Source organism: Acidovorax facilis (assembly GCF_023913775.1).
GTDB classification, from domain to species: Bacteria; Pseudomonadota; Gammaproteobacteria; order Burkholderiales; family Burkholderiaceae_C; genus Acidovorax; species Acidovorax facilis.
On the sequence record NZ_JAMXAX010000018.1, the window covers coordinates 1 to 57671 of the forward strand.

The 57671-nt window shown below is 65.7% G+C and carries 47 protein-coding genes (1 of these 47 running past the window's edge); 14 read left to right on the forward strand and 33 right to left on the reverse strand.

Translation table 11 applies throughout. From position 1 onward, the window contains the following. The first annotated feature begins 80 nt into the window (after positions 1-80). The 4 genes from NFX52_RS08250 to radC all read left to right on the forward strand — a co-directional run bounded on the left by NFX52_RS08250 (position 81) and on the right by radC (position 3749). The gene (locus NFX52_RS08250; protein WP_004355083.1) at positions 81-662 is read left to right on the forward strand and encodes a hypothetical protein; all 582 of its coding nucleotides are present in this window, start codon (positions 81-83) and stop codon (positions 660-662) included. 112 nt (positions 663-774) lie between these two features. After that, positions 775-2001: an SAM-dependent methyltransferase gene (locus NFX52_RS08255; RefSeq protein WP_055399650.1), complete on the forward strand. Its 1227-nt coding sequence runs from the start codon at positions 775-777 to the stop codon at positions 1999-2001. Between the two features lie 8 nt (positions 2002-2009). Beyond that, positions 2010-2681 (forward strand): hypothetical protein, encoded by a 672-nt coding sequence (locus NFX52_RS08260; protein WP_238385666.1) that lies wholly within the window; start codon positions 2010-2012, stop codon positions 2679-2681. A 339-nt stretch (positions 2682-3020) separates the two neighbouring features. Continuing rightward, positions 3021-3749 (forward strand): RadC family protein, encoded by a 729-nt coding sequence (gene radC / locus NFX52_RS08265; protein WP_055399652.1) that lies wholly within the window; start codon positions 3021-3023, stop codon positions 3747-3749. A 457-nt stretch (positions 3750-4206) separates the two neighbouring features. Here radC and NFX52_RS08270 read toward each other — a convergent pair whose 3' ends face one another. The 3 genes from NFX52_RS08270 to NFX52_RS08280 form a co-directional block, all read right to left on the reverse strand. Next, positions 4207-4941: a Fic/DOC family protein gene (locus NFX52_RS08270; protein WP_055399654.1), complete on the reverse strand. Its 735-nt coding sequence runs from the start codon at positions 4939-4941 to the stop codon at positions 4207-4209. After that, the gene (locus NFX52_RS08275) at positions 4925-5512 is read right to left on the reverse strand and encodes a hypothetical protein (protein ID WP_202907186.1); all 588 of its coding nucleotides are present in this window, start codon (positions 5510-5512) and stop codon (positions 4925-4927) included. The genes NFX52_RS08270 and NFX52_RS08275 overlap by 17 nt, the downstream gene beginning before the upstream one ends. A gap of 245 nt (positions 5513-5757) precedes the next feature. After that, complete coding sequence (locus tag NFX52_RS08280; RefSeq protein WP_202907187.1) at positions 5758-8247, reverse strand: DNA repair protein; 2490 nt, start codon at positions 8245-8247, stop codon at positions 5758-5760. A 362-nt stretch (positions 8248-8609) separates the two neighbouring features. Between NFX52_RS08280 and NFX52_RS08285 the strand changes: the two genes are divergently transcribed. Then, positions 8610-9083 carry a hypothetical protein gene (locus NFX52_RS08285; RefSeq protein WP_055399658.1) on the forward strand — a complete coding sequence of 158 codons (474 nt, stop codon included), beginning with the start codon at positions 8610-8612 and terminating at the stop codon, positions 9081-9083. A gap of 76 nt (positions 9084-9159) precedes the next feature. Here NFX52_RS08285 and NFX52_RS08290 read toward each other — a convergent pair whose 3' ends face one another. The 12 genes from NFX52_RS08290 to NFX52_RS08345 all read right to left on the reverse strand — a co-directional run bounded on the left by NFX52_RS08290 (position 9160) and on the right by NFX52_RS08345 (position 24238). After that, the gene (locus tag NFX52_RS08290; RefSeq protein ID WP_055399660.1) at positions 9160-9498 is read right to left on the reverse strand and encodes a DUF6616 family protein; all 339 of its coding nucleotides are present in this window, start codon (positions 9496-9498) and stop codon (positions 9160-9162) included. 12 nt (positions 9499-9510) lie between these two features. Further along, positions 9511-10293 (reverse strand): hypothetical protein, encoded by a 783-nt coding sequence (locus NFX52_RS08295; protein WP_055399662.1) that lies wholly within the window; start codon positions 10291-10293, stop codon positions 9511-9513. Beyond that, entirely contained in the window at positions 10284-10790 is a 507-nt protein-coding gene (locus NFX52_RS08300; RefSeq protein WP_055399733.1) for a MarR family winged helix-turn-helix transcriptional regulator, read from the reverse strand. Before NFX52_RS08300 ends, NFX52_RS08295 begins: the two co-directional genes overlap by 10 nt. 55 nt (positions 10791-10845) lie before the next feature. Beyond that, complete coding sequence (locus NFX52_RS08305) at positions 10846-12123, reverse strand: metallophosphoesterase family protein (protein WP_055399664.1); 1278 nt, start codon at positions 12121-12123, stop codon at positions 10846-10848. 2 nt (positions 12124-12125) lie between these two features. After that, on the reverse strand, positions 12126-13412 hold the full coding sequence (locus NFX52_RS08310) for a recombination directionality factor (RefSeq protein WP_055399735.1): 1287 nt from the start codon (positions 13410-13412) through the stop codon (positions 12126-12128). 274 nt (positions 13413-13686) lie between these two features. Next, a complete protein-coding gene (locus tag NFX52_RS08315) occupies positions 13687-15513 on the reverse strand; it encodes an ABC transporter ATP-binding protein (RefSeq protein ID WP_055399666.1) in 1827 nt (608 codons plus the stop codon). After that, complete coding sequence (locus NFX52_RS08320) at positions 15510-16898, reverse strand: MFS transporter (protein ID WP_207401939.1); 1389 nt, start codon at positions 16896-16898, stop codon at positions 15510-15512. Before NFX52_RS08320 ends, NFX52_RS08315 begins: the two co-directional genes overlap by 4 nt. Further along, a complete protein-coding gene (locus NFX52_RS08325; protein ID WP_156358780.1) occupies positions 16829-18583 on the reverse strand; it encodes an ABC transporter ATP-binding protein in 1755 nt (584 codons plus the stop codon). The genes NFX52_RS08320 and NFX52_RS08325 overlap by 70 nt, the downstream gene beginning before the upstream one ends. A gap of 116 nt (positions 18584-18699) precedes the next feature. Further along, positions 18700-19971, reverse strand: a complete 1272-nt coding sequence (locus tag NFX52_RS08330) for an MFS transporter (RefSeq protein WP_055399681.1) — start codon at positions 19969-19971, stop codon at positions 18700-18702. Beyond that, on the reverse strand, positions 19968-20981 hold the full coding sequence (gene dmeF / locus NFX52_RS08335) for a CDF family Co(II)/Ni(II) efflux transporter DmeF (protein WP_207401940.1): 1014 nt from the start codon (positions 20979-20981) through the stop codon (positions 19968-19970). Before dmeF ends, NFX52_RS08330 begins: the two co-directional genes overlap by 4 nt. Next, entirely contained in the window at positions 20981-23332 is a 2352-nt protein-coding gene (locus tag NFX52_RS08340) for a TonB-dependent receptor (protein ID WP_202907188.1), read from the reverse strand. Before NFX52_RS08340 ends, dmeF begins: the two co-directional genes overlap by 1 nt. A 60-nt stretch (positions 23333-23392) precedes the next feature. Next, positions 23393-24238 (reverse strand): class I SAM-dependent methyltransferase, encoded by an 846-nt coding sequence (locus NFX52_RS08345; RefSeq protein WP_055399683.1) that lies wholly within the window; start codon positions 24236-24238, stop codon positions 23393-23395. 236 nt (positions 24239-24474) lie between these two features. Here NFX52_RS08345 and NFX52_RS08350 point away from each other — a divergent pair, with 236 nt between their 5' ends. Next, positions 24475-25404, forward strand: coding sequence for a helix-turn-helix transcriptional regulator (locus NFX52_RS08350; RefSeq protein WP_162239775.1), 930 nt, complete (start codon positions 24475-24477; stop codon positions 25402-25404). 19 nt (positions 25405-25423) lie between these two features. On the opposite strand, the gene NFX52_RS08355 is transcribed toward NFX52_RS08350, so the two are convergent. The 4 genes from NFX52_RS08355 to NFX52_RS08370 form a co-directional block, all read right to left on the reverse strand. Then, positions 25424-26131 (reverse strand): hypothetical protein, encoded by a 708-nt coding sequence (locus tag NFX52_RS08355; RefSeq protein WP_055399685.1) that lies wholly within the window; start codon positions 26129-26131, stop codon positions 25424-25426. Continuing rightward, entirely contained in the window at positions 26128-29232 is a 3105-nt protein-coding gene (locus NFX52_RS08360) for an HsdM family class I SAM-dependent methyltransferase (protein ID WP_207401941.1), read from the reverse strand. Before NFX52_RS08360 ends, NFX52_RS08355 begins: the two co-directional genes overlap by 4 nt. A gap of 63 nt (positions 29233-29295) precedes the next feature. Further along, positions 29296-29802: a hypothetical protein gene (locus NFX52_RS08365; RefSeq protein ID WP_055399742.1), complete on the reverse strand. Its 507-nt coding sequence runs from the start codon at positions 29800-29802 to the stop codon at positions 29296-29298. Between the two features lie 104 nt (positions 29803-29906). Next, the gene (locus NFX52_RS08370; RefSeq protein WP_055399744.1) at positions 29907-31112 is read right to left on the reverse strand and encodes a DUF1173 family protein; all 1206 of its coding nucleotides are present in this window, start codon (positions 31110-31112) and stop codon (positions 29907-29909) included. A 158-nt stretch (positions 31113-31270) separates the two neighbouring features. Between NFX52_RS08370 and NFX52_RS08375 the strand changes: the two genes are divergently transcribed. Further along, entirely contained in the window at positions 31271-31771 is a 501-nt protein-coding gene (locus tag NFX52_RS08375; protein WP_039920411.1) for a DUF3016 domain-containing protein, read from the forward strand. A 76-nt stretch (positions 31772-31847) separates the two neighbouring features. Here the strand turns inward: NFX52_RS08375 and NFX52_RS08380 are convergent, their stop codons facing one another. The 4 genes from NFX52_RS08380 to NFX52_RS08395 are packed head-to-tail and all read right to left on the reverse strand — an operon-like array spanning position 31848 to position 37351. Then, positions 31848-32948 carry a saccharopine dehydrogenase NADP-binding domain-containing protein gene (locus NFX52_RS08380; RefSeq protein ID WP_207401942.1) on the reverse strand — a complete coding sequence of 367 codons (1101 nt, stop codon included), beginning with the start codon at positions 32946-32948 and terminating at the stop codon, positions 31848-31850. Then, positions 32945-34225 (reverse strand): MFS transporter, encoded by a 1281-nt coding sequence (locus tag NFX52_RS08385; RefSeq protein ID WP_055399693.1) that lies wholly within the window; start codon positions 34223-34225, stop codon positions 32945-32947. Before NFX52_RS08385 ends, NFX52_RS08380 begins: the two co-directional genes overlap by 4 nt. Beyond that, entirely contained in the window at positions 34222-35292 is a 1071-nt protein-coding gene (locus NFX52_RS08390; protein WP_207401943.1) for a methyltransferase, read from the reverse strand. The genes NFX52_RS08385 and NFX52_RS08390 overlap by 4 nt, the downstream gene beginning before the upstream one ends. A gap of 19 nt (positions 35293-35311) precedes the next feature. Then, positions 35312-37351, reverse strand: a complete 2040-nt coding sequence (locus tag NFX52_RS08395; RefSeq protein WP_238385667.1) for a TonB-dependent receptor — start codon at positions 37349-37351, stop codon at positions 35312-35314. A 63-nt stretch (positions 37352-37414) separates the two neighbouring features. Here NFX52_RS08395 and NFX52_RS08400 point away from each other — a divergent pair, with 63 nt between their 5' ends. Then, positions 37415-38344, forward strand: coding sequence for a helix-turn-helix domain-containing protein (locus NFX52_RS08400; RefSeq protein WP_202907189.1), 930 nt, complete (start codon positions 37415-37417; stop codon positions 38342-38344). 16 nt (positions 38345-38360) lie between these two features. Here NFX52_RS08400 and NFX52_RS08405 read toward each other — a convergent pair whose 3' ends face one another. Then, a complete protein-coding gene (locus NFX52_RS08405; RefSeq protein WP_055399699.1) occupies positions 38361-38792 on the reverse strand; it encodes a helix-turn-helix domain-containing protein in 432 nt (143 codons plus the stop codon). Positions 38793-38867: 75 nt separating this feature from the next. Between NFX52_RS08405 and NFX52_RS08410 the strand changes: the two genes are divergently transcribed. Further along, positions 38868-39731 (forward strand): class I SAM-dependent methyltransferase, encoded by an 864-nt coding sequence (locus NFX52_RS08410; protein WP_055399701.1) that lies wholly within the window; start codon positions 38868-38870, stop codon positions 39729-39731. Between the two features lie 283 nt (positions 39732-40014). Here NFX52_RS08410 and NFX52_RS08415 read toward each other — a convergent pair whose 3' ends face one another. From NFX52_RS08415 to NFX52_RS08430, 4 genes are all read right to left on the reverse strand, one after another. Beyond that, positions 40015-40494 carry a pseudoazurin gene (locus NFX52_RS08415; protein WP_055399703.1) on the reverse strand — a complete coding sequence of 160 codons (480 nt, stop codon included), beginning with the start codon at positions 40492-40494 and terminating at the stop codon, positions 40015-40017. 40 nt (positions 40495-40534) lie between these two features. After that, positions 40535-40981 (reverse strand): ferric iron uptake transcriptional regulator, encoded by a 447-nt coding sequence (gene fur / locus NFX52_RS08420; protein ID WP_055399705.1) that lies wholly within the window; start codon positions 40979-40981, stop codon positions 40535-40537. 220 nt (positions 40982-41201) lie between these two features. Then, positions 41202-43406 (reverse strand): carbohydrate binding family 9 domain-containing protein, encoded by a 2205-nt coding sequence (locus tag NFX52_RS08425; RefSeq protein ID WP_055399707.1) that lies wholly within the window; start codon positions 43404-43406, stop codon positions 41202-41204. A 131-nt stretch (positions 43407-43537) separates the two neighbouring features. Then, positions 43538-43831: a hypothetical protein gene (locus tag NFX52_RS08430; RefSeq protein ID WP_162239776.1), complete on the reverse strand. Its 294-nt coding sequence runs from the start codon at positions 43829-43831 to the stop codon at positions 43538-43540. 230 nt (positions 43832-44061) lie between these two features. On the opposite strand from NFX52_RS08430, the gene fhuF reads away from it, so the two are divergent. Beyond that, positions 44062-44871, forward strand: a complete 810-nt coding sequence (gene fhuF / locus NFX52_RS08435) for a siderophore-iron reductase FhuF (RefSeq protein ID WP_055399711.1) — start codon at positions 44062-44064, stop codon at positions 44869-44871. Positions 44872-44923: 52 nt separating this feature from the next. Here fhuF and NFX52_RS08440 read toward each other — a convergent pair whose 3' ends face one another. The 5 genes from NFX52_RS08440 to NFX52_RS08460 all read right to left on the reverse strand — a co-directional run bounded on the left by NFX52_RS08440 (position 44924) and on the right by NFX52_RS08460 (position 51421). After that, complete coding sequence (locus NFX52_RS08440; protein ID WP_055399713.1) at positions 44924-45154, reverse strand: helix-turn-helix domain-containing protein; 231 nt, start codon at positions 45152-45154, stop codon at positions 44924-44926. Positions 45155-45313: 159 nt separating this feature from the next. After that, a complete protein-coding gene (locus tag NFX52_RS08445; protein ID WP_055399714.1) occupies positions 45314-46372 on the reverse strand; it encodes a histone deacetylase family protein in 1059 nt (352 codons plus the stop codon). Positions 46373-46400: 28 nt separating this feature from the next. Beyond that, positions 46401-48122, reverse strand: coding sequence for a cyclic peptide export ABC transporter (locus NFX52_RS08450; protein ID WP_055399716.1), 1722 nt, complete (start codon positions 48120-48122; stop codon positions 46401-46403). A 25-nt stretch (positions 48123-48147) separates the two neighbouring features. Then, positions 48148-50583: a penicillin acylase family protein gene (locus tag NFX52_RS08455; RefSeq protein WP_238385668.1), complete on the reverse strand. Its 2436-nt coding sequence runs from the start codon at positions 50581-50583 to the stop codon at positions 48148-48150. Beyond that, positions 50573-51421, reverse strand: a complete 849-nt coding sequence (locus tag NFX52_RS08460; protein WP_055399718.1) for a formyl transferase — start codon at positions 51419-51421, stop codon at positions 50573-50575. The genes NFX52_RS08455 and NFX52_RS08460 overlap by 11 nt, the downstream gene beginning before the upstream one ends. A gap of 406 nt (positions 51422-51827) precedes the next feature. Here NFX52_RS08460 and NFX52_RS08465 point away from each other — a divergent pair, with 406 nt between their 5' ends. From NFX52_RS08465 to NFX52_RS08480, 4 genes are all read left to right on the forward strand, one after another. Further along, positions 51828-53129 (forward strand): lysine N(6)-hydroxylase/L-ornithine N(5)-oxygenase family protein, encoded by a 1302-nt coding sequence (locus NFX52_RS08465; protein ID WP_055399720.1) that lies wholly within the window; start codon positions 51828-51830, stop codon positions 53127-53129. A gap of 370 nt (positions 53130-53499) precedes the next feature. Next, positions 53500-54006, forward strand: a complete 507-nt coding sequence (locus NFX52_RS08470; protein ID WP_055399722.1) for an RNA polymerase sigma factor — start codon at positions 53500-53502, stop codon at positions 54004-54006. A 140-nt stretch (positions 54007-54146) separates the two neighbouring features. Then, positions 54147-55280, forward strand: a complete 1134-nt coding sequence (locus NFX52_RS08475; protein ID WP_238385669.1) for a FecR family protein — start codon at positions 54147-54149, stop codon at positions 55278-55280. Between the two features lie 125 nt (positions 55281-55405). Further along, positions 55406-57671: the 5' portion of a TonB-dependent siderophore receptor gene (locus NFX52_RS08480; RefSeq protein WP_252635604.1), read on the forward strand. It continues 158 nt past the right edge of the window; 2266 of the gene's 2424 nt are visible here — the first part of the coding sequence; the start codon lies at positions 55406-55408; its stop codon lies off the right edge, out of view.

Here is a 57671-nt window from a genome sequence, read left to right on the forward strand (position 1 = left end):
GCCGCGGGCTTTCACCCCCCATCGCCGTGCCCGCACGGTGACCTCCACAAATTTCGCTCACTCGAAAGGAGCCCACCACCATGAGCACCGCAACCGACATCCTGCGTTCGATCGAACAGCGCGCCGAACGCGCCATTGCCCAGGAGCTGCATCAGATGATTCAGCAGGTGCTGGGCCTGCGGACAGCCCTGATCCTGGACGATCGCGCCCATGCCGATGCCTTGCTGCTCAAGCTCGACCGCCTGATCGACGATCAGGTTGTCCGGCCAATCGACACCGGCACGATGCCACCCATGCCGCCGCTGCCGGACCTGGACGGCCTGTGGCCGCCCGGCCCGAGCGACTACGAAGTCCGCTTCTTCGACCGCGACTACGGCGACCTCGAGGACGTGACTGTCGTCGAGAGCTTCCCACTGGCCGTCCAGGTAGCCGCCGATCGGCATAAGGCCGATCCGGCCGATCTGACCGAAGCCGGCTGGGCCGATGGCCGGGGCACGCTCACCGTGCGCTCGCACTACGGCACGGTGCTGCTGCGCATCGAGGCCATCGAGAAGCCGATGCCTGTCGTGCAAGCGCACGTCGCCCGCGCCTGCCAGGCCCTCGAGAACGGGGAGCCGGCGCCGGCACAGCAACTCTTCACCGCGCTGCGGCAGGTCGCCTGAGTACCTGAGCCGCTCGTCACTGATCCCAGACCACCCGGTCTTTTCATCCACCCGACGGGGGAGCCTTCCCCCTACGGGCGAGGGCATCTCACGTCTTCATCAGGAGTTGAGCATGCCCTCCACATTCTGGGCCGACGCGCCCACCCCGGTCCTCGCGACCGAGCAGTTCCCGCGCATCCTCGCCGGCGTGATCGCGGCGGAGCCCCACGACCGCAGTGTCCTGAGGATCTTCGGCATCCCCGAGTCCGCCGGGTCCGATGCCACCCACAAGCCAAGTCCCCGGCCGCAGATCGCCCTGAAGCTCTATGAGCGGCTGATCGAGGCAGTTCTCGCGAGCGGGGTGGTCTATTCGCTGCGCACTGTTCGGGTCGCCGACGATTTGTACATCGAGTACCTCCCGGCGCAGCGCTGCCTGTGGCTGAAGTATCAGCAGATCCTCGGTTCGCGCCTGCTGATCCAGATGACCGAGGAGCAAGCCGCGCTGTTCGAGAAGACGGCCCGGCAACTGCGAGCGCCCGAACCGGACAAGGACGCCGACTCGGAAGCCGAGATCGACACCTCGTCGCTGCAAGGCGAGATGGCCCTGCTGCGCGCGAAGGGGCAACGCATCGAGCTGCCCGCCCGGCGGCTTCAGCACTACGCCCGCATCAAGGCACTGATCCTGGCGGCTGGAGGCGTCTACAGCCGCAACGGCTTCCAGTTCGGCGCGGCCATCGACGTCAAGGAGGTGCTGACCCGATTGCGGGGTGGCGAGAAGCCCAACCCTAAGAAGGCGCGGCAAGCCTTCTTCACCCCGGAGGATCTGGCCGCCGGGACGGTGGCCTGGGCCGCTGAATACCTGGGTGACCTCGCTGGCAAGCGGATGCTCGAACCCTCGGCCGGAGAAGGTGCCTTGGCCGAGCCCGCCCGCGCCGCCGGAGCGAAGGTGCTCGCCGTGGAAAACCATGGCCCGAGCGCGCAGATCCTGCGCGACAAGGGCTTCGAGGTGGTGGAACGGGATTTCCTGTCCCTGAGCCTGGCCGACATCGGTCTCTTCGATGGGGTCATCGCCAATCCGCCGTTCACCAAGGACCAGGACATCACCCACGTGATCCACATGTGGCGATTCCTGCGTCCGGGGGGCGTGCTGGTGAGCCTGACCTCGCCGGGCTGGCGTACCGGACGCACGAAAGCACAACGCAATTTCCGCGCCTTCGTGGACAACATCGGCGCCGAGGTCGAGGCCTTGCCGGCCGGCGCTTTCAGGGCATCCGGAACGAACGTCTCCGTCCTGCGCCTGCGGGCCGTGAAACCGGTCGACGGTGCACCTGCGGGCCGCCAAGCCGGGCGGAACGCGTGAGGTGTGCCATGGTGAACGTCACCCTCAACACCGAGCAGCAGCTCTACGTGCTCGATCATGGCCACGGCTGTACGTGCTTCGGCTTCACCAATGCGCGCGACCACGCGAACCAGATGGCCGAGCGCCTGAAACGCCCGGACCTGGCCTTCAATGAAGCGGATTTCCGGGCGCTCAGCGGCTACCAGAAGTACCTGGCCGCCGTGGACGCCTGGGGGAAGTCTCCCTTGAGCCGCAAGACCTACTTCGATCCGGCGACCGATCCCAAGGCCGCCCGGGTCCTGGAACGGTGCCGGGAAGCCAATGCGAAGGTCCGTCTGATCCTGGGCGACACCGCAACAGGCCGGACTTGGCTCGACGAGCATGACGTGGTCGGCCGGATCGGCCGATCGACGGGAACGCTCAAGGTGCCGCTGCTGATCGAGCCGGGCGCCGACGGCGGCATCGCCGTCCTCACGGCCTGCCTGCTGGCGATCATCGACTGGGAGAGCGGGAAGTTCCTTTTCCGCCATCCCCGGTACCGCGCGCCGGACCTGCTGATCCGGCCGAGTGACGACACGGAACGCCCCTGGGAGGTGCTCCATGACGAACAGGTTGTGGCGTGCTTCTGGGACATCGGCAAGGCCGGTGCCTATGTCGCCTTCATGCGCGGCGAGACGGTCGAGCCGCGCATCTTCCAGTAGCTGCCCTCACTTTACGGCCCCGACTCCCCACACGGGTGGTCGGGGCCGCTTTTTGTGCGGAAAGATGCGGCTCCTGAAAACGATGGTCACGTCAGCCGCAAGCGTCTTCACTTGCCACGCATTGCGGATGGCGTTTCGCCCTCCCCCATCACGAACCCACCCTCGCCGCGAGACAATGCCTCATCACTCGCGCTCCATCGCGGAGCCATTCCGGGTACGCCCGGCGTCGCAGTCGTCACCTGCCCTTTCGTACCGGCCGCGCACGCGGCTGGTTCCTCCCATCCATTCGGGACACCGGTCCCGAGGGAGGTCTGGTGTTCCGTCCATCAGGAGAACACCATGAGCAACCTTCGCATGGATCTTTGGACCGTGCTGACCGCAGCGATCCGCAACGCCATCAAGTCGGTGATCGGCGGAACCGCGCCGAAACCCGCAGCGACAGCCTGCGTCGCCACACCGACAGACGCACCCACCGCAGGCACCGGCTTCGACCCACGACAGCTCAGCCGCGCCAGGCTATTGGGCGAACTCCTTGCCCCCATGCCTCCCATCGGACCGGGTGAGCTGAGCCAAGCCTGCGACGCAAGTCTCCCACTGGCCTTGCCGGCCGCCCTGGAAGCCGGGATCACCCGGCGCCTGCTCGCTGCACGGGAACTGCTGTGCCGCGACATGCTGACTGACCTGCAGGGACGTCCGGTGATGGATTCACCCAAGCAACTGGCCGAATGGTTGCGCCTGCATTGCGCGGGGCTGGACTACGAGGTCTTCCTCGTCATTTACCTGGATTCCCAACATCGGCTGATCACTGTCGAGCAGCTCTTTCGGGGGACGCTCACCCAGGTCAGCGTGTATCCCCGAGAGGTCCTGAAACAGGCACTTGCCCACGGGGCTGCGGCCCTGGCCCTGGCGCACAACCACCCCAGCGGCGGCCTGGAACCCAGCATGGCGGATCAGCGGATCACCCAGCAGTTGAAGACCAGCTTGGCGCTCATCGACGTCCGCGTCATCGACCACTTCATCGTGGCCGCTGAGGGGCACTACTCGTTTGCCGAACACGGGTTGATCTGAGCGATGAGCACACGCCTTCCTCCCTCCTGCCCTATGTGCGCAGGCCCCGGCGTCGCGCTGGGCCAGCTCGGCAACCTGCGCTGGTTCCGCTGCCGGGATTGCGGCATGGACTTCAGCAAGGCCGCTCGGCGCAAGCCCAGGCGAGCCGAGGTTCATCACCCCCCTCCTCTGACACGCCCGGAGCATCAACCATGATGCCCCCACGACAAGGGACTCCCAGTCTGTGCGTCGCGGAATCAAGGTGATAATTCGACGGTCAGGTCTGCACCTCCCTGCTATCTCCTCCCTGTAGCAAGCAGACCTTTCACCGCCTTGGTTCGCCAAGGCGGTTTTCTTTTTCCGTTCAACAGCGATGTCCGGGAATCAACGAGAAGTAGAGAGGGCCTGCGCCCTGGCATGAAAGGCTGCGCTATCCGCAATGGACATGGTGCCAACGGGACTCCAGCCAGCCGGACGATCAACGCCGGTCGGCCTTGGACATGGCTCGGCTCATTTCAAACGCTTGGTACTTCTGCATGACACGCACGTCGGTGTACTCGCCATCGACCGCGTCCTCGATACTCCGCCCATCCAGCCCTCGGATGCCGTCGATGGCCCCACCCCACAGTTGGCGTTCGCGTGCGGCACCGACAAAGCTCAACAGGTAACCGTCCAAGAGGCCTTGCCCGGGGGATGCGATCTCCGCGCTCAGCGCCGCAAGGTACTCCGTTTTGCGAGTGCGCTGCCACTCAATGCAAAAACCAGCTCGATGGCAGAGTTCGCTGTGGATGATCAGCATCGTCCGACCATTGCCATCGAGAAAGGGGTGACCGAAGGCGAACCATCCCATGACCTCGCCCGGGTGCTGCCGCAAGGCAGCCTTGTCTTGCCCGATGCGCAATCCTTCCTCAACCGCCCGTCGAGCATCAAGAGGATGGGCAAACACGGTGTTGCCTTTGGAAACCGCGATGTTGGGCACAGTCGCAGCACGATCCTGCCCGGCCCAAGGATAAAACGCCGAAAACAGGATTCGATGAACGGCAAGGAAGTCTGAGTATCCGAGCGTCTGGCGCTTCGCAACATGGGCGAGCGCCTCGTCCAACCCAGTTCGAAACAAGGTGTGCTCCAGTTCCCGCACGATCTGAGGATCCTTCTCGCCATACAGGTTTCGAAGGTAGCCGGCCCGGTCAAAGTCCTTAAACGGGTCGAACATGCTGTTTGCGCTCCCGAAGGTGCCTGATCGTCAGCGCTGCCACCTCCTCCTTGGACAACTTTCCAGCCCGCTTGAGTGCAACAAGCAAATCCTGAGTACTGTCTGACCTGACCTCATCGCCAGCCAGATGCGTGACTGTCTCCGCCCACTGATCCATCGAGCTCGGGACGTAGGCCACCTTGAGTCGACGCGCGAGGTCTTGAACGAAGCGCGCGACGCCCGACGCCGGGATCACCAGCGACCGATGCGCCTCGACATCACGATGCTTTCGACGACGGCTTCGGAATTTGACGAGCTGTCCATCAATCACCAGCCTGCGCGAAATCCTCGGCGAATCGGTCTCCGCCAAGAGAGCCACTGCACCATCTTCGGTTCCGCCAGCTTCATTGCAGGACACCATCCCTCGCAGAACCAATCCCCACTTCTGGGCCGTCTCGCGAACGATTTCCTCCAGATTTCCAAGGGGACGTACTCGCCCGCTCGGGCTTTCGCGCTTCGCCTTGGCATAGACGCCATTTGCAAGACGGAGCAACTCCCCATCGCGCAACAGAGCTCCCAGAGCATGCGTCACCTGCGTCCGACTCCCTAGAGCAGCAACTTCCGAGCGAAGCACGACGGAGCCTGATCGACGCCTAATCGACTGGCGCATCCGATCCTCCAGCTTCATACGAACACCCCTTGCAAGGTCACAAATTCAATTTTAACACTCACCCCATAGAAATTCCATTTTTCCACGCAGCGACAATAACTTACATGTTCAAAATTTGCCGGAAAACCGGCATCAGTTGTCCATTCTGTAACCAGCCGTGACGCCCATCATGCCCCTTGATACTCCGACTCAGTTGGCGGGGCCGACGCTTTCATCGTGGGAGGCCCCCAGGCGTCCAGATTGATCACCGCGTCGGCCATGGACGTCAGTTCCGGCGTCTGGGAGATGAAGATCTCCCGCGCATACCCACCCAGGCGCAGCACCTCGCGCTTCATCGCCATGAACATGCGCTTGCGCGCCGGGTCCAGAGCGCCATCGACCTCGTCGCTGAAGAGCGTGCCGTAACAGCGGCCACTGTTCTGCGACAGGTACAGGGCGACCGCACGCACCAGGCACTCGTTCACCCAGATCCTCTCCCCACCGCTCATCTGCTCGACCCGCTTGCTCTGCCCGGACTCCCCGTCGTGGACTTCGATGACGAAGCCCTCTCGCTGCTCGCCCTTGCGGTTCTCCACCTGGGTCAGCAGTGAGACCGTGAACCTCGGGCCGTAGCTCGCCAACAGCAGGTCGTTGGCAAGGCCCGCGAGGGCGGGCCCCGCATCGTCGATCGCCAGCGCGATCAGGCCATCGTTGCCCAGGCACTTGACCAGCAGGCTCCAGTTGCCCAGCTGCGCCTCCACCTGGGCGATGCGTGCCGCTGCATCCGCCCGCTCCCGCTTCCTGTCCCGGAGCTGGCGGTCCAGGGCGGTCCGCCTTTCGGCATCCCGCACCGCTTGCAGGTGGGCGCGCTCGGCCTCGGCGAATGCAGCCTGCGCTGCGGCCAGGGTTCGCTCCGCCTCGGACAGAACCCGTCCGTCGAAGGCCGGCGGCAAGGCTGCCAGTACCTCATCCAGCCGATCGAGCCCCTGTCGGTAGTGCTTGGCCTGCTGCTCGTGCTGTGCTTCCAGCGCCTTTAGCGTCGCCCTGATGTCGAGGCGCTCGGCATGTTCCTCATCGGTCTCGCCGTCCTGGCTTCCGGCTTGCGTCAGCGCTGCCAGTTCCCGCTCGATGTCGTTGCGTCGGGTCAGTGTCTGCTGAATCTCGCCCATCCGGGCGGCCAACCTGCCGTTTCGGGTTGCCCGATCGCGGGCGATGGCTTCCCGCCGCTCGGCATGCGCCAACACCTGGGGCGCCTGCGTCAGGGCCCGACGCTGCGTCTCGTGCTCGCTCAGTTGCCGCTGGACATCCGCCTTGTCGGCGGACAAGCGCCGGATCGCCCCCTGGGCGCTGGGCATCAACCCCTGCGCCTCGCGGGCGTCGCCCAGGAGCTTGCACCGCCCCTGCAGGTCGGTCCCGGCGCAAGGCACCTCCCGTGCGAGCCCGAACCGGCGCGCCAGATCCTCCGCCCTCAGAGCGGCCTGCCCCGCCTCACGCTCGATCGCCTTCAGGCGCTGCCTGGCCGACTCCCATGCGGCCGTGCATCGGCTGAGTTCCTGCACCTGATGGCGTGCAGACTGCAACCGCTCGGCGCGGCGGGCCGCCACGGATTCTGCCAGCGACAGCCGACGGCCTGCGCGCCGCACTGCCGCCTCGCCCAGCAGCACCGTGTCGCATTGCCGACGCTGGCGGTCGAGGGTCTGGAGTTGTGCCGACCGTTGCGCCTTGCGGTGGGCGATGCGCTGTTCGAGGCGCACCAAGCGTTGTCGCTGAGCTTGCGCCTGGTCGGCGATGACCTCGATCACCTGTTTGCCCGTGCCGATCAGGGCACTGCGCTCGCCATTCAACTGGGTGCGCCGGGCTTCGAGGCCCCGCGCCTGCTCGAAGACCGCTTGCTGGCGGGCCAGATGCGTGTGGGCAGCTTCCTGCACACGCAGGGCCTCCACCCGGGCACGCGCCTGTGTGGCGATGCGCGTGCCGGTGTCTCCCAAGGACTGGTACTCATCCTGCAGGCGCAGGAGCTGTTCGTCCAGGCTCGCCTGTTGCTGGCGCATGGCGACCAGACCAGCCTTCAGCAGGTCGACCACCTGCGCAGCCTTCTTCCCTTCGTTCCGGATGTGCTCCTGCCCCAGCAGGTCGGCGAGCAGGGTTTTGATCTCGCTGTTCTGGTAGGCGCTCAGCTGGCGCTTGCCCTGGGCACTGAAGGCAGAGGTGAAGAAGGTCTCGGCGCTACCCAGCAAGTGTTCGACACAGCGGTTGTAGGTGCCGGTCTTGCCATCGGACAGGGTGCCATCCGGCAGCACCACCGGACGCCAACGCCCCTCTGCATCGGCCTCGAAGAGGAAGGCATCGGTCGCCCGCCGGCCGTTGTTGCGGATCACGATCTGCGAGCGAAAGCGCCGCCCCTCGTGCAGCCATACCAGGTCCTTCTCGCTTTCCGGCAGCACCACGTGATCGTAGTAGGAGAAGCCGCCCGGCCCCGCCAGGCTCGTGCGGGACGGCAGGGTCTGGAAAGGCTGCAGGTTGTCGAGGATGGTGCTCTTGCCGCGGCCGTTAGCCCCGGAAAGCGCCACCAGTTCGGCATCGCCCGCCAGCCGCTCCAGGTCGAGGGTCAGTACGTCGAGTCCAAGGCCATCGCGGATGCCGCGAAAGCCCTTCAAGGTGAGCGAGAGGGGATACATCGCATCGGGCTCCAAAGGTCAGAGCCTTCAGCTTCCCACCGGCGCGCACCGCTTCAAGGGGCGAGCGAGTGGCGCCTTGTCGAGAAACGTCCACACGGCACCCGGAAATCACGCGCCTTCGAACCTGTGCGCATCGCCTTGCCGCGCACCCCGTTGCCCGATTCACCCAGCCCCAGCAGACCTCCCTCATCCTTTGCGATCGGATGATCGCCCCCCCTTCCAGCCCCGGACGGGGAACCCGGCCGCGTGCCGGGCGGCGTAGCCGTTACCTGCCTTTGATTTCCGCACCTCGCGGACCCCGCAATCCCGGGAACACGTTCCCGGCGCGGGGAGGTGTTCCCGTTCTTCTTGGAGACACCTCGATGCCCAGCCAGATCATGAACATCGGCCCCGTGCCATGCGAAGAAAACGCGGCCCAGGTGGGCCGCCCCGACTACGAAGAACGCTCCCGGCGCGAATGCCAGCTGTTCAAGCGCATGCTGGAACGCCTGCATCCCGTCCCGGCCGACTGCCAGGCCGGCCTGGTCATCAAGTCCTTCCCGCACGACTTCGGCAGTTACCGCGAGGTGTGCGTGCGCTATGAGGACACCGACCCGATCGCCACCGGTTACGCCTTCGACCTGGAGAGCAATACGCCGGCCGAATGGGACGCCATCGCGCGCTACGAGCTGATCTGGCTCGAACGCCTGGAGGTTCTGAACTGCGCCGTGCGCAAGGGCGAGATGAGCCAGGACGACATTCCGGCGGCCTTCCGTACCGGGCAATTGCCCGCACTGCCTGCCGAGCACACGTTCAGCCAGCTCCTCGCGGCCTTCCCGCTTTGGTTTTCCGCGTAGGCCGGGTCTGCCGCTCCAGGTCAAGCCTCGTCAGGTTATTTCCCGTCTCTGGAGACAACCCCATGAACCGCAAAGCTCAGTCCCTCGCCAAGGCAACCAAGTGCCCCTCGAAGCCGCCCGCATCACTGGCGGCATTCACATGGTCAAAGTAGTTGTACCAGCCGCTAGCCAAAATTCCCCCCAAAAGTACATTTCGCGCCTGCTGATCTGGAAAGCGCCAGATTCCCACGAAGCGGTGCTCGCTAGCCTGCGCAATGCTGCGATCGTTTTCGCCAAGTGCCAGCACTTCAATTCCCAGCTTAGACAGCTCACTCATGGCAGATTGAATACCATCCAAGAACTTTTTGCGCTGATCGGCTGACAATACCTGCCACGCGGCATTGGGAGTGTAGAGTTCGATGAGATAGTGCGACATAAGTTGTTCCTTTCATTTCAAATTACGCAGAGCCCGCTGGCATATTCGGCGTGTGGCATCGGCGGGCTTGCCTTGAAGCCACTGTGCGCAAAGGCTGCGCACCCAGTCGGGCTGATCCTTGGCGACATCGTTAAGCCAGTTGGCTACGGAGTCCTGCACATACGCAGATGGATCGGCACGCAACGGCGACAGAATGGGCAAGCCACGGTTCGGTTCGTCCTTGAACAAAGAGATGTGCGCGCACCACACGCCACGCGGCCGCAAAGCTTCGCTGGCGAAGCGTCGCAGACGGCAGGAAGGAGAGGCTGTCCAGACCGACAGTTGCTGGACAGACACTTCCAACTGCTCTGTCAGGTGTGGTCGTAGTGCCATCCAGGCCCACTCGCGAACACCAAAATGCGCGTCGTCAGCAAGCGGTTGGATGGCGGCGAGACGCGCCAATAGATCCTGCTGAACCTGCGCACCAATCATGAAACAAGCCCAGCCACGCACTGTGTCCGATTCGCTAGTACGGCAGCGATCGATACCTGCCGCCCCCAGAGCATTCAGCAGCACAGCGCCGATCCCCGCCATCCGCTTCAGGATGCCAAGTGGGCACACCTCGTCTGCCTCAGCCAGTAACCGCTGAGGCAGTTCAGGAAAGGTTGCACGCAGCAGGCGAGCCTGATCTACTGCGAGGCACTCTACGAGCGTCGCGCTCTGCAACACGCCGCGCGACAATCCGTCAAGGATGTCAGGAGAGATGTCGGTCCCACGCGTAGCCCCCTTGCGAGCGGCAGACCGACTCACCTGCATGTCTTTACGCCACCAACGCAAAGGTTGCCAGCAGCCTTATCGAGCAGCAGCGCAAGGTGGCCACGCTCATGGATAGTCAGGTTGCTGAACAAGCCTGCAATCCAACGCCCATGCGAATCAAAAACCCTCACTGCCACCTGTTTGCCTTTACGGGTCAAATAGATGCGCAAAGCCCGGCGATCATGGCTATCGACCCGACGCTCGATCAACGCCTCACGTTCCAGGCCATCAAGGAGTCCCGTGACCGTAGCACGTGTTACGCCTGCCTGTTTGGCGAGTTCATTGGGAGCCAATCCATCGCTGGCGGCTTCTAGAAGGAACATCAGCACAAAGCGGCCCTCGGAGAGGCCGTGGGGCGCCAGCAAGCGCGCACAGTCACGATCAATAGAAGACGCGAGCGACAGCACTTGAAAGCACAGCCGGATTCCCTCCACATCAGGGAGCCCCCGCCGCTGCACCTCTTGAAGTAGGGCTTGGTATTTTTGATCGAACTTCACATTAGCCACCATATCATATGGCGCCTAATTATATAGGCATTCCGCCTTCCACGATTCAAACAAACACGCGCGCACATGTCGAGGCATATTCCTTCACCAGCGCTCTCATCCCAATCGATTGGAGCAGATGCTCCACGATCTCAGTCGGCCCCTCTTCGCTCAGTGCTTCCAGGCACTTCAGCACACAAGCAGGCTCCACGCCAGTGAGCTCCGCCCAGCGCCGCACCTTGTCGGCCAGGGTGCCAAGCTGGCTGATGCTCGGCGCCCGGGTCCGCACGACTGGGACGATCCGCCCTTCCAGCTTGGCCTGCGCAGCGCCTGCCAGCAATCGGCTGATTGCGGCGCGATCGACCGCGTGGCGATCCTCGTCCGCGACTGTCCAGCGTACGCGCACATGCGCCCCCTCCACCCCGTGACTGGCGATGGCCTCGCGCAGCGCCTCCAGATCCGGTCGCCCTTCGAACACGATGTCGATAGTGCGCCGCGCCGGCGTCGGCACCAGCATGCACGCCCCGGCATCGGCGCTCACCTCCCAAAGCAGAAAACCCTTCTCGCCCTCCTCCCCGAAGTGGAAGCGCCCGATGGAGCCGGCATAGGCGATGCACTGGCGGCCAGCCGGCCCGTTCTGTTCCCAGGATTGATGGCGGTGGATGTGGCCCAGCATCACGGCCTGGGTTTCGGCGCTGAACAGCACGCCGGTGCTGAATTCGTGGTCGAAACCCGCCATCGGCACGCCATGCTCGGAGAGGCTGCCGAACACAGTTCCATGTGAGACAGCGACCGTCGGAATGCCCTGTGCCCGCGCCCGCCGGTTGGTGGGCGCAAAGCCCGCGAGCAGCAGCGCCAGGTGCTCTCCCACCGCCTGGGGCGCATCGACCGCGCCGACGGTGGCTGCGACTACGGCCTTGTTGATGGTCGGCACGCATGACAGCAGCAGCCGCGCGCCCATCGGCACGTCCTCGAAGCGCCAGCTGCTGGAGGCCTGCCAAAAGCCCTCCCGCGTCAGCGCAACCTGCTCGATGCGGTCGGCGACATGCACCGGATGGCGCGCTCCCAGCAGCCGAAACACCGAAAGCGTCCCCGGCGGCTCGTGCGAAAACGTCCCCTGCAGCATCAGCACCGGGCAATGGTCGGCCAGCCGGCGCACCTGCGCCAGAAGCTTGAGGGTGGCCGGCTCATGCAGGTCCAGGCCGTGGTCGGTGGCATCCCCCGAGAGGATCGCCGCCTCGACCCGTTCGGCGATCGCCCGATCGACCGCAGCCCCAAAGCACCGATCCGCCTCCTCCAGCGTCGCAGCGCCGTAGTGCAGATCGGAAAAGTGAGCGATGCGCATGGTCAAGCCCTCCCTGCCATCGCGCCCAGGACACAGTCGACCTTGTCGGCGTAGCCTTCCGGATCATTGGTGTAGCGCTCCAACTCGTCCCAGGCGCGGCCGCGGCCATGGGGGTTGATCTTCCAGCCCCGACCCCAGCGCCGGTCGGCGTACTGCTGGAAGCGCCCAGCATCCAGACCCATCGCCTCGGCGCGCCCCAGCAACTGTTCAAGCGTGGGATGGCCTGGGCGCATGGGCGCGGCCACGTCCACCGGCTTCGCATCGCCCTCAATGGCCTTGTCGGCTGCAGCCGGATGCCCCGCCGGCACGCCTTCGAGCACCTGCTCGGCCAGGCTCGCCTGCATGATGGCCGTTTCCGTATCCTCGCCGTCGCGCAAGAGCGCGGTCACGTCGATCGGCGCCTCCAGCTCGATGATCCACTGCGGCACGCGCACGGCGCGCCCGTTCTCGTCGATGTGCGGCACCTCGCGCAGCACCTTGGTGAGATAGAAGGTCTCGCGCGCCCAGTCAAGGAAGCCTGAGATCCGGCCGCCTCGCATGTGGCCGATGGCTTGGAAGCGCTGGAACGCATTGCTCATCGCATAGAAGCTCGTCGTCGGCAGCTCCAGCGCGCTGATGGTGCGGATGCCCGGGATGAAGAAAAGGAAGCGGCCGGTCAGGTTGCACTGGCGCGCCTGGTATTCCGGGCAGGACTCGGGATCGCAGACCCCGCCGTTGTCCTCGCGCAGCATTGTCTTGCGTCCGCCGAAGATGCGGATCGTGCGCCGGCCGGTGTGGTCCATCGGAACCGGCGCGTGGCACATGCAATGGCGCGTCACGCCATCGGCCGAATACTGAGACCAGAAGCGCTTCTCGTGCGTACCCCAGGCAGCCAGCTCGTGGGGCATGACGCTCTGCCAGTGATCGGCCGGAAACACCACGGGGAAGCGGTAGAGGCGGCGCCCCTGGCCCCGCTCCTCGCCGTAAGCGTCGAGGATCTGTTGCGCGACCTCCGGGTTGGAGAAATCCTGAGCCCGTACCGTGAACCAGGGCACATTGCGCGGCACCAGCGGCGACTTGAGTTGGGGCAGCGCCTCCTTCAAGGTACGCTCGATCTGCTCGAACGAATGGCCATCGGCCACGCCCTGCCTGTAGATCTCCTTCGCCTTCGGCATCTCAGCCGCGCGCTTGGTGAGCACCATGATGCCCGGACGAATCTTGCCGCCGGTCGGGATGCGTGCAGGCCCCTGGCCCAGCAGTGTCGGCTGCGCGACGGAACCGCCCTGAACGGTGACGATGGTGTTCGCCATGTTTCGCTCCTTCATGAACCTCGGCAGATGCCGACGATTCATGCTCTCAGCGCGCTACCACCTTTCAAGCCCGCGAACGCCCTCTCCTCCCGACCGGAACAAGCGTCGGCCCGTCCCTGCCCTCGCGATTTCCCCTTGCGTGAAATGCAAGTTCAACGGAACGCCGAGGCTGAAGCGCCGCTCATGGCACCTCTGCACGATCGTGCGTGTCGTCTGACCTCGCTGGCGCTGATGAACGCTGGCGGGATGGAAGGGGTCCCGGTGGACCGGATAGTCACTGTTCGGCCAAAGCAGCCTGCCGAACATGCCAGGCCTTGGCGCGCTGCTGAGCTGCCCACATCGCGCGGTACCGCCCTTCCCTGGCAAGGAGTTCGTCGTGCCGGCCTTGCTGCACGAGCCGACCGCCATCGATGACCAGAATCCGGTCGGCCGCCGCAATGGTGGAAAGCCGGTGGGCGATGACGATGACCGTACGGCTCTCCACCAGCGCGTCTATGGCCCGCTGCACGGCCAGCTCGCTCTCGGTGTCGAGCGCCGCGGTCGGCTCGTCGAGGATGACGATGGGTGCGTCCTTGAGCAGGGCGCGGGCGATGGAGATGCGCTGGCGTTCGCCGCCGGACAGGCGCGCGCCGATGTCGCCCAGGCGCGTATCCCAGCCTTGCGGCAGGCGTTCGATGAAGTCGAGGCATTGCGCGGCGCGGGCGGCTTCGCGCACTGCCTCGTCGCTCGCATCAGGGCGGGCCATGCGGATGTTGGCGATGACCGTGTCGTCGAACAGGTACACGTCCTGGAACACGGTGGAGACGAGGCCATTGAGTACATCGGGCGTCATCTCGCGCAGGTCGACGCCGCCGATCAGGATGCGGCCCGCTTGGGGGTCGGCGTGGCGCATCAAGAGACGCGTGATCGTGGTCTTGCCCGAGCCGGAGGGGCCGACCAGCGCGGTCATGCCGCGCTCGGGCAGATCGGCGCTGAAGGCCCAGAGAACAGGCGCATCGCAGGCTGGATCCTGGCCCGCGTAATGGAAGCGCAGGCCTTCGAACTGCACGTTGAACGTCGTGGGCGTGCGCGCCGGCACGCGCTGCGGCAGCGGGGACACGGCCAGCAGCGCCTCGATACGGTCCAGGGCCGCCTCGACCAGCTCGACGATGTTGGTGTAGCTGAGGAAGTTCGCCAGCGGCTCGGAGAACCGCACCAGTACGACCAGCCATGCGGCCAGCAGGGCCGGCTCCAGCGTGCCCGCCGCCACCCAACTGGCGCCCGCTGCGGCCGTGGCGAGCAGTCCGAGCTCGACCACGCTGGCGAAGATCATCTTCGGCCCGGCGGCTTTGCGCTGGCCGATGGTCTGCACGCGCTCGACCTGCGCGAACGAGGCTTGCAGCGCGGCGGCCTTTTCGCCCTCGCAGCGTGCGGCGCGCAGCACTGGCAGGCCTTGCGCGTATTCGACGATGTCGGCGTTGGCGCGCCGGTGGGCGTCTTCCAGCGCGCGCATGCCGCGCGCCTGGTAGGGGCGGCGCCAGCGGTACAACGCGACGACGGGCGGATAGACCAGCAGCAGCGCGAGACCGAGGCGCCAGTCCACGGCCAAGAGCGCCAGTGCCAGCACCGGCGGCATGACCAGCACCTGCGCGATCAGGTTGGCGACCGTCAGGGTGTAATTGAAGTTCTCGTCCACGTTGCCCAGCAGGGCGGCGTTGAGCTCGCCGGCGCGCTTGTCCTGGATGGCTTCCAGCGGCATGCGGCGCAACTGTTCGCCCAGCCGCGTGCGCAGGGCATGGGTGGCGCGCGCCATGTGCCCGTGAAAATCGAAGCCCTGGGCGCGCCAGCGCAGCGCGGAGGCGATCAGCGCCAGCGCCACGAAGGCGAGCAGCCAGCGCGATGCGGCGGCGCCATCGGGTTCGCGGTTCGCGGTGCCCACCAGCGCGGCAAGCATTGGAAACACGCAGGCCAACGCCAAGCCCTGAACGGCGGCAGCTGCGGCCAGACCGGCGAGGCTGGCGCACAGCGCCTGTGCCTCGCCTCCGGTGCTGCGCAGCAGGCGCTGCAGCAGTTGGCGCCAGGTGGCGAGGGGGGCGGAGTGGACAATGGTTGAGGTACTCATGGCAGGGCTCGGGCCGGCGTGACGGTGAAGGGTTGGCTGGCGCGCTCGTCCACCGCAGCGTGGACATCCACGCGCGGAAGTGCCCGCCAGGCCCAGGCGATGTAGGCGGCGTAGGCCGCACCGGCCAGAGCGAAATGTGCCGCGTAGCCCAGGCGCGCCGCCGAGACGCCGGCCAGCGCGCCGAGCGCGAGGCCCCCGAGGCTCTCGGCGCACATCACCAGCGTGAGGTCGGTGCCTGGCTGGCGGCCGATGACAGCACGGGTGAATACGGTGAAGAAGCCCATCGATGCCACGCCGTCGGCCACCGCCTGCAGCGCTGGCAGCAGCACGTAGACCCAATCCCACTCGATGCCCGATGTCGGCAGCCAGGTGATGCCAAGGCCGCCGTGGATGCATGCGGCCAGCAGACCCAGCAGCAGCGCCACACACAGACCCGCCCCGGCTGCCACACCGCGCGCGGACAGCCCCTTGCGGCCAAGCAGCCAGGCGCCCAGCGGAGCACCCACCAGTCCCCACAACCCCAGGTTCACCGCGGTCATGATGCCCACCTGCTCCAGCGTGACGCCGTGGTCCACCCAGAAGCTCTTGACCATGGATTCGCTGGCGGCGCTGGCGCTCTTGAACAACAGGGCCAGCGCGAGCAGCGTCCAGGGGTGGGCACGCTCGAAGAAGCCGCGCAGGCGCACCCGCGCCGCGTCGTCCCGGGCTCGATGTTCGGGTGCACCGCCCGGTGTCCGCGCCGCCGGCTTCATCCGCATCGCCATGGCGGCCGCGATGATCATGGCCGACGCGCAGGCGAGCATGAAGGCGGCCCAGCCCGCCGTGGCGCCGGCCAGCAGCAGACCGGCGCCGCCCGCCAGCATGCCGCCCGTGAAACCGGCGAAACGCAGGGTGTTGATGCGTGCAGCGCCGACTGCCCCTCGGCGGACGATGGCATGGCGATCGGTGGCGACATCCTGCGTCGCGCAGGCGGCGGCCAGCAGGGTCAGCAACGCCAGCCCGGGCAGGAAGTGCGTGCGCAGGTCCACCGCCGCCAGGACGGCGTAGGCCAGGGCCGCGGCGAGTTGCGTGGCGGCGATGACGCGGCCGCAACCCAGCCGTACCGCCAGGCGCTCGACCGGCGCGGCCCACAGGAATTTCAGCGCCCAGGGCAGGAAGGTCAGGCTCACCAGGCCGATGGTGTCCAACGCGGCGCCATGGCTGCGCAGCCACGCCGGCAAGCCGAGCCAGGCCAGCCCGGTGGGCAGGCCCTGGGCGAAGAACAGAACGGCCAGCAATGCGTCGTCGCGGCGATTGGTCTGAGGGGCGGGAGTGGTCATACGGGGGTCTTTGTGCCGGGAGTGGTGTGCAAGGTCCAGTGCTGGGCGCGCTCGTAGCCGGCCCACAGGCGCGCATAAACGCCTTGTGCTGCGCCTTGGCCTGCCAGCAGCGCCTCGTGCGTGCCGAACTCGGTCAGGTGGCCGCGGTCGAACACCAGGATCTGGTCGGCGTCGCGGATGGTGGCAAGGCGGTGCGCAACCATGAGCACCGTCTTGCCTCGCATCAAGGCCGACAGCGCCTGCACCAGCGCGGCCTCGTTCTCCGGGTCGGCGAAGGCGGTGGCCTCGTCGAGCACGAGGATGGGCCGGTTCTGCAAGATGGCGCGCGCGATGGTGATGCGCTGGCGCTGCCCACCCGAGAGGAATACGCCGCGCTCGCCGGCCGGGGTGTCATAGCCTCGCGGCAGCGCGCTGATGAACTCGTGCGCCTGCGCCGCGGTGGCCGCGGCGACCACCTCGTCCATCGTCGCCTCGGTCAGGCCCAGGCGGATGTTGTCGGCGATGCTGCTGGCGAACAGGAAGGTGTCCTGGAAGACGAAGGCCACGTGCCGCATCAAGGTGTCGGCGCTCATCTCGCGCACGTCCACGCCGCCGACGAGCACGCGGCCGGCGTTCACGTCCCAGAAGCGCGGGATCAGGCGCGCCACGGTCGTCTTGCCCGCCCCCGATGGCCCCACCAGCGCGGTGACGGTGCCCGGCGCCGCGCAAAAGCTCACGTTGCTCAACGCGGGCTCGGCGGCATCGGCACCGTAGCTGAAGCAGACGTGTTCGAAGCGCACGCTGGCGTCGGCAGGCGCGCGCTCTTGCGCCGCCGCGGGCTGCGGCAGCACGGGCAACTCCAGCACCTGCTGGATGCGACGCACCGACAACATGGTCTTGTCCACCAGATGCATCAGCGTCATCAGCGGCAGCATGGCCTCGGCCACGCCGGCGCCCAGCAGCAGCACGGCCAGCCAGGCGCCGAAGTCGAGCCGGCCGGCCTGAAACAGCCAGCCGCCCAGCGCCAGCAGCACGGCCAGCGTGGGCAGCGCACTCATGGCCGCCATGCCGAAACGCGCGCTGAACGCCGCGCCCGCGTACCAGCGCACGAGCACGTCCAGGTAACTGTCGAGTGCGCGCTGGTAGCGGCCGAAGGTGGACTGACCGGTGTCGAAGGTGCGGACCACCGGCATGGCCTGGACGAACTCCACCACAGCGGCGCTGACCTGTTCGCGCGCCTCGTTGTACCGGCGCACCATCTCGGTCCGGTCGCGCATGGCCAGGCTCAGCACGGCCAGGCCTGCCAGGACCACGCCCAGCGCGGCCAGCGCCAGACGCCAGTCGAGCGCGAACATCAGCGCCAGGCTTGCGAGAGGTGCCACGGCGGCGCGAGCAAACAGCGGTGTGCTGTCGGCCACGAAGACATGCAGCGCATTCACGTCGTCCTGCATGACCTTGGCCAGCGCACCCGAGCCCAGGCGCTGGACCTCACCCATGGACACGCGGGCCGCATGCTCGGCCACCCGCGTGCGCAGGATCGTCTCCAGCCGGAAGGCCGCGTAGTGGGACTGGTTGAAGGCCGTGATGCGCAGCACGAGGAACAGCACCGTGCCGAGCGCGGCCAGCACCAGCCAAGGCCATGGATCTGGGTCGGTCTCTGTGAGCAGCGCGCGCACCATCCAGGCCAGCGCCCCGAGCACGACGAATTGGCACAGTGTGGCCAGCGCAGACAGGGCCATGGCGAACTGGATGCGCCTGCGCACCGGTTGCATGATCCGCCACGGGGAGGCATGCTCCGATCGAGGCGTTGGTGCTGCGGTGTCACCCGCCTGCGGATCGGCTGCGGGAGGCAGTGCCGAGCGATCGGCGGTCGCGGTGTTGGACGTGTTCATGACGGACGGACCGGTGTGGGGGGCGTTGCGGGAGCCGGCGGGGTCGACAGGCGGTGGCGCCAGGCCAGCGCCACCGACGCGAGGGCGGCGAGCGCGCCGACGAGCAGCGTGTCGCGCATGCCCAGCGCGTCGATCAGCAGCGGCGCCAGCGTGGCCGAGCCCATGCTGGACAGCATGAACACGCTGAACTGCAGGCTGTAGTCGGTTCCCGCGCTGGCGGGGAGGACACGGTCCATCATCAGCGTGGCCAGCACCACGTGCAGCGGCGTGTAGCACAGGAAGTACAGGCACACGGCCAGCGTCAGGGCAGCGTCGCTCCCGCCAGCGCCGCCCCAGCCGGCCCAGGGGGCCAGCAGCGCCGCACTGCCGAAGAGATTGATGGCCGCGGCCATGATCAGTGCGCGCCGCCGCCCCCAGCGCGGCAGCAGCCAGCCTGCCGCCAGTGCCGAAGCTGCGGAGAGCAGCGAACCGGCGACGTTGGTGACCAGACCGATGCGCTCCATGCTCCAGCCTGCCGTCACCAGCAGTGGCGTCACCAGGCCATAGGCCAGTCCGGCAGCGAAGGGAAACAGGAGCAGCACGAACAGCCAGCCGACGCCCCCAGCATCGGGCCAGAAGGTGCGCAGGCGCCCGTACAGGGTGCGCGCGGACAGGGGCGTCAGGCGCTGTCCGGGCTCGCGCAGCCAGACAAGCTGTACGAGCGACACGGCCGTACCTGCGGCGAGCCACCCCATGCAGGCGCCCCAGCCGATGCTCGGATAGGCCATCACCAGCACGCCGCCGCCGAGCAGATTCCCCAGCAGGCCGCCCGCCGTCTGGATGCCGTTGCCCAGGCCCCGTTCGGCCTCGGGCAGCGTGCGGCAGGCAATGGCGTCGGTGGCCACGTCCTGCGTCGCCGACAGCACGGCGACGAGCACGGCCAGCGCATAGACGGCGGCAAAGTCCGCGACCGGATCGAACGCCATCATGGCCAGCGGCGCGACCACCAAGCCGGCCTGCGTGAGCAGCAGCCAGCCGCGGTAATGTCCCAGCCGGGCCCAGCTGAAATGGTCGAGCAGCGGCGCCCACAGCAGCTTGAAGGCCCACACCGTGCCGAGCAGGTAGATCAGGCTCAGGCGCGACATGGAGGCGCCCTGCTCCTGCAACAGCGCGACCAGCGCCACCGACAGGAAGCCGAGGGCGAGGAACTGGGTGGTGTAGAGGCTACCCAGTAGCCACCAGGTGCCGGCCGGAGTGCGCAGGCGTGTCGTCGTCGCAACTTCGGTCATGGCGACTCCGCCCCATGGGGACTCGGGCAATGGCGGCAGGCATGGATCTCGACCAGCGGGTGATGGATGCCGGGCAGGCCGGCGAGCGCGGCCTTGTACGCATCGGGTGCGGCGGGGCCGTGACTGACCACCGAGGCTGCGAGTGTCCAGGCGCCCTGGCCCACCGACCACAAGTGCAGATCGGTCACGCGGCTGTCCGCCACCGCTTCGAGCCGAGCGCGCACCTGGCGCCGCAATTCGGCCGGGCCCTCGGCATCGAGCAGCACGGCACCGGTCTGGCGCAGCAGCCCGACGGCCCAGCGCGCCACCACGCCCAGCGCCAGCAATGCGATCAGCGGGTCCAGCCAGGTCCAGCCCCAGGCCCAGGCTGCGAGCAGACCGGCGATGGCGGCCACCGACGTGGCGGCATCGGCAAGCACATGCGCCAGTGCGGCACCGAGGTTGTGGTCATGCACGTGGCCGGGGCGATCTTGAGGATCGTCGTGTCCGTGGTCGTGTTCATGAGCATGATCGTGCGCACCACCCAGGAGCCAAGCGGACAGCAGGTTCACCGCCAACCCCAGCACGGCCACGACCAGGGCTTCCGTCGGGCGCAGCGGTTCGGGACTCAGCAGGCGCTGCGCTGACTCGATGGCGGTCCACACCGTGGATGCCGCCAGGATCAGGGCGCTGGTGTAGGCCGCCAGATCGTTGATCTTGCCGCTGCCCAGGCTCAGGCGCCGGTCACGGGCGTAGCGCCGCGACATGGCATAGGCGCCAGCCGCAAGGCCCAGCGCAACGGCGTGTCCCCCCATGTGCACTCCGTCGGCCAACAGTGCCATGGAGCCCGTCCACCACCCGGCGGCGACCTCCAGGCCCATCACCGCGACGGTCAGCATGGCCACCATGCCGACCCGGCGCTCGGCCGGGCGTATGCCCTCCTGGCCGAAGTCATGGGTATGCGCCGAGGCATCGGCTTGCGGGCAGGTACGGGTCCCGACGGGCAGAGTACACATGATGGCGTCGCGCATCAGAAGAACTGCCAGGTGAAGCCCAGCCCCACGGTCCGCCCGCGCGTCGGCATGCCCACATTGGCATTCGGGGTGAAGTAATAGACGTACTGGTCGTAACGCTTGTCCTGCAGGTTGTCCACCCACAGATAGAGTTCGCCGGCGCCCGAGGCGATGCCGATGCGCGCGTCGATCTTCTGGAAACGCGGCAGGAAGATGTGGTTCTGCGGATCGTTGGCACGCGTGCTCATGACCCGGTAGGCCAGCAGCGTTGTGAGCTGCGGCGAGGCCAGCCCCATGAAACCGGGCAGCGGCCGGGTGTAGTTCACGGACAGCTTACCGCTCCAGCGCGGCACGTCCGGCACGCGGTCGCCGGCGACTACGTCGCCGCCCGATACGCCCGTCACCGACTGGGTGATGGTGGCGTCCGTGTAGACGGCGCCGCCCTTGAGGGTGAGGCCGGGCGCCGCGCGCCACTGGCCTTCGACTTCCAGGCCCCGGGCTCGCGTGTCGGCGTTGATCGCCTTGGTCGCGAAGGTGGTGTAGTCGTAGCCCAGCATGTGATCGTCGCGCACGCGATTGAAGAAGGCGGCAGTGGTCCATGCGAGACGGCGGTCGGCGCTTTCGAACTTCATGCCCAGTTCCAGGCTGTCGACCTTGGCGGCCTTGAAGGGATCGCCGTCGGCGACCTGCGAGGTCTCGTCCTGGAAGCCCTTGGCCTTGTGCCCGTGGGCGAGCACGCCGTACAGGTTGGTCTGGGTGTCCAGCGCCCAGGAAAGCGCCACCCGCCCGGTCGCATACCGGTCGTCGAGCGAGCGGCTGTCCTGAGTAGCCGGATAGCCGGTGGTGACGAAGCTGGCGTCGTATTTCTTGCGCTCTTGCGTGTAGCGCAGGCCGCCGGTGAGCTTGAGCGCGGCCGCGAGCGGCACCGTGACTTCGCCGTAGGCCGCCTCGCTGCGCGTCTCGAAGTCGCGCAGGTTGTCGGTCATCCCACCGACGGTGGTGTCGTACTCGCGCTTGGAGCCGTACAGATTGACGCCCGCCACCCAGAACGTCGCGGCTCCGGGCAGCGAGGACAGACGCAGATCCTGGTTCCACGCGGATTCGTCGCGGCGATATTGCTTGAGGTACTCGGTGGGCATCCCGAACACGGTGGCCGCCACGATGCGGTCGGCCCCCGAGGTCTGGTCTTCGCGGCGCTGCTGGAATGAAGTGTGAGACGTCAGGCGTGCATTAGCCAGGTCGTGATTGACTTCCAGCGCGTGCCGATGGCTCTTCACGTCGGCACCGAAAAGGCCGGGCGTGGCATCCAGGCTGGGCGGGTCGCCGTAGGGCCGCAGCAGCATCAGGCCGACCTTGTCCTTCTGGTCCTGATGCTCGGTGGTCAGCAGCACCGACGTCGCCGCCCGCGGCTGCCACAGCACGCTGGCGCGCAAGCCGAGTTCCTTGGCCTTCATGATCGGCTCGCCGGTCTGGATGTTGTGGACCACGTCATCCGACTGCTGGCTGCGCAGCGCGATGCGCGCGCTCCAGTCCTCGGCGAGCGCACCACCCACGGCGCCCTCGACCAGCCGCTGCCCTTCCTGTCCGGCCTCGACGCGCGCATAGCCATCGAACTCGCGGGTGGGCCTGCGTGTGACGATGTTGATGGCGCCGGCCTCGCTGTTGCGGCCGAAGAGCGTGCCCTGCGGTCCCTTGAGCACCTCGACGCGCTCCACATCCAGCATGGGCAGCGAGGCATTGCGGGCCGACAGCGGTGTACCGTCCAGATTGACGACCACCGAGCTGTCCTCGCTGCTGACCTGGTACAGCGATCCCACGCCGCGCATGCGCACGTTGGCGTCACCGAAGCCGCCCCAGGCGTTGACCTCGACGCCTGGGGTGTCGCGCAGGGCTTCTTCGAGCGTGGTGAGGCGCCGCTGCTCCAGCTCAAACCCCTGAACCGCGCTGACGCTGAACGGCACGTCCTTGGCGCGCTCGGCACCGCGCCGGGCCGTGACCGTCACCGCGGGCAAGGTCTTGTCTGGCTCGGGGGCGGGCTGGGCTTGCTCGATCACCGCGATCACGAAGCGTCCATCGCGTTCCGCGATCTGGAGCGGATGTCCCGCAAGCAGGCGATGCAGCGCCCGCATTGGCTCGAAGCGGCCGCTCAGTGCAGAGGCCGGGGTTTCAGTCAGCCCTTGGGGCCACTGCAGCGGACGCTGAACCGCAACGCCGGCCTGTGCTTCGAACAGCCTCAGCGCGGCCTCGAGCGGCTGGGTTGGGATGTCGAAAGGCAGCTCGGCGGCCAGGCAGGTCCAATGAAACGATGCGAATGCGACAAGTGCTGCGATGCGGTGGGCTTTGTTCGGGCGGGCTTGAAAGGATGTCATGAGGAAAGATGGGAGGCGGGCATGGATGAACAGGAGCTTGTGGCGGACGCCGGAGGGCGGTCATTCACGGGCGAAGCGCACGCGCACGATCGCGGGGAGGAATTTGGCAAGTGGCGGTATGTGCGCCATCCCGAGCCCCAGCCGCGCAGGGAAGGTTCTGAAACGGCGGTAGGGCTCGTGCTGCACCGAGGCGATGTGTGGACTCCACGCCCGCAACGCGGCCTCGATTTCGTCGCGATTGATGCCCCAGGGCATGGACGGGGCGCGGTAGTGGCGCGTGATATCGAAGCCGACCATCGTCTTGCGCGAGAACCAGCGCGGGATGGTGTCGAACATGAGTTCGCCCCCTTTGAAGCGCTTCGCCATCGCCGAGATCAGGCGCCCAACCTCGTCTTCGGGGAAATACATGAACAGGCCCTGGGCGGTGACGAAGACACCGTTGCTCGCCTCGACCTCGTCCATCCAGCTCAGATCGAGCGCTGAGCGCACAACATGGCGGCATCGCTCGCTGGGTGCCAGGTAGCGCTCGCGCACGGCAATCGCGTCCGGCACATCCACGCACAACCAGCGCACACGTCCATCGTCGCAGCGCTGGAACTGCGTCTCCAGCCCGCAGCCGAGTTCGACCACCATGCCGCCGGGATGCGCAGCAAGCCACGGACGCAGTGCCTCATCAAACATCTGCGAGCGGGTGGCATGCGAACTGTCGGGACGACCGAAATGGGCCCGGTAGTCAAAAGCGATGGACTGGAAGATGCGCTCGGCCTCCGGATCACGAAACCAAGCATCGGGGCGCAGGGATTCGGTGGCGCGGTTGTGCAACGTCCACAGCATGGTCTGCGGTACGCCGCACAGCACCGGCGTGGCGTCAACTGAGGAAACGGGATTGAGCGGTGCTGGGGACATGAATCGATCAAGGAAATTCGATGGATCCGTGGTGGTGCGAAGGCAAACGCCCAGCCCCTAGAACCCACGCAAGGAACAGTCACAAACTCTGCTCAATAATAATGATTCGTATTACGATTGCTACCCGGAACGGGCTCATTGCTGCCCGCATCGGATCAACAAAGGCAAGAGGAAGCGATGCATTGATGCCCAGGTCGGACGCAGCCACATCGGTACCCCATCTCCTGGCTACGGAGATGATCAGAGACCCCAGCGAAGCCTTGGGGCTGGATCTTGTCTCGTCCAGTCATCGGCGGGTGGCGACGCGAGAGGGTGTGCAGCTGATGCACTGGTCCACGCGTCTGGCCAACCCGATCGAGCTCAGCGTGCTCGATGACAGCGGGCTCATCCATTTCAGCTACGTATTGCTAGGCGAATCCCTCGCGGTGCTGAACGGCAGGAAAGGACACGGTGTCGGTCGGAAGATCGACGAGCGCCAAGTGCACGCAGCCAGCGGCAACATCGCGTTTGGCCCCGGTCAGTGCTGGCGATTTCACCAGCACGGCGTTTACGAGAGCGTTGGCGTCATGCTGCGACATGACGCATTCGAGCAGTTGGTGGGCGACGCCGAGCCGACGCTGCGCCGTGCGCTGTCAAGTGGACTGTGTTTTGAGACTGGGCACCGCGGCACGGAATTGCATGCCACGGCCCAAGCATTGGCGCATGCGATGCGACACCGTCCGCGCGACAGCGAAGCTTCAGGAGAGCGGCACCCTTTGTGGCTGCAGGCGCAAGGACTGACGCTGGTGAGCCTGCTTCTGGAGGCGCGTGCGGATACGGGTGGCACAGGCGCATTGGACCGAGCAGATCAAATGCGTCTGGCCAGTGCGCGCGCGCATCTCCTGTCCGATCTGTCGCAGCCTCCGCTGATCCTGGATGTGGCGCGCGAGAACGGGCTGAGCCCGGCGAAACTGAAGCGCGGGTTTCGCGCGCTGTACGGCTTCAGTGTGTACGGCCTGTTCCAGCATGAGCGCATGAACGAGGCCCGGCGCCGCCTGCTGAGGGACGATACCAGTGTGTCGGCAGTGGCGTGCGATCTGGGCTACTCGAACATGAGCCACTTCTCAGCGGCATTTCGCAAGCAGTTCGGCGTCAATCCGGGAGAGGCCAGACGGCGCGGCCGATGATCCAGCTGGCAATGGGCTCCTATGCGGATTTCTGCTTCCGAGTGGTGGTCGGATAGCCGAATGCGAAGAAGAAATGAGATACGCGAATCGTCCCGTGCGTGGGTGCAAGCGCGGCATCCCGCTCGTGTTCCGTATCGAAATCCGCCCCCGTGAACATCGCAGAAGGCCGGGCATAAGGGAGGCCCGAAGGCAAGCGCCGCAAACGCAGAAACGTGGCAAGCGCGGCGTCCTGGAGTGCCTCTCTGATGGGTGGCACCACCTCAGGCTCCGGATCCAGCAGAACTCCCACCATGGCCGCAACGGCCTCCTTTCGGCTATAGATGCCCGTGACGAATCGCCCCAATCCCTGGTCTTGTAGATAGTGGTCACGGTGTTTCTTCTGGCGACCCAGGCGTTTGAACTCGAAGACCAGCTTCATGCCGCGGACGTCATCGTTCCAGCCGTAGACAATATCGGTCCGCCGCTCCTCAAGCATCGCGCCAGTGTTCGGATCAACGTCCCCGATGATGTCTTCGGCAGCCCACATACCGAGCAAGCCGCGTTCCCGTGCGACGTGGTTCTCAACGTATACCTTCAGCCGTTTGGTCAGCCCATCTTCCTTCGTCTTCGGATTGAAATCCGGGCGTGGCCGTCCCGCCAATTCTGTCCAGCCCTGACGCAGCGCCTCCACGGCCTCCGTGGCCGGCTGGATCGGAAAGGCAGCAAACCAGTCGACTGGAGACATCATGCTGTCGCCTCCCCCTTCTCGACGGATTGGCGCACTTGCACACCACGGACGATATGCTCGGCATCTCGAAGAGCCTTTCGCACTGTCCAGTTGCGCTTGGTAAGCGGCCGCACAAGGTACAGCGCGCCATCTACCCAGAGATGCACATCCGGCACCAGGCAGAGGAAGTCTCCCGATGGAATCGCGCAAAGCCCCGCATTTCTCAACTCGGCGAGTGTCGCAAGCACCAACTCGTCATTCATCGACGCGCTGACCTCGGGCCCGTCAGTGGAATCTCCCAGATACGAAATCCGCGCGATGCCTGACGGCCCGGCGCGACTCGGATCGTTCGCAAGCACATCGACACGGAATCGGCCTTGGCCGCGTGCCTTCGTTCTCCACGCGGTCAAGGCATTGGCGAGGGTCTGGGCATAAATGCTGAAGTCCTCGGCGCTGGCCCTATGCTGAGCTGGGGTGTCCAGACTTTTGAAACTGCGCGGCCGCACAGAGGGCATAAGGACGCGAACCGATTCACGGATCAGCGTCTGCTCTTCACCGGAGAGTCCGAAATAGGAAAAAACCGCCTCGTCAAACTCGTCACGCAACTCATCGTAGCGGGATGCTTGCTCAAGTTCGGGCAAGGCCATCAGTTCCGCCATGCGAGCCTGAACCATCAAGAGCGCGTCCCGTGCCGCCGCCGGATCCGGCGCATCCTCTGGCACAAAGAACGGGAAGGTTTCGACGTCAGCCAGATGCACGCCGTTGCGCTCGCACAGCATCTTCCAGCCACGCATCATGAGAAAGTAGCGGGCGAGCGTCGAGCGCAGATACGCCGCAGTGAACTGAAGCAGGGCAGCGTCCTCCTCGCGGCCAGCGATCACGCCGATGCTGTGGGTGAAGGAGGCCTGCCCATCGTAGTAGACCGCGCGAATGTTCTGCTCACCCTTGGAGAAACCATCCGGGAAAAGCACTCGCGGTCCATCGAAAACGGCACGCACCCCTTCGTTCAAACCCACGACCGTGTCCTGAGCCTCAGGCCACTTGGCCAGCAGTTCGGGATGAAGAACAGGCGAGCCCGCACGCAGCGCCGCAATGGGCACGAATGGCATCTGGCGCAGCTCGCCGGGATCGACCGCCTCACGGCTCTTGTCATGGAGATGGATCCCCTTGCGATATACCCAGCGCCGAAACTCGCGGGGCCCACGCCAGAAATCGGCAAACGTACCGCGCAAGGTCAACCGCGTCCAGATGGACAGGTCACTGGCATCTCCCCACATCATGGCGACAAGCAGTTGCGGATCCTCGGCAACCGAGCGGGTCTGCAGCGTGTGGCGATCGGCGGACTGCATGGTCAGCCGACCGAGGGCAAGACTAAGGTCGGCTTTCGGCACCAAATAGTCGAACGTCTCCCCAAACGGAATGTGACTCAACAAGCCATCCGGACGCCTCTCCCCCAGGAAGACATGGCACGTGTTTTCAGCCGTAGGAAACAGCAGCCCCTGCAGATCGCCAAAGTTGATCAGGCGTGACGGTCGGTATCCCTTGAGAAGGTGAGCGACAAAGTCCGCGCTGGAAGCGCCGAGAAATTGGCCGATGGGAAGGATCAGGCAAGCTCGACCGCCCTCCGAGAGAAATTCAAGCGCGCGCAGCGCGTAGGCACCGGCGATCTGCCGCCGTGCGAAAGGAACACCAGCGCGATCCGCCCAGTCATCCGCCGACGTTCGGCTCTCACCCTCAGGTTCTGCCCAGGGAGGATTGGAGATAACCAATGAAAATCGGCGGGTGTGGAACGTGTGGGAAGTCCGGAAGAAGTCGGCCCGTTGGCTGCCATGGGCAAGGTTGCTCCCGTTGAGGGAGGGCAGCTTCGTTCCATCGCGCTCCTGTGCCGCCAAGATGTCCGCTGGGGCCAGCCCCTCAAGGAGTGACAGGTACAGGCTGAAGGCCGTCACGCGGCACGCCATGAAATTGATGTCGCCGCCAAAGATGCTGCGCTTGAGGAGCTCGCCCCGCTCGGCGAATCCGAGTTGCCTCCCCTGCCGCGCCTCGCACAGTGCAATCAGGCGACGATAGGCTGTGGTCAGCAGGATGCCTGAACCGCAGGCCCCATCAAAAATCGTCTCCGCCAACGGATCGGGCGAGGCCATGAGCGCCTGTTCAACCGCCAGCATTGCCAGGTTGCGGGGCGTGTAGTAGGCGCCATCTTTGGCCTGCTGCTCTGGCGTCAGAAACTTCTCATACAGACCGGAGAGCAGTTCGACGGGTATGTAGCTGAAATCGTAATTCCAGAAATCGCCCTGCCCCGTCTCCATGTCGGTTCGACGCAGAAACTGGTTCAGGAAATCGAATCCGTCATCTGTGAGGGCAGTCCAGGGATCGTGCCGGTCGTCACCCAGGAAATCGCCATTGAAATCTCCCCGCAGACGATCGACCAGCACGCGCACGCCCTCGCGGTCCATTCGCGCAACGAGGTCATGAAGCTCACCGACGTCGCGACGCCCGCGATAGGTCACTCCAACAATCTCCCGATGCTCCAGATAGGAGATGAAGAGCACCTGCCCCATGAGCAGCTCTGCCCATCGCTTGCGGTCACTGGTCTTTGCTGCGCCACGAAAACCAGTACCCGCAAGTTTCGACACTGTCACCGACAAGTTCGCAAGCAGCTTGCTGTCCACCCGAGCCTTGACGTCGAACCAAGCCGGCAGCCTTCGCGACAGATTCGCAGTGGCGACATCGAGGGCGGAAAACGGACCATCCGGCCTGGCTTCTTGCAAACTGAAACGCTGCTCAGCCTTCTGGAGCTTTCGGACCGGAAGCGCAACCGCTTCGCGGTCGCGCAGCTCGATCACCACCGTTGCCAGGTTCTGATTCCAAATGCGTTTGCGGACATCGTCGAGCGCAGAAGCCGACAAAGGCTGGTCATCCGCCATGAAGACAACGGTTGGCACGCCTTCCACCACGAAGACCGCCTGAGCCCGAACGGCCCCGTCCGGCTTGAGCAGCGACTTGATCTCCAACGCATAAGGGTGCGCTTCGGAGATCGCCGCACCGCGGACGTGAAGCGCCGCAGGCTCGGCGGCATAGCCGAGCCTGTCCAGCCACTGCTTCAGCACTGCGTCCGCCACGCTACACCCCTCTGCGCATCAAACCGTGCCTACCACGCACTGCGACGCTCCAAGCTTGGCGGCTCATGCCGATCTCCTCTGGCGGGGGCGACTCACCGCCTTGACCGTCGGGGTATCGCGCGTGGCAGGCAAGGAGAAAAGATCAAGTTGACCAGCAGCCACATCAGGCAAGGCAAAGCCGTCCCGCAGGACAGCAAGGTGCGGATCGAGACGAACAACGATGGCATCGGCTTCGGACGGCAGCGACCCATCATCCAGAAAGAACCATGTGCCTCCTGGAGCCAACGCCAAGCGCCGGCCCCAAAGCGCAATGAAAGAGGTTGATCGCAGCGCCTTGCGCAACTGGGCGAACGCGCTTTGATGCGTCTGCAGCTCAACAGCAAACTGGTCGCGAAGAAGCACGGCCAGCCGAAGGACGAGGATGGTTTGCCAACTGAACTGTGCTGGCGATCCTTTCGTCTTCGGACGCACGTCCGCCGGCACCAGCGCACGTCGACTGGTCCACTCGCGAAGCTTCTCTATCGAAAGGCCCGTCAGCTTCGATGCCACCGGGGTCGGGACCAGTCGCATAGCCATCCTTTCAACAGAGTTCGCCAACGTCGGGTATGGTACCCGATTTCCTCCAAAGGTAGGGTACCGTACCCGAACTCTTCCTCCCTCGGAGGACGCCGTGTTCAGCACACCGCACAAGCAGGCAACGTCGGCATCGGCTGATCGGTCCACCAGGTCCAGGGCGGCGGCGATATCCGCGCAATCACCTGCATTTTGGCCGCACGTTCCTTTGCCTCGGCGAACGCGCTGACCACGTGAAGGGCGACTGGCTCGGCGCCGGTGTCAGTCAGCAGTGCGTTCGGAAACCCCGCCGTGATCCTCGCGTCGTAACGCAAGGGCTTGATGAAACGCCGCTGCTGCTCCACCAGGGCGTGGATGAATTCAATTTCGTGCGCGCCCTCCACGGGAATCCAGTGTTCGGTCGTCAACATCAAGCTCAACGCATCCACTTCATGGACGTGCTCCCGCTTGGCGCGAATCAAGGCTGTCAACACCAGGCGCGGCCGGTAGGCCGCATCGGCGTCCTGAACCTCGAAGTAGGCAGCATAGGTCCTGCGCGCTCGTTCCCAGGTCTTGTCAGCGATGAGCAGCGGCGTATCGGGCATGTGCTTGATCCACAAGCGGCGCCCGAACGCTGTCGTCTCGCAGGTCTTGAACTCACCCAGGACCACCGCCAGCGGCGACCGACCGTCACGTGGTTGCAGGATCGCGAGCTTGTCGCGGCGGCGCTGGGCGGCCGCAGCTTTCGAAGCCTCGCTGAAGGGCTCGGGGACATGGAGGCGTTGAGCCAGTGGCTGTCCCTTGACGATCATCTCCGCCGCGGCCTCCAGCAAGTGCTTGCAGATGACACCCTGGTTGCGCTTGCCCGCCATGGCGGGCAACCAGCGATTGAAGCCCGCCCGTTCGAAAAGGAAGTGCGTCAAGGCGCGCAGGCTCATCCGGCGACGCGGGACGTTGATCTCACCCGGATCATGGGGCTCGCCCGGCGCGACACCCCGGCCGAGGACGCGCACCCACGGAAAATCCACGCGCAACTCGACGCTGCCCGCCAGGGTCTCGATGATGGCCTCCCCCATCAGTTCGCCGAGCCCGGACTGCTGGGCATCCGGCTCATAGGACGGGCACTGCGGATGATGCTGCCCACCAGTGCCCGGCATGCGCTTGACGACGTACTGCCGGTGGCGCGCCACGTACATCTCGACACCGTCAGGCACGCACAGGCAACGCGGCCGATCCACCCCCTCGCGCACGCGCGCCAGAACCTCCTGCAAGCGAGGATCCAGAGCGTCATACACCTGTCCGGCGATGGAATAGCGCTGAGCGTCCATGGAGGTCTCGAAAAGCCCATCGTGCTGGCGGCAAGACCGGAACGCCATCCAAAATCACTGCCCTATCGGCCCGATTTCGATGTCAGCCTCCATGTGCTCGGTGCAACCAGATGAAGGTCGACGGAGTCGAATACCATGTAGCAAGTCGAGGGTTCACCATGACCATCAGAACGTTCCGTGCGCTGTGCTGTGTCGCAGCCATGTCGGCACCCGTGCTGCATGCTGCAGCCGACGTCGCGGTGCAATTCATCCATCCCGAGCACTATGCCGACGCGGGCGACTACGGCGTGCGCTCCCAGCGCAACCTCGAGTCCATCAAGCGGCACCTGCAGGCCCTGGGAGATCGCTGCCTGCCGGCGGGCCATACGCTGGACATCCGAATCATCGACCTCGACCTGGCGGGCCGACACGAGTGGTGGCGCCCTGGCACGTACGATGTGCGCATCATGCGCGGTGTCACGTGGCCGCGGGCGGACCTCGAGTACCTCTGGAAGGACGCACAGGGTAAGGTACTCGCCGAACGGCAGGAGCGTGTTTCGGACATGGACTACCTGTCTCGCAGTGCGTTTGTCCGCTCCGACGGCGATCCGCTGGTGTACGACAAGGCCATGCTCACCGAGTGGTTCGAGCGGCGATTCTGTCCGCAACACCGTGGCTGAGCACCCGCGAAAAGGCACGGTCAGACGGCCCGCCCATCCAGGCGAACCCGAGCCTTGTTGAGCCGGCGAGAAGCGCCTACATCGGGTTGAACTCCACGCGCCGAAGGACTGGCGCACAGCCCGCCAACGCCTCGTCCAACGTCAGCACCTCCTCGATGTGATGGGCGCCCGGTGCCAGACGGCCAACCAGCAACGTGCGCGCCACCCAGACTGCCACCGCAGCCGTGCATGCCGCCTCCCCATCCCCGGCAACGACCCAACTCGCGCGATCGCCAGACTGGCTGAGGGCATCGACCTGGACCATGAATCCATTTCCGCCGATCGGCGCATGGGCCGCTGTCCATGCCAGCGACTTCGCCAAACCGTCCGGCGGCAGCCACTGCCGGACGCGCCAGCGCGCCATCCAGGCAAATGCCTGTGTCACCAGCCGCGAATCGAAACACAGCCAGGTGGCCGCCGACTGCATCGCCAGGGTACGCGGCAACGTGTGCTGCTCCGAGAAGTCGAAGCGGTAGGCGGTTCTTCGGCCGTAGGGCTCCGCGAGCCGCACCGGCCGCGACTCGCCAAAGGCGCGAACCTCCCTTGCCCCGGCAGGGGTCTGCAGCGTGAACGTGGCACCCAAACGGTCCAGCGTCCAGCGGATGGCAGCCAGTCCATGGACCTCACCTGCGCCCAGCAGCACCGTGATGTCGGCATGCTGCAGCGGCCCCAGTTGATCGCAGGCCTGGCGCACCAGCAAATTGGTGAGCCCCGGCGCGACGCCGACGCTCAGGACCGCGCTGGAACGCTGACTTTCACCTGACGCCCATCGGGTCCGCACAGCGTCCAACACCGAGGCCGTGGCCGAGACGTCGACGTAGTGAATGCCCGCGGCCTGGCACTGCAGGGCAATCCACAGGCTCGCTTCCTCGACGCAGTTGACCACCACGGTGATCCGGTGCGGCAACACCTCGATCACCGGGAGATACCCGTCACCCAAGGCAACCGCCGTCACCCGGGGGCCCTGGACCTGGCAGAACGCGCGAGCCCGCTCCAGGCTGCGCCCGGCAACCAGCACATGACAGGGACTGTCGCGCAAAAGGGCGCGGACGATGCCGCCTCCCACTGCACCATAGCCGCCGACAACCAGCACCGCCTGGTCGGCACTCACCATCGCCTCAGGTCTCGCGTTCGTCATGGCGTGGGCTCCCCCCGCCGCAGACAGCGCCCGCCCAGCACCGTGCACAGGGCGAACGCCGCCAGTGTTCCCAACATCGCCGCGTCCCCAAAGCGGTCAAGCAGCAGGCCCGCCACAGGCGGCACCAGCACACGGCTCAGCGCGAACAGCCCGGCCTGCAGGCCGTAGTCGGCGGCCCGGCAGGCATCGCGGGAGAACTCCATCATCAAGGCGAAGGCGAGCGAAGACGCCAGCCCCATCGCCAGGGCCAGCGCGGCGCTGCCCGCCAACAGCCCCCAACGCGCCTCCACCCCAAGCTGAAAACCCAGGACCGCAGCCAACAAGCCGAGGGCCAGCACATTGGCCCACGCCGACCGCCACGCCACCGCCATCAGGCGCTCGCGCCGCACCCAGCCTGCAGCCAGGCTGGCGCCTGCCCCCAGGGCCCCGCCCCCCACACCGGCGACCAGCGCCACCTGCGCGGCGGGCAGTCCGTGGTCCAGCAGCAGCGGCTTGAGGAACACCCAGGCGGCCGCAACAAAGGGAAACTGCCCGATCAGCAACAGCGTCCAGGCCGGCGCCCCCGGTTGCTGAAAAAAGCCTCTCCAGACACGCCAGGGCGCCTGCCGCGACACGACGGCCCCTGAAAACATCGCCTGTTGCAATGGAGCGGATCCGCGGCCCAGCACGGCGACGATCACCAAGGTGCTCAACACACCCATGGCAAGAATCAGGAAAGGAAGCGTCCAACCCCTGGCCTGCTGGACCAACAGCATGAGGCCCCCGCCCACGACCGCGCCCGCAAACGTGGCCGCCGCGCGGATGCCGCCGGCCAGCGGCCTGGCCTGGGGTGGCAGCAGCCCGATGGCCAGTGCCTGCACCGGGATGTCGGCCCAGGTGGACAGCAGGGCCGCCAGCAAGGCCAGCGCAAAGAGCGTGCCCTTGCCGGCCCCTTCACCCACTGCCGCCAGAGCCAGCAGGCACAGCGCAAAGCCGCCGCCCGTCAGCCACGCCCAGCGCTGCCAGGCCAAGACCCGGGACGACGGGCTGAACGCTGGGTCCGGCAACACGGCAGAGCGCCGCTGCAACGGCCAGCGCTCCACCGGAATCGCCAGCAGCGCCTTGAAGACCGCAGGCAGGCCGGCAAGTTGAAAGACGCCGATCTCCGTGCCCGACCACCCTTGTTGCCGCATGACCAGCGGCAGCCCCAGCCAGAGGTAGATGGCCGGGGCCGTCAACGCGAAGTTCACCCAGCCGAACAGCAGCTGCTGGACGCCGGGACGCAGCGCACCGTTCATGGCACGTCCCGCCGCGCCACGACGACCTGCTGCACGGCCATCGGGAACTGGCCGCAGGCGTACTGCTCAATGCGCACGAAGCCGGCACGCGCCATGGCCGCAGCCAGTTCACCCTCATGGGTCACGTGCCGCCCGAGCATGCGCAGCGGCAGGTACCACGGCACCACGCTGCGCGCCCCACCCTGCTCCCTGGGCAGTTCCGCGTGCACCGCCACCAGCACGCCACCCGGCCGCAGGGCGGCGAGGATCTTGCGCAGGGCCGCTTCGATGTCCGGCACGAAGTGCAGCACCGATGAACACCAGATCAGGTCGTGGTCCGACCCGATGTCGTCCGTGGCCAGGCTGCCGCCCTGTGTGGACAGGCGGGGGCCGAGCCCCCGCGCCAGGATGTTCTCGGCCGCCACGGCGACTGTCTCGGGGAAGTCGAACACGACGCCCTGAAGCTGGGGGCGCTGCTGGGCCAGCGCGATGGCCACCAGGCCCGGGCCGCCCCCCAGGTCCAGCAGCCGCTGCGCCTGCTGGAACTCCGGCAGGCGCCTCATCACCTCGACGGCGGCCGGCGCGGTCACCGCACGCTGCTCCTGCGCGATCTGCACCCGCGCCGCGGCCGCCCACTGCGCTGCGCCACCGGAGGGGCCGTGGTCAGCCGAAAGCGGGGGCTTCGGCACGCCCGGACCATGGCGGACATGCTCCCCCAGGCTGTCGACGAACCCGCGCATGGACCGCAGCCGGAACAACCAGGCCTTGGCGCAGGACAGCTCGGCTCCCTGCGTGAGGTAGGCGCGCGCACCTGCGTCGAGACGATAGATCCCGTCGGCGTCGGCATCGCCGTCATGGCGGCCATGGCCCTGGCGCTCCAGCACACCCATGCTCCACAGCAGCTCCAGCAGATGGGCGGTGCCGACGGGGTGCAGTTGCAGGCGCTGCGCCAGCGCCGCGGCGCCGGCCGGCTCGACGAGAGCATCCAGCACGCCGAGTTCGACGGCAAGCCGCAGGCCCTCGGCCTGCACGGGCGCGACCGCCAGATCCCACCAGCGGCGCAGCTCATGTGTTTGTTCGAGATTCATGGCGTCGGCGTCCTGTCGATCAGAGACGGAAGCTCAGGCGCAGCCCGGCTTCGCGGGGCGGGCTGTAGATCGTGATCGTGCTGGCGGGAAAGCCGATCACGTCGTGGTGCTTGTCGGCGGCGTTGTTGACGTAGGCCGTCAGTTCGGTGCGGGCCCACGCATAACCAGCCGACAGGTTGATGACGGCATAGCCCGACCGCTTGTTCGCCGCCGTGTTGGCCGCGTCGACGTAGACCTTGCCGGCACCGACCGTCTGGGCCTGAGCGAACCAGCCGGAGGGCGCGTCGTAGCGCACGCCGAGATGGCCGTTGATGTCGGGCGCAAAGGGGTTGCGCTTGCCGGCGTGGTCGTTGGCGCCGTCACGAAACTCGCGGAAACGCGTGTGGTTGAGCCCGAGCCCCGTCTGCACCTGCCAGCCGCTGCCGATCAGCCAGCGCAGTTCGGCCTCGGCGCCGGTCGAGCGGGCCGACGCCGCGTTGGTCATGAACACCTGCCCGGCCGCCGAGCCCATCTGCTGCACCTGCATGTCGTCGATGTCCATGCGGTAGACGGCCGCGCTGTAGCGCAGGCGGCGGTTCAAGAGGTGGCCCTTGGCACCCAGCTCGAAGGCGCGCACCTTCTCGGGCTCGTAGCGGCGATGGGTCTCCGGCGCGAAGGGGTTGAATCCCCCCGCACGGAAGCCGTCGGACACGCTGGCGTAGAGCTGCGCCGCAGGCTGCCATTGGTATTGCAGTGCGAACTTGGGACTGGCATGGGTCCAGCTGCGCGACTGCCCGCTGGCGCCTGCCAGTGCAAGGCGCATCTCGTCGCGCTCGATGCGCAGGCCGGCCTGGATGGACCACAGCGCCGACCCCAGTGCCGTCAGCGGCACGTCCCAGTGGGTGAACGCAGCCGTGGAATTCCCTTGCTGCGTCGAGCGCGTGCGCGCCAGCGCGAACGGCGTCTTCTGCTCGAAGTTCAAGGCGTTGTCTTCGCGGTCGAGATAGACACCGGCGACCCAGCGCGCCTCGCCGGCCTTGCCCTCCAGGCGCAGCTCCTGCGACACGGTCTTGAAGTGGTAGTCGCGCCCCAGGTGCAGGAGGTCGGCCGGCTGGAAATCGGTGTCCTGAAGAATGCGGTCGAAGTACTCGTTGCGCGCCGTGATCGAGCGCAGGCGCAGGTCGTCGGCCAGTTCATGGGAGACATCCAGCGACGCCGAACGGGCCTGGGATCGGTTCCAGCTCTCGGTGCCGGAACGCACGGTCTCGCGTGGACCTCCCGTCAGCCCCCACAGGGAGCCGCCGTCGTCGTGCCCGCGCTGGTTGAGGCGCAGCGTGGCATCGGTGCGGGCGCTCGGCGTCCAGCGCAGGGCCACACGGCCGCCCTTGCGCTGCCGGTCGTCCTCCTTGCGGCCGGTGGTGGTGTTGTCGATAAAGCCGTCCTGCCGGGTGAATTCGCCGGCCACGCCCAGGAAGAGCGTGTTGTCCACCAGGGCCCGGCTCGCATCGAAGCGCAGGGCCTGCTTGTTGCGGCTGCCCAGGTCGAGCGAGACGGCGGCATGGGGTTCATTGCCCGGGCGGCGGGTGACGATGTTCACCACACCGGCCTCGGCATTGCGTCCATAAAGGGTGGATTGCGGGCCGCGCAGCACCTCCACGCGTTCCACCCCCAGCAAGGCGTCGTCGAAGCCCAAGCCACGCAGCGTCGCCACGCCATCCACCACCAGCGCGGTCGAAGACGAGAACGAGGTGACGTTGGCCGACAGCCCCCGCATCACCGGCGGCTGCGCGCCCGATTGCCCCAGGGTCTGGAACACGAAACCCGGCGTCATCGCCGCCACGCCCTCCAGGCCACGCACACCGTCGACTTCGAGCTGCTCGCCATCGAAGACGGTCACGCTGGCGGGCACACGCTCAAGCGCTTGGGCCTGTTTGTTCGCTGTGACCGTGACGGCCGGCAGCATCGGCGCCTGGGTCTGCTGGGCCAGCGCCGACAGGGCGGTTGCCAGCATCGGCAACACCCCGATTGCCCGCAAGGGAGGAATGGGCATGGATCGTTCTCCTTGAGTATCAGATGACATCCATGCTAAGAAAGAATGAGAATTGTTCTCACAGTATTTCGGTAGCAATCGGGAGGGTTTCGTATGCAAACGGGAGCGAGGCTGGGCACGAGGGTTGAAGAGGTGCGCGCCGTGGGGACGACAGGCCGCCTTCCTGTCTCTGGCCACGGCTGCTGGATTGAACGCGCCGCGCTGGACGACGGGCTGACGGTGGTTCGCTCGCACTATCAACCGGCGCGGGACCTCGCCGAGGCATCCACCCAGAGCGACACGGGGCCGACGCTGGTGATCACCTACGGCCTGTCCGGCGAGTCCGGCTTCGTGGCCGAGGACGGCTCCAGCCTGCGCTTCGGTGCCGGACGCACCACCCTCGCGGCCTTTGCGCACACGCGCGGCGAGCGGCACTTCCAGGCGGAGACGTCCGTTCGCCAGCTCAGGCTGGTGCTCAACGGCAACGCGCTGTCGCGCTATCTGGGTGAAGCGGCCGCTGCCCGCCTGGCCAGTCGCAGGGGAATCCGCCTGCTGGGTGAACACGCGACGACGGCCTGGTGCCGCACCCTGCTCCATCCCCTGCTGTCGCCCGAGGTGGCAACGCCCGTGGATCGGCACATCGCTGCGCTGACCCTGGCGGCCGAACACCTGCGCCTGCTCATGCCGGCGCAGGTGCCGAGCGCCTCATCCCTGCGCCTGAGCGCGGCCGACGTGGAAAAACTCGCCCGAGCCCGCGATCTGATGCACACCCAGATGGATCGCGCACTGACGATTCCGTACCTCAGCACCACCGTCGGGCTCAACGAATGTAAATTCAAGCAGGGGTTTCGTGAGCTTTACGGCACCACGCCGCACCAGTTCCTGCTCGATCTGCGCATGCGGCGCGCACGTGCATTGCTGCAGTCCGGATGTCAGGTGGCTCAGGCGGCCTACGCGGTCGGGTACCGGCACCCGGCCAGCTTCAGCGCGGCCTTCAGCCGCTACTTCGGGCAGGTGCCAAAGTCGCTGAACACACCGGTCTGACGGCGCACGTCCGGCACTACGGGGAGCGCACCCTCGTCTTCCTTCTCGGGCCGAGCGCACCGGATGCAGCCGCCTGCAGGATGCGGCGGAAGGAGGGACATTCCATATGGGACGGCGCCGGACAGACGGCTGCATGGCGCAGTCCGTCGCGCATGGCGCTCAGTTGGCGGATCGTCCGGTCCAGCTCGTCCGCCTTGGCCGTGAGCATCTGCCGGTCGATGCTGGGCTGGCCGTCCGGCGAGAACATGCGCGCGATGTCGTCGAGCGAAAAGCCGGCGGCACGCCCCAAGGCGATCAACGCCAGCCGCTCCAGCACGCTCGCGCCGAAAAGACGATGCAGTCCGCGTCGGCCGATCGAGGCGATCAGCCCCTTTTCTTCGTAGAAGCGCAGCGTCGACGCAGGGACGCCAGCGCGCCGCGCCACCTCGGTGATGTCCAGGCTTTCCATCCTCTTGACCTCAAGTTGACTTCAAGTTGCACAGTATGACTCCCGCCTCATTCAGGCAAGCAAAAGGAGATCGACATGGAAATCACCCAACCTACAGATGACGGGCAGGCTGCCCTCTGGAACGGCGCTGCCGGCCGGGCCTGGGTCGAAGCGCAGGAGGAGCTCGACCGGATGTTCAAACCGTTCGAGAATCTCCTCGCCACGGCGGCATCCACCGCGTCCGGCGGCCGGGTGCTTGACGTCGGCTGCGGCACGGGCGGCACGACGCTCGCGATCGCCAGGCGGCTAGGCGATGGGGGCCACTGCACCGGCATCGACATTTCGGAGCCGATGATCGCCGCAGCCCGGGTCCGCGCAGAAAGCGAACTTGTGCCAGCAAGCTTCATCCTTGCGGACGCGCAGGTTCATGCTTTCGAGCCGGCGGGCTTCGACATGATCGTCTCGCGTTTCGGCGTCATGTTCTTCGAGGATCCCGTACAGGCCTTCGCCAATCTGCGGCACGCCGCGAAGGACGATGGCGAACTCCGCTTCATCGCCTGGCGCAGCCCTGCGGAAAACCCCTTCATGACGACAGCCGAACGGGCCGCGGCCCCTCTCCTGCCGAACATCCCCGCCCGTCGGCCGGATGCACCAGGGCAGTTCGCCTTTGCCAACGCGCAGCGGGTTCTAAACATCCTGGAGAACAGCGGCTGGAGTGGGATCGATATCCAACCAATCGACGTCAGCTGCACCCTTCCCGAGAAAGAATTGGTCCCCTACCTGAGCCGGCTCGGACCTGTCGGCCGGGTGCTCCAAGAGGTGGACGAAGGCGGCCGCAAAGAAGTCATCGAAACCGTCCGTGCGGCCTTCGATTCCTACGTGGCGGGCTCTGCGGTCCACTTCGTTGCCGCATGCTGGATGGTCAATGCACGAGCAACATCCACTCCGCAGCGCCGATAGAGGCCGTTCGCGCCTGAGACGGTGGAATGTCCGGTCGAACGCGCGGCCTATGCACTCGCCTTGGCGGAGCCGCTGCGCCGACTTCCTCCTGGGGATCGCTCCTGGCACCTTCGGCAACGCCCGTAGAGTGCCAGCACATGGCCTTTGACGGTAAACCCCGGAGGCGCAACTTCAGAGAAGTCGCAAGGGCACCATTCCATGTCGCACGCCCCCGGACCGGGATGGGGCCAGGGTGCGGATTGTGCAGAACTCACAGACTGGCTTCGGGGTCACCGAGCCAGGGTCACTTGACCTGGGCCAGTGCCTTGTCGAAGCGGTCCTTGCCCATGGCAAAGGCCGCCTGCTCCTTCGCCGCCGTAGCCTTCGCATCGGCCAGATTGACCGGCTTGCCGGCCTGGATCACCCCGACCATGCCCATCATCTTGTGCGGTTGGCAGACGTAGAGGTAGACGCCCTCCTTCTCGACCTTGACCTTGAACTCCTTGTCCGGATCGCTCTTCCAGCCGTTCGCGCCCGGCGGCACCAGCAGTGAGGCGCTGTTGTGGGCGGCTTTTTCGGTTGGCGTGAACACGACCGTGTCCCCCACCGCCACCTTCACGAAAGCGGGCTCGAACACCATGGCTCCGTCCTTGCCGGTGCTGAGCATCTTCACGGTGTGGTCCGCGGCTTGTGCCGATGACGCGACAGCCAGCAGCAGAAGCCCACCCAGGACGACATCCGGGCAAGGCATGGTGGAGAAGCGGCGAAAAACGGCAAACGACATGGCAAAACTCCTTCAAGAGTGAATCGAAATCGGTGGGACGTCATCGGCCCGCTGGGTGCCCAGGGGTGCAGTCTGGGCAGTAGCCGTAGAGCGCCAGTCGGTGGCGCGTGAGTTGGTAGCGGTGGGCCACCGCCACGTCCTGCCGCAAGGCCTCGACGGCCTGGTTGCGGAACTCGTCCACCCGCCCGCACCCGAGACAGATCAGGTGGTCGTGATCGCCACCCTCATTGAGTTCGAACAGCGCCTTGCCCGCCTCGAAGATGTTGCGAGACAACAGGCCCGCCGATTCCAGTTGCGACAGCACCCGGTACACCGTAGCCAGCCCCACGTCATGCCCATGAGCGAGCAGACGCCGATAGACATCTTCGGCGGACAGGTGGCGCTCGCTGCTGGAGCGGATGATCTCCAGCACGAGACGACGCGGCAGCGTCGCCTTCAGCCCGGTTCGTTTCAGATCCTGGTTGTCCAACTCTTGGAGGGTTTTCATGCGCAGATATTGATACGTTCAACACCACAACCGCCGTGGCCATCCCCCCGGCAGTCGTCTCCCAATGCAGCGCGCCGCCACCGTCAACCAAGACGAGTTGCCCGTGCGTTTGTTTAGATCGAAGCTCTCATTCGGCCCCACCACTCCGGCTGACCGAATGACGGATCACACGCTGCATGTGGCGTGCAACTTCTCATCAACCATGCCACCCGGTTCGCCGTTACCGCTCAAGATTCCACACCAGCTTGAGCATGGCGCGGGTCTGGTTGGGCAGCAGGTCGCGCTGTTCGCCCGTGTAGCCCAGGCGATCGAGCGAGAAAATCACTTCCCGGTCCGGCCTCCATAGCCATCGCAAGCGGGCACTGACGCCCAGTTCCTTCGAGACGTTGTCCCACTGCAGCAGCAGGCTTTGAGCCAGACGTGTGCTGGGGGTGTGATCCAGGCGCAAGGAGGCGGTGCGGACGGTGAAACTGCCCGACGGCAGGCGAATGGCATTACGCGCGAGGCCCACCCGCCAGCCCCAGTACGGGCCGGGTTTCCAGGCCAGCTGCAAGGTCTGGTCATCACGATGCCCGTCGTAGTACCCGCCGCTGCGCAACTCCGCTGTCGCCGAAACCGGTCGGGACGGCGCAGTCTCCAGGTACCCGAACAGGTAGTGCCAGCCATAACGGCCTGGCTGAACGGTCACGCCAGGCACTGGGGTATAGGCAGAGGCCAGACGATCCCCTTCGAAAAACACCTCGACCATCACCGTATCGCCGGCTGCATTGGTGTAGCCGATCTCCGGGTTGAGCAACCAAGAGCGCTCGCTGCCGTCCTGCTTGCGACGGAAATTCCAATCGACGCCCGGGACGATGTCCTCACCGCTTCGGGTGCGATGCCACCAGCCCAGTTCTCCCTTCCCACGCGTCACGCCCGCTTCGGCGAGGTAGCCCAGGGCGGGATTGAAGTGCGCATCGATGCGCTGCACTTCGGCGTTGCCCGTGAGGCCGACGTTGGGATACTTCACGCTCGCCCCCCATGACCGGCCACTGCCCAACCCGGCGTTGCTCGATTCCAGCGCCCAGGCATGCGTCTCCAGGGTCTTGCCACCCTCCCCGCCCGGTGGCGCCCAGTTGGTGTCCCGGAACTGGTAGTCCACACCCCACAGGCTGCTGCCGGACGTGCCTTCCGGATTGCCGCGGGTGGCCGTCAGCCCGACGCGACTGCGATGGCCCAGCGGACGCGCGACCCGCAGCACGGCCACATCGGCGGCGCGCTGATCGGGCGCGCCCGGCTCGGTCGGCCCGCCGGCCACCCGAGCGCCAAAAAGGCCGAAATCAGTGCCAGCGAGTTGTCCCGAGAACTTGAGGCCGGCATCCAGGCTGCGCCCACGCCCGGTCGCATCCAGCCCGACCCGGCGCGAGTAGTACGGGATGACGGCGCTCTCCACCAGGCCGCCGAACGTGAAGCGCCCCGCATCCTGCAGGAAGAACTCGCGCTTCTCCGGGCGGAAGAGTTCAAACCGCGTGAGATTGACAGTGCGCTCATCCGCCTCCGCCTCACCAAAATCGATGTTCAGCGCTGCCGTGGTCCGCAACCCGGAAGGGCTCTCGTGGAACACCTCCAGTCCGGGCTCCAGGCGCTGCCGCGCCCGACCTGTGCCCGAGGCGGCCGACGACTCGCTGGTGGCGCGCAGCGAGGCCTTCAGGCGCAGCCCCCAGCCGTCCTGATCGGCGACGATGGCCGGCATGGGCAGAGCATCACCCAAGGAGTACACCTCCTTGTCGGGCTGGATGCCGGCCAGCCGCACACGCTCGCTGCCGCGCGGCATCCAACGTTCGGCATTGACGCGCCAGGTGCGCACCTCGCTTTCGCCGACCGGACGCCCGCGCCCGAAGACCGACAGCGGAATGGTGATGTCGGCACGCCAGCCGTCGGCCTCGATGCGCGCCTCGCTGCGCCACAACGCGTCCCAGTCGAAACGCATCTGCCCGCCGTCGAAAATCAGCGCGTCGAACTGGGCGCCGTTGGCATTGACCGCGAAAAGGTAACCGTTGCGGCCATCGCCATCGGGATCGAACACCAGCGTCACCTGATCCTCTTTGAGCATGCCCTCCACATCCCGACGCATCTGCTGCGCCACGATGGCCGAAGGCTCGGGGTCGTAGGCTCGCACCTGGATGTGCAAGGCCCTGCCGTCGTGGGCCATGCGCAACTCAGTGCGGCGCGTGGGCGCCGATCCGGCCACGGGAGCCACCTGCACAAAACCGCCGATGGGTGCTGCATCGACCAGAGAGGGCACAGCACCAGCGAAATCAGCCGTCGCGGGCAGCCGCAAGGCAGCCATGAGGGTCGGCGACGCAGGCGCTGCATCAAGAGCGGCCGTTGCGAAAGACGCCATCATTGCCGCGGTGAGCGCCACCACCTGGCGGACACGGCCCAAGCCCTTTCCATACAGGTGTGCAAGACGTCGAAAACTGCCGCGGCAACGCGCGCAGCCATGTCCAAGGCCATACAGCCCCGTTATCCACGTCGGCAAGCGCCCGCTGCCGGCGATTCCAGACCGACCAACCGTCATGCCGCAACGGTCAGTTTGCCGAACGGCGGTCTACGCACAGCGAGCCCAGAAGGGGTCTCGATCTTAGTGATCCGAGTACCCTGAACACGGATCAGGCGATCAGCGAACAAAAAATGGCGATGGCCGTCCGGGACGGTCGACTCGGGCGTGTCCCCATCGACCTCGGCCACCGCCAGCGCCGCGTTGCCCTGGGTGACGAGCGACGCCAGGCGGTACGCGCCGCTCGCGATGTCGGTCAGCGCCTCGGCAAGGAGCAAGCGGCGCAGCTGCAGGTAAGGATGGGCAAGCATGGACGGTTCGAATCCGATGAAAACGGCAGAAAGTATCTCAATTCGATACCCTGCTGCCAGGGTGGGCGCGCGACGCGGATGGAACCGCTCCATTGAAGACGGGCGATCCACCGATTTGTTTAAACGCTGCGGTCGCCCATGCGTCTTGGGTGTGTGACCCTCACCACATCGGCCCTGCCAGGCGCTCTCCCGGCCGGCGAATGCCATCCCCTTGTTGAAGAGAACCCACGGTGATTCCTCTGCTCACCCCCTTGTTCCAGGGCGAGTGGGCGCCCCTTGGAGAGGCGCTCACCTGCTCCCCGCGCTGGCCGCCCGATGCCATCCAGGTCTCGCGCCTGATTCGGGACGATCGGCTGCTGGCCGGCGCGATCCGGCAACATGCACGCCGCCGTGGCGTCACGGGCGAGGATCTGCGGGCTGCAGCCTCCGCCTGGAGCATGGACTATCTGTGGGCCCTGCTGCCGCCGGTCGCCGCCGCAGCGAGCGTGCTGCAGCACGGTTTTCCGATGCGCGCCGACCAGGTCGCGGTCGAACTGGACGGCACCGGCACACCGACGCGCTTCCACATCGCACGGGAAGGCAGTTCAATGGCGGGCGAACCGGCGGCAGTTCGCTATGGCCCCCTGCTGTGGCACCACCTCGAACCGCTGTTTGCAGCCATCGCCCGGCAAACACACCTGCCGCAAAAAATCCTGTGGGCCAATGCCGCACGGTATCTGCAGACCATCCTTGAGCAAGCGCTGGCCTTGACCGGAGACGCCCCCCATGTCGCCGCAGACCAGCACGCGCTGCTGCACGAGCCGCACTGGCCGGACCACCAGCGCAACCCGCTGTATGCCCGACAACGGGAAGCCAGACGGATCGAGGATGGCACCCCTGTCACCATCCGGCTGCACCGGCAGTGCTGCCTGTACTACCGGCTCCCCGGCCACGGCTACTGCGGCGCCTGCCCACTCGACCCGCAGCACCGCATTCATCTTCGGGCGGGCGACGATATGCTGCTGGAGACATGCGATGGCGACCGGGACCCCGGTCTGTAGCCGCATGACGAGCTCGAGCCCGAAGGGCGGCCGTCAGCAGGCTGCGAACTCTCTACGCGCCGGTGCGAAAGTCCAGCAGTTCCGAGGGCTGCATGTCGAGGGCCTGCGCGAGGATGCAAATATTGACCAGGGCGATGTTGCGCAAGCCCCGCTCCACACCGCTCAGGTAGCTGCGAGCCAGCCCGCTTTCCAGCGCAAGGCGCTCCTGCGAAATACCCCTCTTGCGCCGAAGGGCGGCAAGATGGGCACCAAAGCGCTTGCGGGGATCGTAGTCGAGTTCCATAGCATTTCCAAAACAGTAGGAAAGCTATAGGGACACGCTCTATGAATCCACGCCCTTTCAGTTCACGCTTTATGAGTCACATTTTGGTTTCCCACAACCAGATGCGCCGGGATGTATCACCTCGCTCATTGCCTGCGGCCCGGTCGTACGCCGGCACTGTCATCGGGCCAACCCGACTCCCTCGCTCAAGTAAGCCTGGAGCACGTTGGCGGTGTTGATGCCGATGTCGTCCACCGCGTAGCCGCCTTCGAACACCAGGACCGTCGGCATGGCCAATCGGCCCAATCGGCTGCCAAACCTCAGGAAGTCGTCGCTGGTCAGCCGAAAGCCCGAGATCGGATCGCCTTCGTAGGTGTCCACCCCAAGTGACACCACCAATGCGTCCGCCTTGAATGCCTGGATTCTCTGCAGGGCCATCTCAAGAGCCCGGCACCAGGCGGCCCCATCGGTCCCCCGCGGCAGCGGCAGGTTCACGTTGAACCCTTCGCCGAGACCGGCACCGGTTTCTTCGGAGTAGCCGATGTAGTACGGGTAATCGGTCCGCGGATCGGCGTGGATGCTCACGAACAACACGTCAGGACGGTCGTAGAAGATCGTCTGTGTCCCGTTGCCATGGTGGTAATCCACGTCGAGGATCGCCACGCGCTGCGCTCCGCCGTCACGCAAGGCCTGAGCCGCAAGCGCCGCGTTGTTCAGGAAGCAATAGCCGCCGAAATAGTCCCGTCCCGCATGGTGTCCGGGCGGCCGCGTCAGTGCGAAAGCCGCCGACTCGCCAGCGAGAACGCGCCAGGCTGCCGTGATCGCGCAGTTGGCGCCCTCGCAGGCCGCGTCCCAGCTGCCGGCGGTCAGCGGCGTGCCCGCATCGAAAGTGTATTGGCCCAGGCGCGCCACGAAACTGTCGGGAACCACATCGGAGCGAAAGGCGCGGATCGGCCAGTACGACGGCAGGGCATCCCTCCCGGCATTGGCCGGATCGAGCGCAACCCATTCCGCCCAGGCGCCGCGCAGGAACGCCACGAAGGACGGCGCATGGACCTTGTTCAACAAGGCCAGATCCATTTCACCCGGCAGCTCGAAGCGCCCCATCCCGCGGCGCAGCAGCTCCTGGCGCACACGTTCGACCCGCGCAGGCACCTCCACACCCTCGACCAGCGCGCCCCGAAACATCTCCACGCGCCCGTGATGGCGCGGATGAACACTGTTGTAGACGATCAGCACCGGCCAATTCCTTGCACCCACCGAGGACTCATGCGCCCGCCAATCCTGCTGCTGCCAACACCGGCCCTGCCTCGTCCGCACCGGTCTTTCGATCCTCGACGATGCGCCCGTTGGCCATGCGCACCACCCGATCGGCCACGTGGAAGTAGCGGTCATCGTGGGAGATGACGACGACGAGATGGCCACGATCCCGCAGTTCCGGCAGCAGCTCGGTGTAGAAGAGGTGCCGGAACGTCGGGTCCTGATCTGCGGCCCACTCGTCGAACACCAGCACCTGCCGGCCCTCCAGATAGGCGTGCACCAAGGCCAACCGCTTGCGTTGCCCGGTGGACAGATCCAGGGTGTTGAATGCCCCCTCCTTGACGCTCACCTTGTGGGCGATCTCGAGACGCTCCAGGTATTTCAGGGCCGCTTGCGTCACGCCCTGCTCGCGCCCCTCCACCTTGCCTCCGGCCAGCAGATCCTCGAACAGGTAGAAGTCCGCGAAAACGGTCGTGAACAGTTGCCGGTAGTCGTCCCGGGTTTCCACCGTCACCGGCTCCCCGTCCAGCAGGATCTCCCCGGCCTTTGGCGGGTACAGCCCCAGCAAGACCTTGATGAGGGTGGTCTTGCCCGACCCGTTGTCGCCGACGACGAAGACCAGTTCTCCGCTGTCCAGGCGCAAGTCCAGCGGCCCCAGCACGAAGCCTTCGGTCGCGCCGTCGGGCGCCTGGAAGGCGTACTGCACGTTCCTCAGCTCGATGGCCTGCTCCAGGGCCACCCGGCTCTCGGGTCGATCCAGGTGCAGGTGCGGCTCCGGATTGGCGAAGTGGGCCGACAGGTCGGCGATTCGCTGAAACGCCACCTTGGCCCGCCCAACCTCTGGCAGCACCCCCAGGATCTGGTCCATCGGACCTTTCAGGAACAGCAGCACCAGCACGAACCCGCTGAGCACGGCGGGCTCCGTGGACCGGAAAGCCGCCCAGCCCAGGATCCAGGCGATCAAGAGGAAGTAAAGCGCGGACCCGAACGCAGTCGCCAGCACATAGGTGTTGATCGCCTTGCTGTTGACGTCACGGATCGCCCCGATGATGCGTTCGATCTGACCGTTGTACATCCGGCTGCGCCGCTCCCGGTGCATGCGAAGTTCCTTGGCCCCGGCACTGATGTCACGGTAAGTCTTGTGCAGTTGCTCCTCATGGTCCCGCGCCTTCCAGAAACCCGACACCCCGCGCGCCTGCGCAAGCAGTTGGGCCACCGTCCCCCCGACCAGCGCGACGATCAAAAAGCCGAACAACGGCAGCGACAGATAGGCCAGGTAGCCCAGGCAGCCCAGGACGGTGGCCACCGAGACCAAGGTCGTGGCGAGGGCGAAGATCACGTCGCTGATCATGTCCACGTCCTGAGACAGCACAGGCATCAGCCGGTGTGTTCGGTACCGCTCCAGCGCATCGATCGGGGCCGACAGGATCTTGCGCGCCAAGCTCTTGCGCACTTCGGCCACCAGGCGCTGGCCGACCCAGTTGGTGGACACGTGCGAGACGGCGCGCCCCAGCAAGGCCGCCAGGCACAACGCCACGAAGGAGAGCAGCACGTCGCCGGCCATGCCGCTGCCGCCGGCAAGCACCTGATTGACCACTCCCAGCAAGGCCACCGTGGCGGCACCCGCGCCGACGCCGGTGATGGCCGACAGCAGGATCCATGGAAAAAACGGCCGCAGCAGCTGCAACAGCTCGCGTGCCTGATTGCGTTCGCTCATCGAATACGCCATGCGCAGACCTCGTCCTATCTGGGTTTCACGGCCGCAAGACCGCGCGCGTCAACTGCGGATCGCGCTGGATGTCCGCCTCGTTGAACGGAAAACGCAGCCATGCCTTGCGCGAATAGCGCGCAACCGGCGCGCTGCCCCGGCCGTTGCTCACGGCGAGTTCGTCCTGTCCATGGGCCAGCAGCGTGTGCGCCTCGACCCCCTTCTCGCCGAAGCGCACCACCTGCAAGTAGCTGTTGGAGACCGCATTCGCATCCAGAACGTCCTTCCCGTCCTCGGGGCAAGCCACGGTGAAATAGCCTGCGCCACCGCAGCCGCCGTAGATCGGCCAGCGTCGACCGCCGCTGCGCACGTAGCGCTGACTTCCCGTCGCCGCGTCCAGCGGTATCCCTTTGGCACTCAGCGCAGCGATGGCCGAGGTCAGCGCCTTGCCCGCCCCACCTTCGCTCGGCATGGGCACCGCCGGCGTGGACAGTGGCGCGTCGATGGAGAAGGAGGTCCGGTAGAGTTTCCCTTCGGGGATCTTCTCCAGTTCGTCCCAGAACGCATCCCACAGCAGCGCCCCACGATCGCCCGCCTCTCCGGTGCTCCCCCAGGCGCGCAGAACGCCGCAGGCCTTCGTGTAGGCATCACGCCCTGCGCTTGCCGGCACGCCCACCCGAGAGCAGGCCTGATCGAGCAAGGTCAGCTTGAACTGCTCCGCGGAATAGGCGCGTGAGCGCAGCGCCTCCTGCATCGCCCAGCGCCCGAGTTCCTTGGACGACCGCGCCCCCCGTTGCAACAGGTCGATCGCGATCTGATGCCCCAGACGGCCGCGGTGATGCAGCGCGGATTGAGCCGCCCCCAGCAAGGAAGGAAATCCGTCGAGCGGCTGGTCGACGTTGGCCAGCCAGTAGCTGTCGTTCATGTTGGCCACATAGTCTTCGCGCAGAAGACTGGGAAGCCGCTCGGCCGGCATGGCACCCGACTGCACCGCCTCTCGATCGACATGCCAGATGCAGGCGGATCGGCTGCCATCCAGGAACGGGGTGCGCGGATCGAACTTGGCGAAGGCGCCGGCAAGAGGCGCATTGCAGGCCTGACGGTGATCATCGGGCACATCGGGTACCGCACCGATGTCCGCATACCAGACCCGCCCATCTCCCTTGCCAATGGCCACGGTATTCACCCATGGCATGGCCGCCTCCTTGCGCTGGATGGCGATGAACTCGTCGAGCGAGCCCGCAAGATTCCACCGCAGAAAATTCCGGTAGACGCGCTGGTTGTCCGCGTTGACATCGCGCACCGCCAGGGCACGTTGGGCAGACCAGCCCAGGGCGGGGTCCATCCGGCCCAGATCCACCACGGGACCGAACCTCGATGTGTACAGCGTCCTGCTCACCTGGCGAGCCTGCCCGCCCTCGTCCGCCACGTCCACGGTGACGGTGCGCGACTGCATGGGCTCGGACACGCCATCGACCAGATAGCGCCTGGGATCCGATGGATCGAGCTCCAACTGGAACAAGCCGAAGCGACGCGCGCTGGAAACCGTATGACTCCACGCCACATGCTCGTTGAAGCCGATCATCACCAGCGGCACCCCCAGGAACCCCACCCCCGCCACGTTCAATTTCCCGGGAATGGTGAGGTGCATCTGGTAAAAGCGGTCCGGGCCACCCCAATACCAATGCGGGTTGCCGAGCAGCACGGCCCCGTCGCCGCCGGTGGCACGCTGTCCCCAGGCGATCACGTTGCTGCCCAACTCGACGCGCGGGCCTAGGTTGTTGGCCAGACGCACCCGCAGTTCCTGCGAACCCACAGCATCGCTCGCCTGCACCCTGCCGGGCGAGGCGTTGACGATGTCGGGGAGAAACTGCAGATAGCCCGCCGTCAGATGCGACGCGTACATCCGGCGGTGGATGTCCTGCGCCGAGATCTCGCGAACCCATTTCTTGCCCAGGCAGGCACGGTGGGCGTGGCGGCGCGGGTGGGCTTGGGCCTCCCGCAGCCAGCGGTTGTAGCCCTGAGCAAAACCCTCGGCGAGGTCGTTCAACTCACGGGGCTGCTCGGCCTGGAAACGCGCCACCGCCGCGTCATCGACAAAGGCCCGGAAGAAGAAGTCCGAGTCGATGTTCTTCGGTCGCCCCACATTGGAATCAACCGAGGGACGCTGCTCCGCGCCAAAAAAAAGAGATCGTCGACCTTCGTTGGTCACGAACGACTCCGCCAGGGTGCACAGCGCGTCCTGCGCCTGCACATACCCGATGCCAATGCCCAAGTCGCGCCACCCGTTCGCCCGAATGTGCGGGATGTCATCGGTGGTGCGCCGGATCTCGATGGATCGCGCAACTGCGGTCATCGCTTCGTCCGACACCTCACGGGCGCGCGCCGGATGGGGCATCAGCAGAGAAAGCGCCGCGATCAGCACCGCACCCGAGGCACACCGCCGCCCCCACCCCCGCGCGATCGCGGGTTCAGCAGGCATGGGCCACTCCCAGCTCGACGCCCAAGACCTTGGCGAGGCCCTGTTCCAGCGCCGGGAAAAGACTTCGATGGAAGTTGTTCCAGCGCAGTTCCAGAATCGTGTCCTCGGGGTCGATGTCGGTGGCCAGGACGTCGGCCACGACTTCTCCGGAGTCGATGCCGTTGTCAACGAAATGGAAAGACGCGCCGGTCTGGCGAACCACGGGCACGTCGATGTACTCCATCGTCTGCCAGTTCACGACCTTCTTGCCCCGCGCGCCATGCAGGGCGTCGAGCGTGGCATAGGCGCCGCGCCGCTGGTGGGGCGAGCCATCCCGCGTGATGCCGGGATGGATGTTGTAGATGCGCCGGGCGAATGGCGCCCCCGGGCGCACCAACTCATCCAGGATAACCAGCAGGCCATCCAGCACGACGACATCGGCCTGCACGCCGCTCAGCGCAGCCAGCAGGCGCTCCTCGAAATCATGCTTGCCACTGGCGCGCCGTGGATCGTTCAGCGGCAATCGCCGGTAGGTCGAGGGCACGGGCGTGAGCAGATCGTTGAGCGCACGCCCTTGGACGGCCAGCCCCGGCGGGTAGAACCACGTTCCCCCAGGTCGGGGCGTGAAGCCGTAGTCGGCCAGCTTGGCCCGGTCCGCGGGAGACCCCTCGTCGTCATCGAAGATCACCCGGTCAAGCACCAGATGCTCGCCCAGGGGCCCCTCGTTGAGCAGGGTCACCAGATGCTCGAGTGGCGAGGGCATGTACCGCGCCTCGGCCTTGTAGTTGATGTGCTGGCCAGCCTTGTCCGCGGCGGCGTTCCTTAGGGACCAGATGTAAACGAGACGTTTCTGAGCCATGGTCGGTATGAAGGGGCATGTTCTGGTGAAGACGCCTGCCAACCGGTAGGCATCCTGATGTCCACGTCCTGATCCGATCCACGCAGCCAGCTACTTTGCGCTCGCGGTCAGGTGTGTTGCCTCATAAGACGCATCAGCCCCTCATCTGTTTAGCCGCGCTCGCGGAACCCGGCGGACTAAACAAACCAGGCCCTTCCCCGTCTTGCTGGCATGGGACCGCCATCACGCCATGAGCTCCTTTGCGCCAGACATCGCCGGTGCGGTGCCATGGCGCAGCCCGTCCGGACCGAGATGGCCCCCTCACGACCGATCTGCGGCCGTGCGTCATCGGCGTCTTCATCGATGTCATGTGCATCGACGATCACAGATGCCCCATCCATCAGCACCACCTCGTGAGGACCACCGCATGCACATCCATGACCTGATCGGAATCGGCTTCGGGCCATCCAACATCGCTCTCGCCATTGCCCTCCAGGAAGAACGGCAGGCAGGGCACCGCCCCATCGACGCGTTCTTCATCGAAAAGCAAGCCGGCTTCTCCTGGCACCCAGGCATGCTGCTCGGCCATGCCCACATGCAGATCTCTTATCTGAAGGATCTGGCGACGCTGCGCAACCCGCGCAGTCGCTTCACCTTCGTGAACTACCTGCACGAACAAGGCCGGCTGCCCGACTTCATCAACCTCAAGTCCTTCTTCCCGAGTCGCCACGAGTTCAGCGACTACCTCGGGTGGGCCGCTCGCCAGTTCGACGACATCTGCGCATACGCCGAAGAGGTCATCGAGGTGCTGCCTGAGCAAAAGGACGGCCACGTCCCCCTGCTGCGGGTGCGATCCCGTGACCAACGGGGCGCCGTGCGGGATCGCCTGGCCCGCAATCTCGTGGTCAGCGTCGGCGGGACGCCCAAGGTACCGGACTGCTTCAAGAAGCTGGCGGGCGAGGCCCGCGTCTTCCATTCAAACGGCTACCTCACCGGCATCGCGGCCAACCGCCAGGCGCGCAAGGTTGCCGTCATCGGAGGCGGCCAGAGCGCGGCGGAGATCTTCGTCGACCTGCACAACCGAGCGGAGCCCACCGACGTCGACCTGATCATGCGCGGCCGGGCCCTGCACCCGTCCGACGACAGTCCGTTCGTCAACGGCATCTTCAACGCGGATTTCACCGATCACATGTTCCAGCAGGACGAAGCCACCCGCGCCAAACTGCTGCAGGAGTTTCACCGTACCAACTACGCGGCCCCGGATCTCGAACTCATTCAGCAGATTTACAAGATCTTGTACGAACAACGGGTCGTGCGCGGCGATCGCCATCACCTGCTGCGGCGGCACGAGGTACTGAGCGCAAATGCGCGCGCAGACGGAGTTGAACTCGTGCTGCGCGATCTGGACCAAAACATGGAACTCACGCGGCGTTACGACGCCGTGGTGCTGGCAACGGGGTACGAGCGCGAGAACCACAAGCCCCTGCTCACCCCGCTCGCCAAGCATCTGGGCGATCTCCAGGTGGACCGCAACTACCGTCTCAGGTCTGCCACCGAGCTCCAGCCAGCCATCTTCCTGCAGGGGGCATGCGAGGGCAGCCATGGGCTGAGCGACACCCTGCTCTCCGTAACGGCCGTGCGCGTGAAGGAGATCATCGATGCACTCGGCTCATCCACCGCGCGCAAGCCTGGCGCCAGCACGGAAAAACTCGCTGCCGCTGCCACCTGAGCGTCACGCCCCAAGGAAGGATCGATGGGTCCCTTCCTTGGGGCAACAAGCCCAACCGAACGCGGAGCACGAACGCAGGCACTCATAGTGGTCAGATGACGGGCATTCGAGTAGAATGGAATGATTGTCATTCCGAATGATGCTACAGAGGCCTCGCTGCCAGGGATTGGAATCCCCCCGATCCCCTGGAGAGACCCGCCCCTCGTAAGCGCCGAGCCCTGCTTCGCTTGGCCTACGCCAGCCATATAGCCACGCCGTGCGTCCGGGAATGGCCTCGAGCCCTGGCGGCGCGGCGTCGGTGATCCACCACAGCCAGCTTGACGCATGCCCCTGCCAGGAAACGTCGTCACTTTGGGGCGCTGGCTGGACCGTGATCACTCGCTACTACCGGGAACTCCTGAACTTCTGCCTTCGCAAGGTCAAGGACCACGACACTGCGGCCGACCTGGCGCAGGAGAGCTACGCGCGCGTCCTGGCCATGCAGCAGGCCGGGCAAGCGGTACTCGAGCCTCGGGCCCTGCTGCGACAAGTGGCCCTGAACGCCAAGATCGACATGGATCGGCGCGCGGAGATTCGGCAGCACGACAACATCGATGAACTCGACGAGGCCGTCCTGCCGACCCAGCCACAACACCTTCAACCCGAGGAAATCTACGCCTCCTCGCAGGCAGCCGAGGCCTATCTCAAGGCCATCGAGGCGTTGCCGACCCGATGCCGCGAAGCGTTCTGCCTCTATGCTTTCGATGAACTCCCGAACAAGGAGATCGCGCAGCGCATGGGCATCTCGCTCAGCATGGTCAACCAGTACATCAGCCGCGGCAAACTGGCCTGCGCCGCATGCCGGCAGACGCAGAAGGGCAGCCATGCCAAGGAATAGAGAACCCTTGCGCGCCGGATTGATCCTGCGGGGTGTAGTTTTGCGCGGCCTCGTGCGTCTATACAAATAAGATGATCCGAACGACAGCCCCCACGGGCTCTTCCTGTTGCTCACCGTCCGCGGATGCCTCTCTCGATGAAGTGGCCTCGCGGGAACTCGAGGCGTTCGTCCGCGGCCAGGATCCGGTCGACGTCGCCGCGACGGACTGGCACACGCGCCGGGAGCAAGGGCTCAGCGCCATCGAGGAGGCCGAGTTCCAGGCCTGGCGAGCAGTTGATCCGGCGCACGCAAGAGCCTGGGCACAGGTGGACGACAGCATTCGCCTGCTTCGCAGCATGCCGGCAGAGCGGGTGGCGCATCTGCTGCGCGCGTCCCGTCGCGGGGTTCCTCCACGCCCGGCAGAGAGTTCACCCCAGCCGAGCATCGACACCCCAGCCATCGGGCAAAAGCGGCGCACGCGCAATGACCCGTGGCGCTCACCCGCGCCGAGCGCCCGCTCATGGTGGCCGCGCGGTTTCGGCGCCGGGGTCGCAGCGCTTTGTGGCGTTTGCACCATGGCCGCCGGCATTGCCTGGTATCAGTGGACACAGCCGACCTTTGCCAACACCTACGCAGCGGAGCAAGGTCAGCGGCTGGACGTGCCGCTGCCCGATGGCAGCCACCTGACGCTCGACGCGGACACCCGCCTGGAAGTCTCGCTCTACCGCAATCGACGTGAAGTCCGCATGGCGCATGGCCAGGCCATGTTCAACGTGGCGCCGGACACCGCCAAGCCCTTTGACGTTCTGGCCGGCCCTGCCCGCGTCACGGTGGTGGGCACGCGCTTTGCCGTCCGCTACATGAAGGACGGCGCCGATGCCGGAACCGTGAACGTGGCAGTGGAGGACGGGCGCGTCAGGGTAGCCGATGTGACCATCGACGCCCGCGGCCAGCCGAGTCCCCAACTAGTAGAACTGTCTGCAGGCCAGGGCGTCCAGGTCTCGCTTTCTGGTCAGATGAGCCAGGTCTCCTCCATCTCCCCTGCCGGCATTGCCCCCTGGCGGCAAGGGTTGGTGCGCTTCACGAACACCCCTCTGTCCGATGCGGTGCACGAACTGGAGCGTTACCACGCCACCCGCCTGGTGATCCGGGATCCGGAAGTCGCAGCATTGCGCATCGGTGGCAGCTACCAGATCGGCCGCCCGGACATCTTCGCACGTGTGCTGCCGCAGATTCTCCCGGTACGCCTGGTCGCGCGGGACGACGGCAGCACCGAGGTCGTCAAGGCGCGCTGACCGCAAGACCACCCGGCCCTGTAAGAAAAAGTTGCGGAAAGGGGTGTACATCTGGACTGGTCGCGCGTCTTTAAGAGTAGTGAGACTTATTTTCATTCACACTACTGCTTAAGGAATAGACCTCGATGCGCCACCCGCACCTCCTCTTCAACCCCGCACCACTCACCCTCGCCATCGCCCTGGCCATCAGCACTCCCGGGCTCGTTCATGCCCAGGCCGCTACCACAGACAAGCCAGTGGCCATCTCCATTGCGGCGCAACCGCTCGACGCCGCACTGAACGAACTCGCCGCAGCCACGGGCGTTCCCGTGGCCTTCTCCCCTGCCTTGGTCGCAGGCAAGAAGGCGCCAGCGGTCAAAGGCAACCTGACCCCGCGCGAGGCCGTCAATCAACTCCTCTCCGGCAGCGGGCTTGTGGCCACGCAGGAGGGAGGGTCCATGGTGATCAAGGCCGCCCGGTCACCTGGCGAGCAAGGGGCAATGCTGCCAACCGTGACAGTGAAGGCGGCGGCGGAGACGGAAACAGCTACCGGGCCGGTGCGGGGCTATGTCGCCAAGCGCAGCACCACCGGCACCAAGACAGATACGTCGATCATCGAGACTCCGCAGTCGATTTCCGTCCTTGGCAGACAGGAGATGGAAGACCGAGGCGCTCTTTCCGTCATGGAGGCTTTGCGCTATGTCCCCGGTGTCGTTGGCGAGCGGGCCGGCGTGGACACTCGTGGACAGGAAGACTGGCTCAATTTACGTGGGTTCTCGGGTTTCGGCACATCGCTCTATCAAGATGGCCTGCGGATGAACACCGATGCCAACAACTACACCAACCAACGCAGCGAATCATATGGCCTGGAGCGCGTCGAGGTGCTGCGTGGACCTGCGTCGGTTCTCTACGGTAAGGGCGATGCTGGCGGCATCGTTAACCGCGTCAGCAAACGGCCGCGAACCGATGCGCCTCGCGAGGTGGAGGTGCAATTCGGCAACCGCAACCGCCGACAGCTTGCGGCAGACATCGGCGGTGCAGCGGACGAACAGGGAACGGTGCTGTATCGGGTGGTTGGACTCGGTGTAGCCGCCGATACGCAAGACGAATACGCCAACGGAGATGCTGTATCAAATAGCCGTATGTACTTGGCCCCCTCTCTGATGTGGGCTCCATCGCAGAACACCTCACTAACAATCCTGTCCGAGTTTTTCCGAGATCGCAATGACGGATTCGCGTTTCGCTATTCGCCGCCCGGCGCCTCTTCCCGAAAGGCCTCGTCCGTACTAGTTGGCGAACCCAGTTTCACGGGTTATGACCAAGATCAAGCAGCTATTGGCTACCAGTTCGAGCACCGATTGAATGACAGCTGGACTGTGCGGCAGAACACACGCCTGTCAAATATCGATGTCACTTACCGCCGCATCACAGCGCGTAGTTTGGCAAGCGATGGGCGCACCCTCGCCCGACGCGTACGCGTGTTTGAAGAAAACAGCAAGCAACTGGCCATCGATACGCATATTGAGGGTCGTCTCAACACTGCCGACGTAGAACACAAGTTGCTATTCGGCCTGGATGCCGAACGCCTGAAGACGAGCAATCTGGCCTTTTCAGGCGAAGTAGGGGCGCTGGACATACTGAACCCGGTTTACGATCAAGCGACGACCGTGTCACCAACGGCCGACATCGGCGACTCCAGGCAGCACTTCCACCAGTGGGGTTTCTATGCGCAGGATCAGATGCGCTTGAACCGAAACTGGTTGGTCACGCTGGGCGGACGCATGGATTGGACCTCAGTTGAATCGCTCGATCACATGGCCGATACAGCAATTGAGCAGAAAGACAACAAGTTCACCGGGCGTCTGGGCATCAATTACATCACCCAATCTGGGTGGACCCCCTACTTCAGTTACGCCACTTCCTTCTTGCCAACTCTGGGCCTAGATGCCAATGGTAACACCTTCAAACCGACGCAGGGTAAACAGTACGAAGTTGGTGTCAAGTATTCCCCTGACAGCGGGCGCAGCCTTTTCACGGCGGCATTGTTCGACCTGCGCAAGAACAATGTGCTGACTATCGACCCAGATGACCCCGACTTCCAGGTACAAAAGGGGGCCATCCGATCGCGGGGTCTCGAGCTTGAGGCGAAAACCCCCATCGCCAGAGGCCTAGACCTGCTCGCCAACTACACCTACAACGACGTCAAAATCACTAAGAGCAACGACGTTGACCTGGGCAAAACTCCGACTGCGACGCCTACGCAGACGGCATCGGCATGGCTGAACTACCGCTTTCAAGCGGGTGACTGGCGTGGCTTGGGTATCGGACTTGGAGTACGGCATGTCGGCTCCACATACAGTGATGAGGCAAACCAGTCTCGCACTCCGTCATTCACACTGTTTGACGCAGCCA

What these genes read in the sequence shown, in the direction of transcription:
- dmeF (WP_207401940.1), bottom strand. Translation starts at nt 20,981, where the DNA reads ATGCGCGACGCCATCATGTGTACTCTGCCCGTCGGGACCCGTACCTGC.
- NFX52_RS08460 (WP_055399718.1), bottom strand. Translation starts at nt 51,421, where the DNA reads ATGGCTCAGAAACGTCTCGTTTACATCTGGTCCCTAAGGAACGCCGCC.
- NFX52_RS08255 (WP_055399650.1), top strand. Translation starts at nt 775, where the DNA reads ATGCCCTCCACATTCTGGGCCGACGCGCCCACCCCGGTCCTCGCGACC.
- NFX52_RS08390 (WP_207401943.1), bottom strand. Translation starts at nt 35,292, where the DNA reads ATGAATCTCGAACAAACACATGAGCTGCGCCGCTGGTGGGATCTGGCG.
- NFX52_RS08315 (WP_055399666.1), bottom strand. Translation starts at nt 15,513, where the DNA reads ATGAGTACCTCAACCATTGTCCACTCCGCCCCCCTCGCCACCTGGCGC.
- NFX52_RS08415 (WP_055399703.1), bottom strand. Translation starts at nt 40,494, where the DNA reads ATGTCGTTTGCCGTTTTTCGCCGCTTCTCCACCATGCCTTGCCCGGAT.
- NFX52_RS08285 (WP_055399658.1), top strand. Translation starts at nt 8,610, where the DNA reads ATGCCCAGCCAGATCATGAACATCGGCCCCGTGCCATGCGAAGAAAAC.
- NFX52_RS08330 (WP_055399681.1), bottom strand. Translation starts at nt 19,971, where the DNA reads ATGACCGAAGTTGCGACGACGACACGCCTGCGCACTCCGGCCGGCACC.
- NFX52_RS08295 (WP_055399662.1), bottom strand. Translation starts at nt 10,293, where the DNA reads ATGCAGGTGAGTCGGTCTGCCGCTCGCAAGGGGGCTACGCGTGGGACC.
- NFX52_RS08375 (WP_039920411.1), top strand. Translation starts at nt 31,271, where the DNA reads ATGACCATCAGAACGTTCCGTGCGCTGTGCTGTGTCGCAGCCATGTCG.
- NFX52_RS08400 (WP_202907189.1), top strand. Translation starts at nt 37,415, where the DNA reads ATGCAAACGGGAGCGAGGCTGGGCACGAGGGTTGAAGAGGTGCGCGCC.
- NFX52_RS08380 (WP_207401942.1), bottom strand. Translation starts at nt 32,948, where the DNA reads ATGACGAACGCGAGACCTGAGGCGATGGTGAGTGCCGACCAGGCGGTG.
- NFX52_RS08410 (WP_055399701.1), top strand. Translation starts at nt 38,868, where the DNA reads ATGGAAATCACCCAACCTACAGATGACGGGCAGGCTGCCCTCTGGAAC.
- NFX52_RS08465 (WP_055399720.1), top strand. Translation starts at nt 51,828, where the DNA reads ATGCACATCCATGACCTGATCGGAATCGGCTTCGGGCCATCCAACATC.
- NFX52_RS08395 (WP_238385667.1), bottom strand. Translation starts at nt 37,351, where the DNA reads ATGTCATCTGATACTCAAGGAGAACGATCCATGCCCATTCCTCCCTTG.
- NFX52_RS08350 (WP_162239775.1), top strand. Translation starts at nt 24,475, where the DNA reads ATGATCAGAGACCCCAGCGAAGCCTTGGGGCTGGATCTTGTCTCGTCC.
- NFX52_RS08270 (WP_055399654.1), bottom strand. Translation starts at nt 4,941, where the DNA reads ATGTTCGACCCGTTTAAGGACTTTGACCGGGCCGGCTACCTTCGAAAC.
- NFX52_RS08280 (WP_202907187.1), bottom strand. Translation starts at nt 8,247, where the DNA reads ATGTATCCCCTCTCGCTCACCTTGAAGGGCTTTCGCGGCATCCGCGAT.
- NFX52_RS08450 (WP_055399716.1), bottom strand. Translation starts at nt 48,122, where the DNA reads ATGGCGTATTCGATGAGCGAACGCAATCAGGCACGCGAGCTGTTGCAG.
- fur (WP_055399705.1), bottom strand. Translation starts at nt 40,981, where the DNA reads ATGAAAACCCTCCAAGAGTTGGACAACCAGGATCTGAAACGAACCGGG.
- radC (WP_055399652.1), top strand. Translation starts at nt 3,021, where the DNA reads ATGAGCAACCTTCGCATGGATCTTTGGACCGTGCTGACCGCAGCGATC.
- NFX52_RS08455 (WP_238385668.1), bottom strand. Translation starts at nt 50,583, where the DNA reads ATGCCTGCTGAACCCGCGATCGCGCGGGGGTGGGGGCGGCGGTGTGCC.
- NFX52_RS08325 (WP_156358780.1), bottom strand. Translation starts at nt 18,583, where the DNA reads ATGCAACCGGTGCGCAGGCGCATCCAGTTCGCCATGGCCCTGTCTGCG.
- NFX52_RS08345 (WP_055399683.1), bottom strand. Translation starts at nt 24,238, where the DNA reads ATGTCCCCAGCACCGCTCAATCCCGTTTCCTCAGTTGACGCCACGCCG.
- NFX52_RS08340 (WP_202907188.1), bottom strand. Translation starts at nt 23,332, where the DNA reads ATGACATCCTTTCAAGCCCGCCCGAACAAAGCCCACCGCATCGCAGCA.
- NFX52_RS08365 (WP_055399742.1), bottom strand. Translation starts at nt 29,802, where the DNA reads ATGCGACTGGTCCCGACCCCGGTGGCATCGAAGCTGACGGGCCTTTCG.
- NFX52_RS08305 (WP_055399664.1), bottom strand. Translation starts at nt 12,123, where the DNA reads ATGCGCATCGCTCACTTTTCCGATCTGCACTACGGCGCTGCGACGCTG.
- NFX52_RS08260 (WP_238385666.1), top strand. Translation starts at nt 2,010, where the DNA reads ATGGTGAACGTCACCCTCAACACCGAGCAGCAGCTCTACGTGCTCGAT.
- NFX52_RS08355 (WP_055399685.1), bottom strand. Translation starts at nt 26,131, where the DNA reads ATGATGTCTCCAGTCGACTGGTTTGCTGCCTTTCCGATCCAGCCGGCC.
- NFX52_RS08310 (WP_055399735.1), bottom strand. Translation starts at nt 13,412, where the DNA reads ATGGCGAACACCATCGTCACCGTTCAGGGCGGTTCCGTCGCGCAGCCG.
- NFX52_RS08385 (WP_055399693.1), bottom strand. Translation starts at nt 34,225, where the DNA reads ATGAACGGTGCGCTGCGTCCCGGCGTCCAGCAGCTGCTGTTCGGCTGG.
- NFX52_RS08405 (WP_055399699.1), bottom strand. Translation starts at nt 38,792, where the DNA reads ATGGAAAGCCTGGACATCACCGAGGTGGCGCGGCGCGCTGGCGTCCCT.
- NFX52_RS08290 (WP_055399660.1), bottom strand. Translation starts at nt 9,498, where the DNA reads ATGTCGCACTATCTCATCGAACTCTACACTCCCAATGCCGCGTGGCAG.
- NFX52_RS08250 (WP_004355083.1), top strand. Translation starts at nt 81, where the DNA reads ATGAGCACCGCAACCGACATCCTGCGTTCGATCGAACAGCGCGCCGAA.
- NFX52_RS08370 (WP_055399744.1), bottom strand. Translation starts at nt 31,112, where the DNA reads ATGGACGCTCAGCGCTATTCCATCGCCGGACAGGTGTATGACGCTCTG.
- NFX52_RS08440 (WP_055399713.1), bottom strand. Translation starts at nt 45,154, where the DNA reads ATGGAACTCGACTACGATCCCCGCAAGCGCTTTGGTGCCCATCTTGCC.
- NFX52_RS08430 (WP_162239776.1), bottom strand. Translation starts at nt 43,831, where the DNA reads ATGCTTGCCCATCCTTACCTGCAGCTGCGCCGCTTGCTCCTTGCCGAG.